This is a genomic window from Pseudomonas sp. KB_15 (assembly GCF_052114525.1).
Lineage (GTDB): Bacteria > Pseudomonadota > Gammaproteobacteria > Pseudomonadales > Pseudomonadaceae > Aquipseudomonas.
Genome location: NZ_JBFREX010000037.1, coordinates 1 through 44,990 on the forward strand (window position 1 = coordinate 1; position 44,990 = coordinate 44,990).

At 58.8% G+C, this 44,990-nt stretch carries 47 protein-coding genes and 1 pseudogene; 24 read left to right on the forward strand and 24 right to left on the reverse strand.

Translation table 11 applies throughout. The features are described from left to right. Positions 1–698 precede the first annotated feature (698 nt). Positions 699–1,673, forward strand: coding sequence for a L,D-transpeptidase family protein (locus tag AB4Z35_RS22755; RefSeq protein ID WP_442099553.1), 975 nt, complete (start codon positions 699–701; stop codon positions 1,671–1,673). Between the two features lie 123 nt (positions 1,674–1,796). On the opposite strand, the gene oprI is transcribed toward AB4Z35_RS22755, so the two are convergent. Further along, positions 1,797–2,048, reverse strand: coding sequence for an outer membrane lipoprotei OprI (oprI, locus tag AB4Z35_RS22760; protein ID WP_003199355.1), 252 nt, complete (start codon positions 2,046–2,048; stop codon positions 1,797–1,799). A 639-nt stretch (positions 2,049–2,687) separates the two neighbouring features. Between oprI and AB4Z35_RS22765 the strand changes: the two genes are divergently transcribed. Next, a complete protein-coding gene (locus AB4Z35_RS22765; RefSeq protein WP_007973562.1) occupies positions 2,688–2,975 on the forward strand; it encodes a GNAT family N-acetyltransferase in 288 nt (95 codons plus the stop codon). 71 nt (positions 2,976–3,046) lie between these two features. Here AB4Z35_RS22765 and AB4Z35_RS22770 read toward each other — a convergent pair whose 3' ends face one another. Together AB4Z35_RS22770 and AB4Z35_RS22775 are read right to left on the reverse strand one after the other, a co-directional pair. Further along, the gene (locus AB4Z35_RS22770) at positions 3,047–4,123 is read right to left on the reverse strand and encodes a 3-deoxy-7-phosphoheptulonate synthase (RefSeq protein ID WP_007983549.1); all 1,077 of its coding nucleotides are present in this window, start codon (positions 4,121–4,123) and stop codon (positions 3,047–3,049) included. Between the two features lie 187 nt (positions 4,124–4,310). Beyond that, positions 4,311–4,754, reverse strand: coding sequence for a PilZ domain-containing protein (locus AB4Z35_RS22775; RefSeq protein ID WP_442099554.1), 444 nt, complete (start codon positions 4,752–4,754; stop codon positions 4,311–4,313). Here AB4Z35_RS22775 and AB4Z35_RS22780 point away from each other — a divergent pair. The 5 genes from AB4Z35_RS22780 to cysB all read left to right on the forward strand — a co-directional run bounded on the left by AB4Z35_RS22780 (position 4,753) and on the right by cysB (position 8,710). Beyond that, positions 4,753–5,139, forward strand: coding sequence for a thioredoxin family protein (locus tag AB4Z35_RS22780; RefSeq protein WP_033052386.1), 387 nt, complete (start codon positions 4,753–4,755; stop codon positions 5,137–5,139). The genes AB4Z35_RS22775 and AB4Z35_RS22780 overlap by 2 nt on opposite strands. Further along, the gene (locus AB4Z35_RS22785) at positions 5,136–6,092 is read left to right on the forward strand and encodes a putative 2-dehydropantoate 2-reductase (RefSeq protein ID WP_442099555.1); all 957 of its coding nucleotides are present in this window, start codon (positions 5,136–5,138) and stop codon (positions 6,090–6,092) included. Before AB4Z35_RS22780 ends, AB4Z35_RS22785 begins: the two co-directional genes overlap by 4 nt. A gap of 25 nt (positions 6,093–6,117) precedes the next feature. Then, complete coding sequence (locus tag AB4Z35_RS22790; RefSeq protein WP_108229885.1) at positions 6,118–7,023, forward strand: 5'-nucleotidase; 906 nt, start codon at positions 6,118–6,120, stop codon at positions 7,021–7,023. Positions 7,024–7,118: 95 nt separating this feature from the next. Beyond that, a complete protein-coding gene (locus AB4Z35_RS22795; RefSeq protein ID WP_442099556.1) occupies positions 7,119–7,622 on the forward strand; it encodes a universal stress protein in 504 nt (167 codons plus the stop codon). Between the two features lie 113 nt (positions 7,623–7,735). Continuing rightward, the gene (cysB, locus tag AB4Z35_RS22800; RefSeq protein WP_442099557.1) at positions 7,736–8,710 is read left to right on the forward strand and encodes an HTH-type transcriptional regulator CysB; all 975 of its coding nucleotides are present in this window, start codon (positions 7,736–7,738) and stop codon (positions 8,708–8,710) included. 16 nt (positions 8,711–8,726) lie between these two features. Here cysB and AB4Z35_RS22805 read toward each other — a convergent pair whose 3' ends face one another. Both AB4Z35_RS22805 and AB4Z35_RS22810 read right to left on the reverse strand, forming a co-directional pair. Further along, entirely contained in the window at positions 8,727–9,209 is a 483-nt protein-coding gene (locus AB4Z35_RS22805) for a GreA/GreB family elongation factor (RefSeq protein WP_108229886.1), read from the reverse strand. Positions 9,210–9,211: 2 nt separating this feature from the next. Further along, complete coding sequence (locus AB4Z35_RS22810; RefSeq protein ID WP_442099558.1) at positions 9,212–9,622, reverse strand: hypothetical protein; 411 nt, start codon at positions 9,620–9,622, stop codon at positions 9,212–9,214. A 124-nt stretch (positions 9,623–9,746) separates the two neighbouring features. Between AB4Z35_RS22810 and earP the strand changes: the two genes are divergently transcribed. Further along, positions 9,747–10,889, forward strand: a complete 1,143-nt coding sequence (earP, locus tag AB4Z35_RS22815) for an elongation factor P maturation arginine rhamnosyltransferase EarP (protein WP_442099559.1) — start codon at positions 9,747–9,749, stop codon at positions 10,887–10,889. A 48-nt stretch (positions 10,890–10,937) separates the two neighbouring features. After that, the gene (locus AB4Z35_RS22820; RefSeq protein ID WP_007983530.1) at positions 10,938–11,507 is read left to right on the forward strand and encodes an elongation factor P; all 570 of its coding nucleotides are present in this window, start codon (positions 10,938–10,940) and stop codon (positions 11,505–11,507) included. 84 nt (positions 11,508–11,591) lie between these two features. Here AB4Z35_RS22820 and AB4Z35_RS22825 read toward each other — a convergent pair whose 3' ends face one another. From AB4Z35_RS22825 to AB4Z35_RS22840, 4 genes are all read right to left on the reverse strand, one after another. Then, positions 11,592–12,608, reverse strand: coding sequence for an alpha/beta hydrolase (locus AB4Z35_RS22825; protein WP_442099561.1), 1,017 nt, complete (start codon positions 12,606–12,608; stop codon positions 11,592–11,594). Between the two features lie 33 nt (positions 12,609–12,641). Then, complete coding sequence (locus tag AB4Z35_RS22830; protein ID WP_046031808.1) at positions 12,642–13,061, reverse strand: organic hydroperoxide resistance protein; 420 nt, start codon at positions 13,059–13,061, stop codon at positions 12,642–12,644. A 366-nt stretch (positions 13,062–13,427) separates the two neighbouring features. Continuing rightward, a complete protein-coding gene (locus AB4Z35_RS22835; protein WP_442099562.1) occupies positions 13,428–13,889 on the reverse strand; it encodes a MarR family winged helix-turn-helix transcriptional regulator in 462 nt (153 codons plus the stop codon). Between the two features lie 67 nt (positions 13,890–13,956). Then, the gene (locus tag AB4Z35_RS22840) at positions 13,957–14,913 is read right to left on the reverse strand and encodes a LysR family transcriptional regulator (protein ID WP_442099564.1); all 957 of its coding nucleotides are present in this window, start codon (positions 14,911–14,913) and stop codon (positions 13,957–13,959) included. 111 nt (positions 14,914–15,024) lie between these two features. Between AB4Z35_RS22840 and AB4Z35_RS22845 the strand changes: the two genes are divergently transcribed. Next, a complete protein-coding gene (locus AB4Z35_RS22845) occupies positions 15,025–15,774 on the forward strand; it encodes a sulfite exporter TauE/SafE family protein (protein ID WP_442099565.1) in 750 nt (249 codons plus the stop codon). On the opposite strand, the gene AB4Z35_RS22850 is transcribed toward AB4Z35_RS22845, so the two are convergent. Then, positions 15,764–16,618 (reverse strand): LysR substrate-binding domain-containing protein, encoded by an 855-nt coding sequence (locus tag AB4Z35_RS22850; RefSeq protein ID WP_008002682.1) that lies wholly within the window; start codon positions 16,616–16,618, stop codon positions 15,764–15,766. The two genes, AB4Z35_RS22845 and AB4Z35_RS22850, sit on opposite strands and share 11 nt — an antisense overlap. Before the next feature lie 95 nt (positions 16,619–16,713). Between AB4Z35_RS22850 and AB4Z35_RS22855 the strand changes: the two genes are divergently transcribed. Continuing rightward, positions 16,714–16,929, forward strand: a complete 216-nt coding sequence (locus AB4Z35_RS22855; RefSeq protein WP_007983517.1) for a DUF1127 domain-containing protein — start codon at positions 16,714–16,716, stop codon at positions 16,927–16,929. Between the two features lie 64 nt (positions 16,930–16,993). Next, entirely contained in the window at positions 16,994–18,223 is a 1,230-nt protein-coding gene (locus tag AB4Z35_RS22860; RefSeq protein ID WP_442099568.1) for a winged helix-turn-helix domain-containing protein, read from the forward strand. 108 nt (positions 18,224–18,331) lie between these two features. On the opposite strand, the gene AB4Z35_RS22865 is transcribed toward AB4Z35_RS22860, so the two are convergent. Next, positions 18,332–19,678 carry a class II 3-deoxy-7-phosphoheptulonate synthase gene (locus tag AB4Z35_RS22865; protein ID WP_007983513.1) on the reverse strand — a complete coding sequence of 449 codons (1,347 nt, stop codon included), beginning with the start codon at positions 19,676–19,678 and terminating at the stop codon, positions 18,332–18,334. 150 nt (positions 19,679–19,828) lie between these two features. On the opposite strand from AB4Z35_RS22865, the gene AB4Z35_RS22870 reads away from it, so the two are divergent. Then, positions 19,829–20,584 carry a spermidine synthase gene (locus tag AB4Z35_RS22870; protein ID WP_150726295.1) on the forward strand — a complete coding sequence of 252 codons (756 nt, stop codon included), beginning with the start codon at positions 19,829–19,831 and terminating at the stop codon, positions 20,582–20,584. 130 nt (positions 20,585–20,714) lie between these two features. Here AB4Z35_RS22870 and AB4Z35_RS22875 read toward each other — a convergent pair whose 3' ends face one another. Continuing rightward, positions 20,715–21,506 (reverse strand): crotonase/enoyl-CoA hydratase family protein, encoded by a 792-nt coding sequence (locus tag AB4Z35_RS22875; protein WP_442099570.1) that lies wholly within the window; start codon positions 21,504–21,506, stop codon positions 20,715–20,717. 424 nt (positions 21,507–21,930) lie between these two features. Between AB4Z35_RS22875 and AB4Z35_RS22880 the strand changes: the two genes are divergently transcribed. Beyond that, on the forward strand, positions 21,931–23,604 hold the full coding sequence (locus AB4Z35_RS22880; RefSeq protein ID WP_008002675.1) for a DEAD/DEAH box helicase: 1,674 nt from the start codon (positions 21,931–21,933) through the stop codon (positions 23,602–23,604). Between the two features lie 218 nt (positions 23,605–23,822). Here the strand turns inward: AB4Z35_RS22880 and AB4Z35_RS22885 are convergent, their stop codons facing one another. Then, the gene (locus AB4Z35_RS22885) at positions 23,823–24,590 is read right to left on the reverse strand and encodes a DODA-type extradiol aromatic ring-opening family dioxygenase (RefSeq protein WP_442099571.1); all 768 of its coding nucleotides are present in this window, start codon (positions 24,588–24,590) and stop codon (positions 23,823–23,825) included. Between the two features lie 102 nt (positions 24,591–24,692). On the opposite strand from AB4Z35_RS22885, the gene AB4Z35_RS22890 reads away from it, so the two are divergent. After that, positions 24,693–25,349 (forward strand): thiopurine S-methyltransferase, encoded by a 657-nt coding sequence (locus tag AB4Z35_RS22890; protein ID WP_442099573.1) that lies wholly within the window; start codon positions 24,693–24,695, stop codon positions 25,347–25,349. 181 nt (positions 25,350–25,530) lie between these two features. On the opposite strand, the gene htpX is transcribed toward AB4Z35_RS22890, so the two are convergent. Together htpX and AB4Z35_RS22900 are read right to left on the reverse strand one after the other, a co-directional pair. Beyond that, on the reverse strand, positions 25,531–26,421 hold the full coding sequence (gene htpX / locus AB4Z35_RS22895) for a protease HtpX (protein ID WP_007973520.1): 891 nt from the start codon (positions 26,419–26,421) through the stop codon (positions 25,531–25,533). Between the two features lie 317 nt (positions 26,422–26,738). Then, the gene (locus AB4Z35_RS22900) at positions 26,739–27,950 is read right to left on the reverse strand and encodes a pyridoxal phosphate-dependent aminotransferase (RefSeq protein ID WP_007973513.1); all 1,212 of its coding nucleotides are present in this window, start codon (positions 27,948–27,950) and stop codon (positions 26,739–26,741) included. Positions 27,951–28,176: 226 nt separating this feature from the next. Between AB4Z35_RS22900 and msrB the strand changes: the two genes are divergently transcribed. The 3 genes from msrB to AB4Z35_RS22915 all read left to right on the forward strand — a co-directional run bounded on the left by msrB (position 28,177) and on the right by AB4Z35_RS22915 (position 29,618). Beyond that, positions 28,177–28,572, forward strand: coding sequence for a peptide-methionine (R)-S-oxide reductase MsrB (msrB, locus tag AB4Z35_RS22905; protein ID WP_429491525.1), 396 nt, complete (start codon positions 28,177–28,179; stop codon positions 28,570–28,572). 102 nt (positions 28,573–28,674) lie between these two features. Further along, positions 28,675–29,160 carry a glutathione peroxidase gene (locus AB4Z35_RS22910; protein WP_442099575.1) on the forward strand — a complete coding sequence of 162 codons (486 nt, stop codon included), beginning with the start codon at positions 28,675–28,677 and terminating at the stop codon, positions 29,158–29,160. Next, positions 29,157–29,618, forward strand: coding sequence for a MarR family winged helix-turn-helix transcriptional regulator (locus AB4Z35_RS22915; RefSeq protein WP_442099576.1), 462 nt, complete (start codon positions 29,157–29,159; stop codon positions 29,616–29,618). Before AB4Z35_RS22910 ends, AB4Z35_RS22915 begins: the two co-directional genes overlap by 4 nt. Here AB4Z35_RS22915 and AB4Z35_RS22920 read toward each other — a convergent pair. After that, positions 29,602–31,965: a response regulator gene (locus AB4Z35_RS22920; RefSeq protein ID WP_442099577.1), complete on the reverse strand. Its 2,364-nt coding sequence runs from the start codon at positions 31,963–31,965 to the stop codon at positions 29,602–29,604. The two genes, AB4Z35_RS22915 and AB4Z35_RS22920, sit on opposite strands and share 17 nt — an antisense overlap. Before the next feature lie 123 nt (positions 31,966–32,088). Between AB4Z35_RS22920 and AB4Z35_RS22925 the strand changes: the two genes are divergently transcribed. Together AB4Z35_RS22925 and AB4Z35_RS22930 are read left to right on the forward strand one after the other, a co-directional pair. Next, a complete protein-coding gene (locus AB4Z35_RS22925) occupies positions 32,089–32,979 on the forward strand; it encodes an ATP-binding protein (protein ID WP_008002667.1) in 891 nt (296 codons plus the stop codon). Beyond that, complete coding sequence (locus AB4Z35_RS22930) at positions 32,976–33,458, forward strand: GAF domain-containing protein (protein WP_442099578.1); 483 nt, start codon at positions 32,976–32,978, stop codon at positions 33,456–33,458. The genes AB4Z35_RS22925 and AB4Z35_RS22930 overlap by 4 nt, the downstream gene beginning before the upstream one ends. Positions 33,459–33,479: 21 nt before the next feature. Here the strand turns inward: AB4Z35_RS22930 and AB4Z35_RS22935 are convergent. From AB4Z35_RS22935 to AB4Z35_RS22970, 8 genes and pseudogenes are all read right to left on the reverse strand, one after another. After that, a pseudogene (locus AB4Z35_RS22935) lies at positions 33,480–33,716 on the reverse strand (hypothetical protein); the annotation flags it as partial. A 49-nt stretch (positions 33,717–33,765) separates the two neighbouring features. Next, complete coding sequence (locus AB4Z35_RS22940; RefSeq protein WP_442099579.1) at positions 33,766–37,407, reverse strand: transporter substrate-binding domain-containing protein; 3,642 nt, start codon at positions 37,405–37,407, stop codon at positions 33,766–33,768. A gap of 8 nt (positions 37,408–37,415) precedes the next feature. Further along, positions 37,416–38,042, reverse strand: a complete 627-nt coding sequence (locus tag AB4Z35_RS22945) for a response regulator transcription factor (protein ID WP_008002663.1) — start codon at positions 38,040–38,042, stop codon at positions 37,416–37,418. Positions 38,043–38,289: 247 nt separating this feature from the next. After that, positions 38,290–38,682 (reverse strand): response regulator, encoded by a 393-nt coding sequence (locus AB4Z35_RS22950; RefSeq protein ID WP_442099581.1) that lies wholly within the window; start codon positions 38,680–38,682, stop codon positions 38,290–38,292. Between the two features lie 178 nt (positions 38,683–38,860). Continuing rightward, positions 38,861–40,189 carry a deoxyguanosinetriphosphate triphosphohydrolase gene (locus tag AB4Z35_RS22955; RefSeq protein WP_442099582.1) on the reverse strand — a complete coding sequence of 443 codons (1,329 nt, stop codon included), beginning with the start codon at positions 40,187–40,189 and terminating at the stop codon, positions 38,861–38,863. A 210-nt stretch (positions 40,190–40,399) separates the two neighbouring features. Then, entirely contained in the window at positions 40,400–40,744 is a 345-nt protein-coding gene (locus tag AB4Z35_RS22960; RefSeq protein ID WP_442099583.1) for a hypothetical protein, read from the reverse strand. Continuing rightward, complete coding sequence (locus AB4Z35_RS22965; RefSeq protein ID WP_442099584.1) at positions 40,741–41,130, reverse strand: phage holin family protein; 390 nt, start codon at positions 41,128–41,130, stop codon at positions 40,741–40,743. The genes AB4Z35_RS22960 and AB4Z35_RS22965 overlap by 4 nt, the downstream gene beginning before the upstream one ends. Before the next feature lies 1 nt (position 41,131). Further along, a complete protein-coding gene (locus AB4Z35_RS22970; RefSeq protein WP_046040614.1) occupies positions 41,132–41,446 on the reverse strand; it encodes a DUF883 family protein in 315 nt (104 codons plus the stop codon). 329 nt (positions 41,447–41,775) lie between these two features. Here AB4Z35_RS22970 and AB4Z35_RS22975 point away from each other — a divergent pair, with 329 nt between their 5' ends. The 4 genes from AB4Z35_RS22975 (at position 41,776) to AB4Z35_RS22990 (ending at position 44,827) form a co-directional block, all read left to right on the forward strand. Beyond that, positions 41,776–42,984 (forward strand): ammonium transporter, encoded by a 1,209-nt coding sequence (locus tag AB4Z35_RS22975; protein ID WP_442099585.1) that lies wholly within the window; start codon positions 41,776–41,778, stop codon positions 42,982–42,984. 104 nt (positions 42,985–43,088) lie between these two features. Beyond that, positions 43,089–43,325, forward strand: a complete 237-nt coding sequence (locus AB4Z35_RS22980) for a glutaredoxin family protein (protein WP_008003305.1) — start codon at positions 43,089–43,091, stop codon at positions 43,323–43,325. 171 nt (positions 43,326–43,496) lie between these two features. Then, positions 43,497–43,814, forward strand: coding sequence for a hypothetical protein (locus tag AB4Z35_RS22985; RefSeq protein WP_007983466.1), 318 nt, complete (start codon positions 43,497–43,499; stop codon positions 43,812–43,814). A gap of 122 nt (positions 43,815–43,936) precedes the next feature. Beyond that, complete coding sequence (locus AB4Z35_RS22990) at positions 43,937–44,827, forward strand: pseudouridine synthase (protein WP_008003308.1); 891 nt, start codon at positions 43,937–43,939, stop codon at positions 44,825–44,827. Positions 44,828–44,990: the final 163 nt, after the last annotated feature.

The following is a 44,990-nucleotide window of genomic DNA, read 5'->3' on the forward strand; positions in this document are numbered from 1 at the left end:
TCACTTTTTTTACAAGCGCCTAAAAAAAGTAAGCAAAAAAACGCTCGCCCCTGACGTACGGCCCCTCGCTTAGGCTCGGGGTTCCTTCGCTCCGGCATTCATCCGGGGGCATCGCCTCCGGTCGGCTTCGCTCGACCTCCTCTCGATGTATTCGGCTGCGCCGAACGGCGCTGCGCGCCTACCCCCCGGATGAACGCCTCCACTCAGCCTGCCGAGGGGGCGGGTGGATCAAGATCAAGAGCTGCAGGCGAGCTAACGCTCGGCCTGATGAGTGGTGAAGAGCGAAGGTGTACGCCGCTCTGCCTTTGCTCTTCTGTGGGAGCGAGCTTGCTCGCGATGGACGTCAACGATAACGCGTGCTGACTGATTGATCGCGTTGTTCAGACGTTTTTCGCGAGCAAGTCGGATCGCCGCACCGTCGCTCCTACAGGGAAACGAGCTCAATTGCGATCAGGCCGGCCGGTAGGCCGCCTCGCTTTGCTTTTGCGGTACACGCCCCCTCGTGAGGCCCACAAAGCAGGACCGGAGCGAGCAACTGTGTTTAGCGTCAAGCCGATTTCGGCTCAAACGGTTTCTGATCTCGGAGCATCGCAAAATAGCCTTACATTGCCTGCAATCGGGCCATCTCCCCGAAATAACGGACAGCGGTGTACAATCGCGTTCTTATATCTCAGTTGATCATGCGAAGGATTTTCCGGATGTTGCCGCGTTTTCCTGCCGTCACCCGCTGCCTGACTCTTGCCGCCCTTTTTGTGGCCGGTCCCGTTGCAGCATTGGAGTTTCCCCTGCCACCGCCCGGTGAGGACATCATCGGCCAGGTGCAGGTGATCAAGGCCAAGTACGAAGACACCTTCGCCGACCTTGGTACCACCTACGATCTGGGCTATACGGAAATGGTCGCGGCCAACCCGGGTGTCGATGCCTGGTTGCCGGGCGTCGGCACGGAAATCATTTTGCCGACCCGCTTCATCCTGCCACCAGGCCCGCGTGAAGGCATCGTGATCAACCTGGCCGAGTACCGCCTCTACTACTACCCGAAAGGCAAGAATGTGGTGTACACGTTCCCGCTGGGTATCGGTCGTGAAGGCTGGGGCTCGCCGATTGCCCACACCAGCATCACCGCCAAGACACCTAACCCGACCTGGACGCCTCCGGCTTCGATCAAGGCCGAACACGCAGCTGACGGTGATCCGCTGCCCAACGTGGTGCCGGCCGGCCCTGACAACCCGCTGGGGCCGTTCAAGTTCACCCTGGGTACACCGGGCTACCTGATCCACGGTTCGAACAAGAAGTTCGGTATCGGCATGCGTACCAGCCACGGCTGCTTCCGCATGTTCAACAACAACGTGCTGGAAATGGCGGGCATGGTGCCGGTCGGGACGTCGGTGCGGATCATCAACGACCCGTACAAGTTCGGCATGAGTGGCGGCAAGGTCTATCTGGAGGCGCATACGCCGCTGGACGACAAGGGCAACCCGTCGGTGGTCGACAAGCACACCGCGGTCATCAACGCGATGCTCAAGCGTGAAGACATCACCAACAACCTGCGCATGAACTGGGATGTGGTGCGTGATGTGGTCGCCGCTGAAGACGGCCTGCCGGTGGAGATCGCTGTGCCGGGCAACGGTGTCGTCCCGATGGTGTCGAGTACTCCGATCGACCTGATGCAGTAACGCTGGCAAAGAGCCCGTCGGCGCGGACTGCGTCGACGGGTTTTTTATTGCCTGGAGAAACGCCGGGCAATAAAAAAGCCGACCCAAAAAATGGGTCGGCTTGATAACAATCCCGAAGGATTATTACTTGCGGCTAGCTTTGTCCAGCATGCGCAGAGCACGCTCGTTAGCTTCGTCAGCAGTCTGTTGTGCTTTTTGAGCAGCAGCCAGAGCTTCATCAGCTTTACGGTAAGCTTCGTCTGCACGAGCCTGGGAGCGAGCAGCTGCGTCTTCAGTAGCGGTCAGACGTGCTTCGGTTTCTTTCGATGCGCTGCTGCAACCGGTAGCCAGAACTGCGGCCAGAGCCAGAGCAGAGAATTTCAGAACGTTGTTCATCGTGTTCCCCTTCAAGGACTTTCTATTAAGTAGCTATCTCCTCCGATTGAGGAAATAGCCGGCGTACATACTACCCATTACTTGTAGTAAGTAAAACTGACGTGACGCAAGAAGCAAAAAAAATTGTAGGCGTTGATTCTTTTTCGAGCAACTTTTAACTGAATTGTTTAAAAAATATCCAGCTGCAAGGCCCGTGGCTGAGCGAGCCAGCGAGAAAAAGTTCCTGTGGCACAGCGCTGTTTTTCAGTCTGGCTAAAGTCCGCCTACATGGATTCGTCTACACTTTTGTTCGGCTTTTGCGTAGCACCTCTCAATATCTTTCTCGATGTTCAGGTGACTTTAACAAAGGGCGCTCGTCTTAAGTCTCAACATCCGGCAATGTACAGGCTATCGACCCGGAGTGATCTTCGGTCGAGCGCAATCCTGCGTGATCCGGAGCAGCACCCGCCAACCCGCACGATGACGAGCGCACCTTGAGCATTTCTGCCAATGGTGCCTACTATTTGTACGTGCTCGGTAGCGCGAGATCGGTGCAGCTCTTCTCGGTGTCCATTCAGGCACGGGGTGGCGTAGATGTTCCTTCGCCGGAAAAACATCGGTAAGGTAGGGGTCGGAATTCCAGACCCGCGAGGAGTAGTGATGAGCGAGGCGTTGTCCATCCACCATGACCAGGCTGGTCATCAGTTCGAGACCAATGTGGACGGTCATCGTGCCTATCTGACCTATATGGATCTGGGGAAGCAGACCCTGGATATCTATCGTACCTTCGTGCCCAACGCACTGCGTGGTCGCGGTATTGCGGCAGCCTTGACCGAGAAGGCGCTGGAGTACGCTGACGAAATGGGCTACACAGTCATTCCATCGTGCTCCTACGTCGAGCGCTACATGGAGCGTCACCAGCGGCATGCTGCCAAGCTGAGTCAGTGACCTTCAATAAAACGAATGCATAAAAAAACGCCGGGTTTAGCCCGGCGTTTTTGTGTGAACTGCAAAAGCGATCAGCTGCGATCGCGTTTAGGCAGTACATCCTTGAGCTTGGCATGCATGCTGCGCAAGGTGTTTTCGGTCGCGGTCCAGTCGATGCAGGCGTCGGTGATCGACACGCCGTATTGCAGGTCGGCGAGGTCTTTCGGGATCGCCTGGCAGCCCCAGTTCAGGTGGCTTTCAACCATCAGGCCAATGATCGACTTGTTGCCTTCGAGGATCTGGTTGGCGACGTTTTCCATCACCAGCGGTTGCAGGGCCGGATCCTTGTTGGAGTTTGCGTGGCTGCAATCGACCATGATGTTGGGCTTGATCTTCGCCTTGTTCAGCGCCTGCTCGCAGAGTGCAACGCTGACCGAATCGTAGTTCGGCTTGCCGTTGCCGCCGCGCAGCACCACGTGACCGTAGGCATTGCCCTTGGTGGTCACGATCGACACGCCACCTTCCTGGTTGATGCCCAGGAAACGGTGCGGGCTGGAAACCGACTGCAGGGCGTTGATTGCCACGGTCAGGCCGCCATCGGTGCCGTTCTTGAAGCCGACGGCCGAGGACAGGCCGGACGCCATTTCACGGTGAGTCTGGGATTCGGTGGTGCGCGCGCCGATGGCCGACCAACTGATCAGGTCCTGCAAGTATTGCGGGGAGATCGGGTCGAGGGCTTCGGTGGCAGTCGGCAGGCCTTTTTCGGCCAGGTCCAGCAGCAACTGGCGACCAATGTGCAAGCCGTCCTGGATCTTGAACGAGTCGTCCAGGTACGGGTCGTTGATCAAGCCTTTCCAGCCCACGGTGGTACGTGGCTTCTCGAAATACACGCGCATGACCAGATATAGGGTATCGGACACTTCGGCAGCGAGAACCTTCAGGCGCTCGGCATATTCGTGGGCAGCCTTGATGTCGTGGATCGAGCAAGGCCCGATGACGACGAACAGGCGGTGGTCGGTGCCATCCAGGATGTTGCGAATGACTTCGCGGCCCTTGGTGACGGTGCGCAGTGCGGCGTCGCTCAGGGGAATATCGCGCTTGAGCTGATCGGGAGTGATCAGAGTCTCGTTGGAGGCGACGTTTAGGTCGTTGATCGGTAAATCAGCCATCGTTTACTCGTCAGGTCACGGGTGCCGGCCGCCAGCGAACCCGCGCGGCGGAGCACAGCAAATTAAGCGCGTCGGGGAGCCGAACCTTAGCGCGTTACACCGTGGCTCGACAATGGGCAGACAGCGGTTTAGGGGCCATTCACAGTGAGTTTCCCCAACGTGACGGGCAAACCCTTCGGCAATGCCCCTAATCCGGCACAGGCTCGGCAAAAGCCTTTTGCACCGAATCGTGAGAGAACTCGTCGGCATGCTCCTGAACCCATTCGAGGGCCAGGGCCTGGATATCCTGCAAATCGTCGTGGGTGTCATGCAGGCGGCAGTAGCGTTCGATCTGGCACACCTGCTCGCCCATCCGGGCGCTGAACAGCATTTGTTCGTCGACGAAGGCGATGCCCACCAGATAACCGCGTTTGCGCCGCAGGCACCACGCGACATAGCCCAGGTAGCGCATGTCCGGGTTCACGGTCGGCATGCGCACTTCCAGCGCCGTGCCGTGGCGCCACGCGCGGTGATAATTGCAAGCCATGCCCCCGAGACTGATAGTGTGCAGCTGTTGTCGCGAAATACACTCAGGATTCAGCAACGTTAATTCGACGGGCACATCGTCAGGGTGAGGAATAAATCGTCCCATGAACACAGACTCCATGTGTCGGCCATCTGACATTGTTCTACCTAGTATAGTGGTCGAATTGGAACTGACCGATTTTGACGCCGACCAACGGCTGCTGGCGATGAGCGGCGTATCGCTGGTTATTTTCACCAGTGTCGGCTGCGCCAGTTGCCGTTTTGCCCGCGAGCAATTGCCGACACTTGACCTGGCAGTCGATCGACTGTGCTGGATCGATGCCGGCAATAACGGAGGGGTGGTCGAGCGTTATCAGGTCTTTCACTTGCCGGCGCTGTTTGTCGTTCGCGACGGCGAATTCTTCGGAGCACTGAAATCCCGCCTGACCGACACCGAGCTCAATCGGGCCGTGCGGCAGGCGCTGAGTCGAACAGCAGAGGAGTTGCCATGATGGGGACAGTTGCCAGGCCGACGATCGGCATTATCGGGACCGGCGCAATCGGCGGTTTCTACGGGGTGATGCTGGCGCGTGCCGGTTTTGATGTGCATTTTTTGCTGCGCAGCGAATTCTCCGCGGTGGCCGAGCATGGATTGCGAGTCGATAGCGCGCCCCACGGTGCCCTGACGTTGAATCCGGTACAGGCCTATTCGAGCGCTGAAGACATGCCGCCCTGCGACTGGCTGCTGGTGGGCGCGAAAACCACCAGCAACGCAGGCCTGGCACCAGCCATCCTGCAGGCAGCGGCACCGAATGCCAAGGTACTGCTGTTGCAAAATGGCCTGGATGTCGAAGACAGCCTGCGCGAGTTGCTCCCCGACTCGCTGCACGTGCTCGGCGGGCTCTGCTATATCTGCGTCCATCGTGAGGCGCCGGGCGTCATCACCCATCAAGCGCTAGGCGCGGTGCACGTTGGCTATCACAGCGGTCCCGCTGTCGATGGGCCGACGCGCGCCGCCATTGTCGAGGAGGGTGTCGGCCTGTTTCGCAGCGCCGGCCTCGATTCCCAGGCCATGGCGAATTTGCACCAGGCACGCTGGCAAAAACTGGTCTGGAATATCCCCTACAACGGTCTCTCGGTTTTGCTGGGAGCGAGCACCACACCATTGATGGCCGATGCCGACAGTCGTGAGCTGATCAAGGCGCTGATGGCAGAAGTGGTGCAAGGCGCAATCGCCTGCGGGCACGACGTACCGGCGGGTTATGCCGAGCACTTGTTCATGGTGACCGAAAAAATGCCCGACTACTGGCCGAGCATGTACCACGATTTCCTGCACAAGCGACCGCTGGAACTGGCCGCGATCTACGCCCGGCCTTTGGCGGCGGCGAAGGCAGCCGGGTGTGAGATGCCGCGCATCGAGGCCTTGTATCGCAGTTTGAGTTTCATTGATCGACGCAACACCTGAGTCGATCGACCTGAGGGGGAAGGGCATGCCAAAGGCAATTGACGACAAGCTGGTGCTGGCGATCTCTTCGCGGGCGCTGTTCGATCTGAGCGAAAGCCACAAGGTCTACCTGTCGAGTGGCGTCGAAGCCTACCGGCAGTATCAGATCGAACACGAAGACGAAATCCTTGAGCCCGGCGATGCCTTTGCGTTGGTGCAGAAACTCCTGAACCTCAACAACAGCCTCGGCCGCGCCCGGGTCGAGGTGATTCTGGTGTCGCGCAACAGCGCCGACACCGGGCTGCGGGTGTTCAACTCGATTGACCACTACGGGCTGGCGATTTCCCGGGCGGCCTTTGTCGGCGGGCGCAGTCCGTATCCCTACCTCAAGGCCTTTGACTGCGACCTGTTTCTCTCCACCCATGCCGAAGACGTACGCAATGCGCTGGACGCCGGGTTCGCGGCAGCGACCATTCTGTCGGGCGGTGCCAGCCGTGCGGCCAGCGATGAATTGCGCATCGCCTTCGACGGAGACGCGGTGCTGTTTTCCGATGAGTCGGAGCGCATTTATCAGGCTGGTGGTCTGGAAGCGTTCCAGGCCAGCGAGCGTGAAGCCGCCCGCGAGCCCATGCGCGGAGGGCCGTTCAAGGGTTTTCTCGCGGCTCTCAATCTGTTGCAGCGTGAGTTCCCGGAGGACGCCTGTCCGATCCGTACCGCGCTGGTCACGGCGCGATCGGCACCGGCCCATGAGCGAGTGATTCGCACGTTGCGCGAATGGGACATCCGTCTCGACGAGTCGTTGTTTCTCGGCGGCCTGACCAAGTCAGCCTTTCTCGAAGCCTTCGCGGCCGACGTGTTTTTCGACGATCAGGCCGGCCACTGCGAGTTGGCCCGTGAAGTCGTCGCCACCGGTCACGTGCCCCATGGCATAAGCAACGAGCAAAAGGTTTAAGCCCGCCGTTCAATGCGTTGCGCCGGACGTCGTAGTCGCCAAGGCACTGCTAAGCTGAATCAAATCTCCGCCATGTTGGCAGTCGAGGAGGTCATATGATTCGTTCGATGCTGTATGCCACCGACCTCGGGCTGTATGCGCCCGTGGTGATGCAGCATGCACTGGAACTGGCCCGGACCTTCAATGCCAATTTGTATGTCGTGCATGCGGTTGAACCCATGGGGTTGTTTGCCGAATCGGTGCTGCAAAGCTATCTCGATGAACAGGCGCTGAACGAGTTTCACAGCCAGGGCCTGAATACAGTAATTGCCAGTATCGAGCAGCGGGTGCTCGACAGTTTTCGTGAAGAGTTGGGGGATGAAGGGGAGCACGATCTGGAGCGGATTCAGGCGGTGCGGGTGCTGCAGGGCGATCCGTCGCAGGTGATTCTGGACCAGGCGCAGAAACTCTCCGTGGATTTATTGATCGTAGGTAGTCACAGCCATGGTGTTGGTGCGGAAACGCCCCTGGGGCGAACCGCCACCCGTGTGTTGCAACTGTCCAAGGTGCCGGTCTATCTGGTGCCGCTGGTGCAACGTCGTCGACAAGGGGATCGCTAGAACACGAATAATGGCAATTTGATAAAAAAGTTCTAGATTTATTCTTCAAGCCATTAATATAGTTATATACCGTCGCTGATGCCCGTGGCGTCTACCTGCTTTGAGGGATTCATATGAAGCTTCAACAATTGCGCTACATCTGGGAAGTGGCGCACCACGACCTCAACGTTTCCGCTACAGCCCAAAGCCTTTACACCTCTCAACCGGGCATCAGCAAACAGATCCGCCTGCTGGAAGACGAACTGGGCGTCGAGGTTTTTGCCCGCAGCGGCAAGCACCTGACCCGCGTTACCCCGGCCGGCGAGCRCATCATCACCACCGCTGGCGAAATTCTCCGTAAGGTTGAAAGCATCAAGCAGATCGCCCAGGAATTCTCCAACGAGAAGAAAGGCACCCTGTCGATTGCCACCACTCACACTCAGGCGCGTTATGCGTTGCCGCCGGTGATCAGCAATTTCATCAAGCAATACCCGGACGTTGCCCTGCACATGCACCAGGGATCGCCGATGCAAATCGCCGAAATGGCCGCTGACGGCACCGTGGATTTCGCCATTGCCACCGAAGCGCTCGAACTGTTCGGTGATCTGGTGATGATGCCGTGCTACCGCTGGAACCGTTGCGTGGTCGTGCCTCAGGGTCACCCGCTGACCAAGCTGTCGAAACTGACCCTCGAAGCGCTGGCCGAATACCCGATCGTGACCTACGTGTTCGGTTTTACCGGCCGTTCGAAACTCGACGAAGCGTTCAGTCATCGCGGCCTGACGCCGAAAGTGGTGTTCACCGCTGCCGACGCCGACGTGATCAAAACCTATGTTCGCCTGGGTCTGGGGGTGGGCATCGTGGCGAAAATGGCTGTCGACAGCAAACTCGACAGCGACCTGGTGGTGCTCGATGCCAGTGAGTTGTTCGAGTCCAGCGTGACCAAGATCGGCTTCCGTCGTGGCACCTTCCTGCGGGGGTTCATGTGCGACTTCATCGAGAAGTTCGCGCCACACCTGACACGCGAAGTCATGGCCAAGGCCATTCAATGCCACAACAAGCAGGAACTGGAAGAGCTGTTCGACGGCGTCGAACTGCCCGTTCACTGATAGCGTTTCCTGCCGGTCAAACCACCTCGGTGACAGCGAACTGTTGCCGAGCGCCCGCCACCATAATCTCCACCTCATCGCCCTCGAACTTGCCCAGCAGGCTTTTGCCCAGCGGTGAGCGCGGGGTGATGACGGTAATCAGTTGCCCCACCAGATCGACTTTCAACCCGGCTGCATCAGGGGCGAGAAACAGCCATTGTTCGCGCCCCTTTTCGTCCTCGATCCCGAGCAACGCGCCCACTTCGATGCCCCGCTGATCGTCATACGGGCGCAGGGCCAGGTTCTGGCAAAGGGTCAGTGACTGGCGAATCTCCTCGACCCTTTTAGCTTGTCCGGCCGCGAGATAGGACGCCTCCAGCCCCAGGGTGTCGTACTTGTTCTCGGCGATGTTTTCTTCGTGGGTCGCCGTTTCATAAGCGGTTTGCGCGGCCCGTTCGGCGATGTCGAGATCGATCCGCAGCTTGTCGAGAATCAGTTGGTGGACGGTATGCTTATTCATGATCAATCGCAGAATTGCAGGACGTTGGCGCGGCTTTTTTCGCTCGGTATCGTCCGGTCCTGTTGCAACCAGAACTGACAGGTCGGATTGGACAGGTTGCGACTGCTGCTGCGAGCCTGATCGAGCCGTTGTGCCTGCTCGTTCTTGCGCAGGGTTTCTTCGTACTGCTCGAACAGTGGATTCTGCGGCGCAATGTCCGGTACCGGTTGCGCTGCCACGGACGGTTTGGCCAGTTGCTCCACGGCGGCTGCAACAGGTGCCAGTTGTTTGCTCAACAAAAAGTGGGAAGCGAGCCAGCAGGTCAGCACAATGGCAATGAATCCCAGCCACATGCCGAGGGCGATGCTGCCAGTCAGTTGCAGGGCATTGAGGCTAATGGGGAAGGATCGGCGCGGAGTGGGACGGTGGGGCATGGTTGCCTCCTGGCGAAAGGTCACTGGCGAGTGGCGATTGTCGCATGAAGAATAATCGCCGTCGGCTCTTCTGCGCGGGGTAATTTATGCGGACAATCGGCGCCTTTGCCAACGGGAACCTGGAATGCCTGAAATGAAAACCCGCTGGGATATTTTTTGCACCGTGGTCGACAACTTCGGCGACATCGGCGTGACCTGGCGACTGGCCCGGCAACTGGTGGCCGAACATGGACTGGCGGTGCGTCTATGGGTCGATGACCTGCGAGCGTTCGAGCGCCTGTGCCCGGAAGTCGACATCCACGCTCCTCAGCAGTGGCAGCAAGACGTCGAAGTGCGCCAATGGCCAGCCGAGTGGCAGCCGACCGAAGCCGCCGATGTGGTGATTGCTGCATTTGCCTGCCAATTGCCGAGCGCTTACATGGACGCCATGGTCGAGCGGGAAAAGACACCGCTGTGGATGAACCTCGACTACCTCAGTGCCGAAGCCTGGGTGATCGGTTGCCACGGCTTGCCCTCGGTGAAGTACAAAAGCGTACAGAAGTTCTTTTTCTTCCCTGGATTCCAGAAGGGCACGGGGGGGTTGTTACGTGAGCGAGGGTTGCTTGAGCGTCGTCGGCAATTTCAGCAAAACCCGGAGGCTCAAGAAGAATTCCTGCAAGGTTTGGGGATTGATCGTGCGCCCGGCGCACAGTTGATCTCATTGTTTGCCTACGAAAACACCGGTTTGGCCAGTTGGCTCGATGCAATGGCTGGCGATTCGACGGCCACTCATCTGCTGGTGCCGGAAGGGCGGATTCTCGGTGATGTTCAACGTTGGCTCGGTGTGGAAGATTTGGCAGCGGGTGCCGTGCATGTGTGTGACGCCTTGACCGTGCAAGTGCTGCCATTCGTCCGCCAGGACCAGTACGACGGCTTGCTGTGGTGCTGCGATTTCAATGCCGTGCGCGGCGAGGATTCCTTCGTGCGCGCTCAATGGGCTGGCCGGCCTTTTCTCTGGCACATCTACCAGCAGGAAGAGGACATCCACCTGGACAAGCTCGAAGCCTTCCTCGAACTCTATGTAAAGGGGCTTTCGGAACCTGCGCGGGAGGCGATCAGCGGTCTCTGGCGGGCGTGGAACGCCGGTGAAAAAATGGCCGACCACTGGCAATTCACCCGTAAACACTGGCCAGAGCTGGAAAAACACGCCGAGGCGTGGTGTCTGGAACAGGCCTTGCAGGCCGATCTTGCCACGGCGCTGGTACAGTTTTATGGAAATTGGATATGATACGCGGCCTAGATTTTTGTAAATCCCATCCAAATTCGGATATTCGCAATGAAAACTGGTAAAGAACTCAAACCCGGTACCGTGATCCGTATCGACAACGATCCTTGGCTGGTTCAGAAAGCTGAATTCACCAAGTCCGGTCGTAACAGCGCGATCATGAAGACCAAGCTGAAAAACCTGCTGACCGGCTACAAGACCGAAACCGTATACGGTGCGGACGACAAGCTGGACGACGTGATCCTCGACCGCAAGGAAGCGACCCTGTCCTTCATCAGCGGCGACTCCTACACGTTCATGGACACCACTGACTACACCATGTACGAGCTGAACGCCGAAGACATCGAAGCCGTTCTGCCGTTCGTTGAAGAAGGCATGACCGACGTTTGCGAAGCCGTGTTCTTCGAAGGCCGTCTGGTTTCCGTAGAACTGCCAACCACCATCGTGCGTCAGGTTGCCTACACCGAAGGTTCCGCTCGCGGCGACACTTCCGGCAAGGTGATGAAGCCTGCCAAACTGAAGAACGGTACCGAGCTGTCGGTTGCTGACTTCATCAATATCGACGATATGATCGAGATTGATACCCGCGAAGGCGGTTCCTACAAAGGCCGTGCCAAATAAGCACTGCTTGAGGAATGAAAAAAGCCCGACCATTGAGTCGGGCTTTTTTGTGCCTGCAATATTCCATCCTCTGTAGGAGCGGTGTTACTTCTTCAGGTGTTCCTTCAGCTCTTCAGACGCCTGCAGCATCGCCGAACGCACCGCTGGCACCTGGCTCACCACGTTGAGCAGACCGTAGTCGTGGATCAGGCCGTTGTAGCGAACCGAGGTCACCGGCACACCGGCTTCATCGAGTTTGCGGGCGTAGGCTTCACCTTCATCGCGCAGCACATCGGCACCGGCGGTCTGCACCAGCGCGGGAGGCAAACCTTTCAACTGGGCGGTGGTCGCACGCAGTGGTGAGGCGTAGATCTCGTTCCGCTGATTGGCGTCGGTGGTGTAGTTGTCCCAGAACCACTTCATCATGTTCCTGGTGAGGAAGTGCCCTTCGGCGAACTGGTTGTAGGATGCCGTCTCGAAGCTTGCATCGGTCACCGGCCACAGCAATACCTGGAACCTGATCGCCGGCGTGCCTTTGTCTTTGGCCATCAGTGCAACCACGGCTGCCATGTTGCCGCCGACACTGTTGCCGGCCACAGCCAGGCGTTTACCGTCGACGTTGATCTCCTTACCGTGTTCCGCCACCCATTGGGTCGCGGCGTACGCCTGGTTGATTGCCACCGGGTAATGCGCTTCCGGCGATGGCGTGTAGTTGACGAACACCGCCGCTGCACCCGAACCCACCACCAGGTCACGGACCAGTCGTTCGTGGGTCGGGAAATCTCCCAGCACCCAACCCCCACCGTGGAAGAACATGAACACGGGCAGCTCACCCTTGACCCCGGCCGGCCGGACGATGGTCAGGTTCAGCGGTTGGCCTTCAACCTGGATGGTCTTCTGGCTGACATCGGCTTTTGGCAGCGTCAGCTTCACCCCGGCCTGTGCACCGACCAGCACGGCGCGGGCATCGGCAGGTGTCATTTGCTCCATCGGTTTGCCRGTGCCGGCATTCAGCACATCGAGGAACGCCTGGGTGTTGTGTTCAACGCCATCACCTGCAAATGCGCCGTTGATCGACAGAGCGAGAAGGGTACCGGTCAAGACTTTGCTGAAAGTGTTCATGTTCGTTTCCTGTTCAGGCCTGGTAGTCAGCGGTTAGACAGTCACGTGCAGGCGCACATCGACGTTGCCACGGGTGGCGTTGGAGTACGGGCAGACCTGGTGGGCTGCGTCGACCAGTGCTTGTGCATCGGCTTGTTCAAGACCCGGCAGGCTGATGTGCAGATCGATGTCCAGACCGAAGCCGCCAGGGATCTGGCCGATGCCGACGTGGGCGGTGATCGAAGCGTCGTTGGGGATGCTGCGCTTGGTCTGGCTGGCCACGAATTTCAGGGCGCCGATGAAGCAGGCGGAATAACCGGCGGCAAACAGTTGCTCAGGGTTGGTGGCTGCGCCGCCAGCACCGCCGAGTTCTTTCGGCGTGGCGAGTTTGACGTCGAGGATGTTGTCGCTGGAAACCGCACGACCGTCACGGCCACCAGTGGAAGTTGCGATTGCGGTGTAGAGAGTTTGCATGGTGAAAGCCTCGTTCAGGGTTTGATTTTTTTGCGCTAAATGTTTGCGCGCTAAGTAAGTGCGAGATGAATGTATCGCGCTAATGTTTAGTGCGCAATATAAATTTTCAAAGAAATTTGAAAAATACCAAAGGGCAGCAGGGCGGTTTTGGTTGGATGCCTTGAGTTAGAGCTATCGATGGGGGATTTTTGCAGAGGGGATTTTTTTCAGGAGGAGGTGGCGCGCCCGGTTTTTTGGTACAGCGCAAAACAAATGTGGGAGCGAGCCTGCTCGCGATTGCGGTGTGTCAGTCAACGTAGAGGCTGAGTGTGACATTGCAATCGCGAGCAGGCTCGCTCCCACAGGGGGGCTGTGCTGGCCTTGAAGTTACAGGCTGTCTTGCAGGTGACGACGCAGTTCTTGCAGTTCCGCTTGCAGCTTTTGCAGGCGCTCAAGCGTCATCCCGCTGGCGCCGAGGATGCACTGGGGGATGTTGCGGGCCTTGTCGCGCAACGCCCGGCCCTGTTCGGTGAGTTCGACGATCACCACCCGCTCATCTTCGCGGCTGCGGGTGCGGCTGAGCACACCTTCGGCCTCCAGGCGCTTGAGCAGCGGGGTGAGCGAGCCAGGATCGGTCAGCAACCGCGTGCTGATTTCGCCTACGGTCAAACCGTCCCGTTCCCATAACACCATCATCGCCAGGTATTGCGGGTAGGTCAGCCCCAGCGCTTGCAGCAAGGGTTTGTAGACCTTGGTCATCATCAGCGAAGTGGAATGCAGGGCGAAGCAGGCCTGATTATCCAGCAGCAGGTTGTCGCAGTTGTCCGGGGTGTTGCGCTCGGTGGTCATGTCGAAGCCTTGATCTGTGATCTTAGGAATCTAGCGGGCGAATCTTTAATGCGCCAGATAATTTTGATCAGTGCCGTTGCAAATGGGTTTGCAGCAGCAGATCCCAGGGTGGAACCGGGCTGAAGCGGGTTTTCAGGTACTCCAGCAACAAGCGACTGCGGGAGTTGGGTTGTTGTTCCAGGCGCAAGGCATAGATACCGGCACTTTCCGGTTTCGGCAGGCCGCTGTCGCAGAACAGCGGCAGCAACTCACCGCGCAACAGGTACTCGCTGGCCAGCCAGGTCGGCAGGTGTGCGATACCCAGTCCGGCCAATGCGCCGCACACCAGTGCCTCGGCATTGTTGGCGCTCATGCGGATCCGTGCCGGCCGGTGCAACTGCATTTGCCCGTCCCGCTCGAAGCGCCAGGCGAAGAGCGGGGCCAGGCCATCCCAGTCGAGTCCATCGTGTTCACTCAGCTGCGACGGATCGGTCGGCACGCCGCGGCGCTGCAAATAATCAGGGCTGGCGCAGGCGATGCGCACCATGCTCGCCAGTGGCGTGGCCACCAGCCGGGTGTCGGCCAATTGTCCGGCACGCAGCACCAGATCGACCTTGCCAAGGTTTTGACCCTGCATGTCGACGAAGCTGTCGATCAAGTGCAGTTGCACGTCGAGTCCGGGGTAGAGCATCAGGAAATCGGCAATCACCGGTGCCAGATGCCGGCGACCAAAGGCTGCCGGCGCATCGATACGAATCAAGCCTTCCGGCGCGCTGCTCAGGGACACTGCCTCGGCCCGGGCCAGGCGCAACTCGGCGACGATCCGCCGTGCGCGCTCGGCGAAGGCCAATCCCGCCGGGGTGGCGCGTACCGCATGGGTGGTGCGGATGAACAGCTGGCTGCCGACCGCGCTTTCCAGGCTGTCGATCCGCCGTGCCACGGCCGAAGGGGTCAGCGGATGACGGCGCGAGGCGGCGGAAAAACTGCCGGTTTCCAGCACATCGAGGAACAAAGCCAGTTGGTCGGTTAGTTGATTAGGGTTCATGGCAGGTTTGTGCTTGTGCGAATTTGGCACAGCCATTGTGCGTCGCTGTGCGTTTCCGCGCCAGAAGCAACTGCGTAGGATCAAAGGCCTGACGGCAACGGGGAAAATGCTGTGATTGAGTTCTTGATGTATCTGGTGTTCGGCGCTGCGTTGGGCACGCTCGGCGGGTTGTTTGGTATCGGCGGCGGCCTGGTTGCCATTCCGCTGCTGGGCGTGCTGTTCGGGCTCGACCAGCAGATTGCCCAAGGCACGGCGCTGGTGATGGTGGTGCCGAACGTGATGCTGGCGCTGTGGCGCTATCATCAGCGCAACCGGATCGAGCTGCACCACGCGCTACCGCTGGCCATCATGGGGTTCTGCTTCGCCTGGCTCGGGTCGATCTGGGCGGTGGGCATTGATGCGCAAAGCATGCGCATAGGTTTTGTCGCGTTTCTAATCGCACTGTCGGCGTACAACTTGCTTCGCATGTTCGCCGCCAGCGCTCCGCCGGCTTCGCAGATGAACTACTCATGGCCCTGGCTGGGCCTGCTTGGCGCTGCATCTGGCACGATGGGCGGGTTGTTCGGCGTGGGTGGCGCGGTGGTGGCGACACCGGTGCTGACCAGTCTGTTCGGCACCAGTCAGGTGGTTGCGCAGGGATTGTCGTTGGCGCTGGCCTTGCCGAGTACGGGGGTGACGCTGGTGACTTACGCCGTGCACCACCAGGTCAGCTGGGTGATCGGCTTACCCTTGGCGGTCGGGGGGCTGATGAGCATCAGTTGGGGCGTGAAGGTTGCACACGCTTTGCCGGAGCGGCTGCTGCGCGGGCTGTTTTGCGGGTTCCTGGTGTTCTGTGCGGTGATGCTCGCCTTCAAAGTTTGAAGCCTTCGATGATGTGCTCGGCCAGGCACTCGGTGATCGGCGACGGATTATGCAGGTTGCGCACGAGCATGATGCTGGCCTCGGGCAGCAGCGGCAGATCCTCGGCTTCACCGAGGATGCGCATGTCCGCGGTGATCAGGCTTTCTAGCTGTGCCGTGACGGCCAGGCCGGCGCTGACCACGGCCATGATCGCCGACAGGCTGTCGCTGTTGTACGCCACCCGGTAATCGCGCCCCTGGGCATCAAGGGCGTTGCAGGCCCACTGGCGGCAGAAGCAGTCGCTGTTGAACATCGCCAGGGGCAGCGGCGTCTGCTCGTGGGCGCTGTAGCATTGCGCCTCGGCCCAGACGAAACGCTCCTTGCGCAACAACTGGCCGATTTCGCTGCCCGGTTCGCGGGTGACAATGGACAGGTCGAGGTCCTGGCGCGTCAGCAGTTGCTTTGATGATTCACAGTGCACTTCGATCTGAATCAGCGGATAGGACTGGGCAAACCGGCGTAAAATCCCCGGGAGAAATCGCATCACATAATCGTCCGGCGTACCGATGCGCACCGTGCCGACCATATCGGGTTCGCGCAAGGTATTGAACACTTCGCTGTGCAGCTTGAGGATCCGCCGCGCATAGCCGAGCAACACCTGGCCTTCGGCCGTCAGCCGCACCTGCCGTCCGTCGCGCTGGAACAACTGGCGCTGCAGCACATCTTCTTCCAGCCGTTTCATCTGCATGCTGACGGCTGACTGGGTGCGATTGACCATTTCACCGGCACGGGTAAAGCCGCCCTGGTCGGCGATGGCGACGAAGGTGCGCAAGACTTCGGTATCGATACTCGGGTAGGCCGACATCCATCAATCTCCGAGATATGTGACATCAGAAACATTCGTTGGATTGATCTTAGACCCGGCGCGAAACTGGAGCCATCCAAACGGAGGGCAACAAGATGAAAGGTCAACATGAGTTCCACGGTGCAGAAAAACACTCGATTCACGTGATATCCGATCTGCTGCACAAGGTCGGCCGCTGGTACGAACTGCATCGCGAGCGCGAATTGCTGGCGAGCTTGAGCGACGAAGCACTCAAGGACATCGGCATGAGCCGTGCGGATGTGGAGAACGAGTCGATCAAACCGTTCTGGAATGACCCGATGCATAAATGATGAATGCCACGCTACACAAACCCCTTACCGGTGAGGTAGGTTGCGAGCAGACAAGGAGGCATTCATGCCCGCAACATTGTCCTTTACCCTCAAACAGGCTCGGCGTCTGGCGCTGGCCGCCCAAGGGTTCAACGGGCGGTCGCCGCCAGCGGCGATCAAGGCTGTTGCGCTCAATCGCCTGATCGAGCGGCTGGGCATTTTGCAGATCGATTCGGTCAATGCATTGGTGCGTTCGCACTACCTTCCGCTGTTTTCCCGCCTCGGCAATTACTCCTCCGATTTGCTCGACCAGGCTGCCTGGAGCCAGGGTCGGCGCCGTACGTTGTTCGAGTATTGGGGCCATGAAGCCTCGTTATTGCCACTTTCCATGTACCCATTGATACGTTGGCGCATGCAGCGAGCGAGCCGTGGCGAAGACATTTATCAGCAATTGGCGCGCTTTGGGCGGGAACAACAGGACACCATTCGCCGGGTGCTGGCTTCGGTTGAGGAGCAGGGCGCGCTGGGCGCCGGGAGCCTGTCGACTCGTCAGGAACGGGCCGGTCCCTGGTGGGACTGGAGCGCGGAAAAGCATGCGCTGGAATGGTTGTTCGCCGCCGGTGAAGTGACAGTGGCCGGCCGGCGGGGATTCGAACGGCTCTATGACCTGCCCGAGCGGGTGATCCCTGCTGCGATTCTGCAACAACCCCTGCTCAGTGAGGCCGAGGCCCAGCGCGGCCTGCTGCTGCATGCCGCGACAGCCTTGGGCGTGGGCACGGAGAAAGACTTGCGGGACTATTTTCGCCTGAACCCGGCGGACAGTCGTTTGCGATTGGCGGAGTTGCTCGAGGCAGGTGAATTGAGTGCCTGTGAAGTACAGGGTTGGCGACAGCCGGCTTACTGCCTGCCAGAGCCCAAGGTGCCGCGCAAAGTTGTATCCAGTGCATTGCTCTCACCGTTCGATTCGCTGATCTGGGAGCGCAGCCGTACCGAGCGCCTGTTCGACTTTCGCTACCGCCTGGAGATCTACACGCCGCAGGACAAGCGGGTCTACGGCTATTACGTCCTGCCGTTTTTGCACAACGAACGGATTGCCGCGCGGGTCGACCTGCGCGCCGAACGGGCGACGGGGCGACTGGCGGTGCATGCAGTGCATGAGGAAGAGCCGGGGCTGGATGACGAGGGAATGCTGGCGTTGGCCGTCAATCTGCGACAGATGGCGGCTTGGCTGGGGTTGGCGCAGGTTCAGTTGAATTGCCCACGGGTGAGTGCGGCGCGGTTGCGGGTGGCATTGGCACAGATTGATGGTGACTGAGCTGGCCTCATCGCGAGCAGGCTCGCTCCCACATTGGTTCTGTGTCGTTCACAAATCAAGTGTGGGAGCGAGCTTGCTCGCGATGGCGGTCTATCAGACAAGCAAAATCTAGCGCCGAACCTGCTTCAGTGTTTCCGCAATCAAGAACGCCAGTTCCAGCGACTGATCGGCATTCATCCGCGGATCGCAATGGGTGTGGTAGCGATCCGACAAGCCGTCCTCGGTAATCGGCCGCGCACCACCAATGCACTCGGTAACGTTCTGCCCGGTCATTTCGATGTGAATGCCACCGGCATAACTGCCTTCGGCCTGGTGCACCTGGAAGAACTGCTTCACCTCGCCAAGGATTTGCGCAAAGTCGCGGGTCTTGTAGCCGCTGCTGGCCTTGATGGTGTTGCCGTGCATCGGGTCGGAACTCCACAGCACTTGCTTGCCTTCACGCTGGACGGCGCGGATCAGCTGCGGCAAGTGATCGCCGACCTTGTTCGCGCCCATCCGCGCGATCAGGTTCAGGCGGCCCGGGTCGTTGTCCGGGTTTAGCACGTCGATCAAGCGAATCAGGTCGTCGGGGTTCATACTCGGGCCGACCTTGACCCCGATCGGGTTGTTCACCCCGCGCAGGAATTCGACGTGGGCGCCGTCAAGTTGGCGGGTGCGGTCGCCGATCCACAGCATGTGCGCCGAGCAATCGTAGTAATCGTTGGTCAGGCTGTCGCGACGCACGAAGGCTTCTTCGTAGTTCAGCAGCAGGGCTTCGTGGGCGGTGAAGAAACTGGTTTCGCGCAGTTGCGGCGAACTGTCCATGCCGCAGGCGCGCATGAACGCCAGGGTTTCATCGATGCGATCGGCCAGGTGGCTGTATTTTTCTGCCAGTGCCGAGTTGGCGATGAAATCCAGGTTCCACTTGTGCACCTGATGCAGATCGGCAAAACCGCCTTGGGCGAACGCGCGCAACAGGTTCAGGGTGGCGGTGGACTGGTGATAGGACTGCAGCAGGCGTTCCGGGTCTGGCACGCGGCTTTTTTCGTCGAAGCCGATGCCGTTGACGATGTCGCCACGGTAGGCGGGCAGGGTCACGCCATCGATGGTTTCGTCGTTGGCCGAGCGGGGCTTGGCGAACTGCCCGGCCATGCGCCCGACCTTGACCACCGGGCAGCCGGCGGCAAAAGTCATCACGATCGCCATCTGCAACAACACTTTGAAGGTGTCGCGGATTTTCGCCGCGGAGAACTCGGCGAAGCTTTCGGCGCAGTCGCCACCCTGCAGCAGAAACGCGCGGCCCTGTGTCACCTCGGCAAACTGACGGCGCAACTCGCGGGCTTCACCGGCAAACACCAGAGGCGGATAGCTGGCCAGGGTCTGCTCGACCTGCTGCAAATGTGCGGCGTCGGGGTATTGGGGTTGTTGCTGGATCGGCAGGGCGCGCCAGCTGTCAGGGCTCCAGGGTTGGCTCATCACGGTCTCTAGTGTTTTCGCTCGGACGTCCATGTTATCAGCAAATTAGTGCGTGACCTGTTCCCGTCGCTTCGCCGACAATCTCGCCTTTGCCGCTCTCTACACGCGGTGTTATTACGTTGCCGGCCCCGGTGACGATCAGGAGATGAAATGACTGAGGAGCGCGTCGAGCATCTGCTCGCCGAGGTACAGGACGAGTTCGGCGTGATTCGTGTGCTGGAAGTGGCCGATTACCGTTTTCTCGAGTTCGGTGATGCCATCGAGCAAAGCTGCGTGTTCACGGCCGATCCGAGCTGGCTCGAGTACGACTACACCCGGGCGATGCTGATCGGTGCGTTGTGCCACGAGCAACCGGAAAGTGCGCTGTTTCTCGGCCTCGGCGCCGGTACGCTGACCCAGGCTTGCCTCAAGTTCCTGCCGCTGGAAGATGTCGAAGCTATCGAACTACGCCCGGATGTACCGCGCCTGGCCATTGAATATCTGGGGCTGGATGACGACCCGCGCCTGTACATCCGCGTTGGCGATGCGCTGGAGTTGCTCGACACCGCTGAATCGGCCGATCTGATTTTCGTCGATCTTTATACCGATGTCGGTCCAGGTGTCGGGCATCTGGCCTGGAGCTTTCTGGAAAACTGCCAGAAGCGATTGAATCCGGGTGGCTGGCTGGTCATCAACCAATGGGCTACCGACGACGGCAAACCCTTGGGCGCCGCCTTGTTGCGCGGTTTGTATCACCGACATTACTGGGAGCTGCCGGTGAAGGAGGGCAACGTGATTCTGATCGTGCCGTCGGAGCTGGATCAGGAACTGGACATGGATGGCTTGATCGCCCGCGCCGAAGCGCTGGCGCCGCGATTGGGGTATTCGTTGCAGTCGTTGATCAAGTGCATTCGTCCGGCCACCTGATTGATTGATTGTCTGGACGGGCCCCTTCGCGGGCAAGTCGGATCGCCGCACCGCCGCTCCCACAGGTTTTGCGCAAATCCCTGTGGGAGCGGGCTTGCCCGCGAAGGGGCCTTCAAAACCACTGCAAAAGCTAAAGCCCTTTGAAGACTCCAGGCCGCCGCTCAACCATCGATCGCACGCCTTCCTTGACGTCCTCGCTAGCCATCAATTTCTTGACCAGCAGCGGCAACGCCTGTGCCGCTGCGGTTTCCCCTTCATACCGGGCCTGTCGCGCAGACATCAGCGTCGCCTGGACCCCGAGCGGAGCCTGGCGGGCGATCCGTTCTGCCAGCTCGATCGCCCGGGGCAGCAAATCCTCGCTGGCCATGACTTCCTGCACCAGTCCCAGGTGCAAGGCGTCATGGGCGTCGAATTCATCACCGGTCAGCAACCAGCGCATGGCGTTACCCCAACCTGAGACTTGATGCAGACGCAGGGTGGCACCGCCGAACGGGAAGAGCCCGCGTTGCACTTCCATCTGCGCGAACCGGGTGTTGCTGGCACACAGGTTGATGTCGGCGGCCAGCATCAGTTCGATGCCGATGGTCAGGCAATAGCCTTKGGCGGCGACGATCACCGGTTTGCTGACCCGGGGACCTGCGAACACTCCCCACGGATCACAGCCGCCGGGCGGAACCTGCCAGCCATCTGCCAGTGCGACGCTGGCATTGACCAGATCGAGCCCGGAGGTAAAGTGCTCGCCATGAGCGAACACTACAGCCACCCGCGCCTCGCTGTCGGCTTCGAATTCGCCATAGGCCAGACTCAACGCGTTGAGCAGGTCGAGATCGAAGGCGTTGCGCTTGGCCACCCGATCCAGACCGATCAGGAACACATGACCATGCCGTTCGCGGCTGACTCGACTGGAGCAGGGCTGATTCATGGAGCGATCCTCGGGGGGTAGGAAAGGCGTGCCAGACAGGCCGTCTGCACGGCAAAGGGTGAACCGTTTTAGCGCCGTCACCCGCAAGGCCGGGCCTTTGAAAAATAGACGGCTGATCGATTATTCGCAAAGCCTGTGACACAACGGCGTATCCAGTGGATTTTCGATAAAAAAAACTCCCTTTTTGGGCGAATTCCGGTATAGTGCGCGCCGGCCTTTAACCGGGCCGCGTTTAGGTAGCGCAATTCCCCGAAGCCAGCTTCGGCTGCACGTCCGCCCAGCGGACTCTTCCTTGACGATTCTTTTCATTCATTCGTTTTCGCAAATCCCCGCCGACAAAGCTGCCAGGGCGACTCTTGAGTCTCAACACGGCATGTGCAGCTTTGGAGCATGGGTCTTTGCGGATGCACTTAGAGGCAGACCCATGACCCAGGAAATCGGCGGCTTCGCCGCTCTTGAACTTCATCCAAATATTGTCGCTGCAGTAGTCGCTACCGGCTATGAAGAGCCTTCGGCCATTCAGCAGCAGTCGATCCCGATCATTCTCGCCGGTCACGATATGATTGGTCAGGCGCAAACCGGTACCGGTAAAACCGCTGCCTTTGCTCTGCCAATTCTGCACCGCATTGATCCGTCCAAGCGCGAGCCGCAAGCTCTGATCCTGGCCCCAACTCGTGAGTTGGCGCTACAAGTTGCAACCGCTTTCGAAACCTACGCCAAGCAAATGCCGGGTGTAACTGTTGTGGCTGTCTACGGCGGCGCGCCGATGGGCCCACAACTGAAAGCAATCCGTAATGGCGCACAAATCGTTGTCGCCACTCCGGGCCGTCTGTGCGACCACCTGCGTCGCGACGAAAAAGTACTGGCGACCGTGAACCACCTGGTTCTCGACGAAGCCGACGAAATGCTCAAGCTGGGCTTCATGGACGACCTGGAAGTCATCTTCAAGGCCATGCCGGAAACCCGTCAGACCGTATTGTTCTCGGCTACTTTGCCTCAATCGATCCGTGCCATCGCCGAACGCCACCTGCGCGATCCGAAGCATGTGAAGATTCAGAGCAAGACCCAGACCGTTACCGCGATCGAGCAGGCTCACCTGCTGGTTCACGCTGACCAGAAGACTTCGGCCGTTCTCAGCTTGCTGGAAGTGGAAGATTTCGACGCCCTGATCATGTTCGTGCGCACCAAGCAAGCGACCCTGGATCTGGCCAGTGCCCTGGAAGCCAAAGGCTACAAAGCCGCTGCGCTGAACGGTGACATCGCCCAGAACCAGCGTGAACGCGTGATCGACTCCCTCAAGGATGGCCGTCTGGACATCGTTGTGGCGACCGACGTTGCTGCTCGTGGCCTGGACGTTCCGCGCATCACTCACGTGTTCAACGTTGACATGCCGTACGATCCAGAGTCCTACGTTCACCGTATCGGCCGTACCGGCCGTGCCGGTCGCGAAGGTCGTGCACTGCTGCTGGTGACTCCGCGCGAGCGCCGCATGCTGCAAGTGATCGAGCGTGTAACCGGTCAAAAGGTTGCTGAAGTTCGCCTGCCAGACGCTCAAGCTGTTCTGGATGCGCGCATCAAGAAACTGACCAACAGCCTGTCGCCACTGGTGGCCGATGCTGAATCGACCCACGGTGATCTGCTGGATCGACTGACTGCCGACATCGGTTGCAGCCCGCGTGCCCTGGCCGCAGCCCTGCTGCGCAAGGCAACCAACGGTCAAGCACTGAACCTGGCCGCTATCGAGAAAGAGCGTCCACTGGTGCCGAACAATGCACCACGTGGCGATCGTCCAGAGCGTTCCGGTGATCGTCCTGAGCGTGGTGACCGTGAGCGTCGTGCTCCGATGCCACTGGCCGAAGGTCGTGCCCGTTGCCGTACCGCGCTGGGCGCGCGTGACGGTATCGCCGCCAAGAACCTGCTGGGCGCCATCCTCAACGAAGGTGGTCTGGCGCGTGAAGCCATCGGTCGCATCCAGGTGCGTGACAGCTTCAGCCTCGTCGAGCTGCCGGAAGATGGTCTTGAGAAGTTGCTGACCAAGCTGAAGGACACTCGCGTTGCCGGTAAGCAGTTGAAGCTGCGTCGCTACCGCGAAGATTGATCCGCTCTCGGGCTGATTGATCGAACATGAAAAATCCCCGACTGGTTCGGGGATTTTTTTTGCCTGCTGTTTTAAGTTCGACGTTTGAGTTGTGTCGCCGACAATCGCGAGCAGGTCGGATCGTCGCACCGTTGCTCCCACATTGGAATGCGTTCTCCTGTGGGAGCGACGGTGCGACGATTCGACCTGCTCGCGATGGGGACGACTCGGTCCATGGGTTACCCGAAGCGATAGATATCCATCCCCAACGCACCCATGGTGAACCCCTGGTGGGCAATGCTGAACTGCCCCCCGGCAGCGCGGGCAAAGTACAACGGCAACAAGTGCTCATCACTCGGATGATTGCGTACAGCGTTTGGTGCCTGTGAGCGATAGTCGTGCAGCGCGGCTTCGTCGTTCGCTGCGAGTTTCCCGATCATCCAGTCGCGAAACGCCAGAGCCCAGGGCTCAACGCTTTCGGGGCCGGCATGCCAGTCCAGTTCCCGCAGGTTGTGAGTGATGCTGCCGGAGCCGATCAGCAGTATGCCTTGCTCACGCAGGCTGGCCAGCGCGCGGCCAACGCGGGTCTGCAGAGCGGGGCCGCCACGGGTGGGCAGCGAAACCTGGACAATCGGGATGTCTGCTTGCGGGTACATCAACGATAAAGGCACCCAGACGCCATGGTCGAAAGGCCGATTGCCGTCGATACGTGCAGGAAAGCCAGCGGTTTTCAGTAACCCGGCAACCTCTGCGGCGAGTCGTGGATTGCCGGGAGCCGGGTACTGCACTTCGAACAGGGCTTTGGGGAAGCCGCCGAAGTCATGCCAGGTTTCCGGTTGTGGACTGCCGCTGACCAGCAGCTCATTGCTTTCCCAGTGCGCAGAAACAATCACGATGGCTTTGGGCCTGGGTATCTCGGCGGCCAGGCGAGCGAGCGCCGGCCCGCTGGCGCCGGGTTCCAGAGCGAGCATCGGGGAGCCGTGGGATATGTACAGGCTGGGGAACATGAATGAGCTCCTGAGAGTTAAGATGCTACATCTTCAGCCAGATCATTGATCTAAATCTAATATAAGTTWTAGGGTGTTTTGATCGAATTTTCGGGGTTAATTATGCAGCCTGAGTTTTGGCACAAGAAATGGGCGGCGAATCAGATCGGCTTTCACCTGCCGCAGGTGAACCCTTATCTGAAGCGGTTCTGGCCAGCGTTAAGCCTTGAAGAAGGGGCGCGCGTGTTGGTGCCGTTATGTGGAAAAAGCCTGGATTTGCTTTGGCTCGCCCATCAAGGCCATGAGGTCTTGGGAATCGAGCTGTCGGAAAAAGCCGTCGAGGAGTTTTTCAGCGAACATGGCTTTGATCCGGCCGTCAGCGAGCAGGGGCCGTTCAAGGTTTATCGGGCCGGTTCCATTGAGCTGTGGTGCGGCGATTTCTTTGAGCTGACGGCCGGTGACACGGCTGATTGCTCTGCGCTCTATGATCGCGCCGCGCTGATTGCTTTGCCGCCGAAGATGCGTGAGCAATATGCCGCGCACCTGAATCGCATATTGCCGAAAGAGTGTCGCGGATTATTGATCACGCTGGACTATGACCAGGCACAGATGGACGGACCGCCATTTGCCGTACTCGACGATGAGGTGCAGCGTTTGTTGGGTGGGTCGTGGGCGTTGAAGGTTCTGGAAGATCAGGATGTATTGAGCGAGAGCGGGAAGTTTCTGGAGGCGGGTGTCACGCGGCTGGAGGAGCGGGTATATCGGGTTTCCAGTCGGTAATAGTGGCGGCTTTACTGGCCTAATCGCGAGCAAGCTCGCTCCCACAAGGGTTCTGCGTTGTTCACGGAACCCCTGTGGGAGCGAGCTTGCTCGCGATGAGGTCCTCAAGACACCCCAATAATCAAGCAGACAAAAAAAGGCCCGCATCGCTGCGGGCCTTTTTGCTTTGCTGTGGAGTGTATTAGCCCCGGCGACGAGCCAGAGCGTCGATACGCTCTTCCAGCGGTGGGTGGCTCATGAACATGCGGGCAAACCCTTGCTTGATGCCACCGTTGATGCCGAAGGCGTTCAGGGTGTCGGGCATATGCACCGGCAGCCCCTGTTCCGCACGCAGGCGTTGCAGGGCGCCAATCATCGCGGCGGTGCCGGCCAGGTTTGCACCTGCTTCATCGGCGCGGAATTCCCGCTTGCGCGAGAACCACATGACGATGGCGCTGGCCAGGATGCCCAGAACCAGTTCGGCGAAGATGGTCGCCACGTAGTAGGCAATGCCCTGGCCTTCTTCGTTCTTGAAGATCACTTTGTCGACGAAATTGCCGATGATCCGTGCGAAGAACATCACGAAGGTGTTCACCACGCCCTGGATCAATGCCAGGGTAACCATGTCGCCGTTGGCTACGTGGCCGATTTCGTGGGCCAGGACGGCTTTCACTTCATCCGGCGAGAAGCGCTCGAGCAACCCCTGGCTGACCGCGACCAATGCGTCGTTCTTGTTCCAGCCAGTGGCGAAGGCGTTCGCCTCGTAGGCCGGGAAGATACCGACCTCGGGCATCTTGATCCCGGCTTCGCGGGACAGTTGCTCGACGGTTTGCAGCAGCCATTGCTCGTGACGGGTGCGTGGCTGGGTGATGATCTGGGTGCTGGTGCTCATCTTCGCCATCCACTTGGAGATGAACAGCGAGAACAGCGAACCGGCGAAACCAAAGACCGCACAGAAAATCAGCAGCTGATTGAGGTTGAGATCAACCCCGTTGGCCGCCATGAACCCGTTGAAGCCGAAAAGGCTCAGGGTGATGCTGGCAATCAGCACGACCGCCAGGTTAGTGGCCAAGAACAGCAGGATGCGCATCATGGTTGTAGAAATCTCCTCATGCTAAAGATGTAGCGTACTGCGGGGTATATAAGGTGCTGCACCGGGGTATTCAACCGGGTGACTATTTCAAACTGTGTCCTACGGCAACAGTCTAGCTGCTTGCAGGGCATTTCCGACAAGTATGCGGGAAGTGTTTGTCAGTCAATTCATGTCAAAGGCCCCCGCCTTTGTTAGGCGCGAGCAGGCAAGGCATGATCCGGCAACGGGCAAAGCGACAGCCAGTGGCGCAATGCAAACAAATGTTGCCGGATGAATCACCGTACGACGTTCGGGGACGTCGCACGGTGACAGATCGCTTACTGGCGGTAGGACTTGAGGAAGCCGCCGATGCGTCCGATGGCCATCTCCAGGTCATCGACACGGGGCAGGGTCACGACGCGGAAGTGGTCTGGCCATGGCCAGTTGAAAGCGGTGCCTTGAACCACCAGCAGTTTCTCGGAGAGCAGCAGATCGAGGACGAATTTTTCGTCGTTATGGATCGGGCAGACCTTGGGGTCGATTCGCGGGAATGCATACAGCGCGCCCATCGGCTTGACGCAGCTCACGCCTGGAATGTCGTTGAGCAACTCCCAGGTGCGATTGCGTTGCTCCAGCAGGCGGCCCTGCGGCAGTACCAGATCATTGATGCTCTGATAGCCACCCAGGGCGGTCTGGATCGCGTGCTGGCTCGGCACATTGGCGCACAGGCGCATGTTCGCCAGCATGTCGATGCCTTCGATGTAGCTCTGGGCGTGGTGTTTCGGGCCGGAAATGGCGATCCACCCGGAGCGGAAGCCCGCTACGCGATAGGACTTGGACAGACCGTTGAAGGTCAGGCACAGCAGGTCCGGCGCCAGGGAGGCGGTGCAGATGTGCACGGCATCGTCGTAGAGGATCTTGTCGTAGATCTCGTCGGAGAACACCACCAGATTGTGCTGGCGGGCCAGTTCCAGCATGCCCAGCAGCACTTCCTTCGAATACACCGCGCCGGTCGGGTTGTTCGGGTTGATGATCACCAGGGCCTTGGTGTTCGGGGTGATCTTGGCCTTGATGTCGGCCAGGTCTGGCCACCAGTTGGCTTGCTCGTCGCACAGGTAATGCACCGGGTTGCCGCCGGACAGGCTCACGGCTGCGGTCCACAACGGATAGTCAGGCGCAGGCACCAGTACTTCGTCGCCATTGTTGAGCAGGGCCTGCATCGACATCACGATCAGTTCGGAAACGCCGTTGCCCAGGTAGATGTCTTCAATGCCGACGCCTTCTACCTGCTTTTGCTGGTAATACTGCATCACGGCCTTGCGCGCACTGAACAGCCCCTTGGAGTCGCTGTAGCCCTGGGCTGTCGGCAGGTTGCGGATCACGTCCTGGAGGATTTCATCCGGCGCTTCGAAACCAAAGGGCGCCGGATTGCCGATGTTCAGCTTGAGGATGCGATGGCCTTCCTCTTCCAGGCGCTTGGCGTGCTTGAGCACCGGGCCGCGAATGTCGTAGCAGACGTTGGCGAGCTTGTTCGATTTGCTGACCTGCATGGCGATGTGTTCCCGAAAATGAACGATCCAGACGGCGTTTGGGCAGCCGTGCTGGGAATCCTGCGTATTCACACAGGCCTGACGCCTTGAGATGCAGCACCCATATTTCCGTTTGAATGCGCGTGGTCTGGCTGCCAGACTGGCGTTTGACGAGGCGCAATCATACGTGCCGCCCGATCCGTGGAAAAGGTACAGATCGGGCTTTTTCAGCCGCTGAKGTGTGATGATGGAAAAGTTGGAAAAAACCCTGGAAGAATGGAAGGCGATGCTCGATCCAGAGCAGTACAACGTGTGCCGCCTCAAAGGCACCGAACGACCGTTTTCCGGTAAATACAACGCCACCAAAACCGACGGTGTCTACCACTGCATCTGCTGTAACGAACCGCTGTTCGACTCCACGACCAAATTCGATTCCGGCTGCGGCTGGCCGAGTTTCTACGCGCCGATCGGCGACAGCGCCATGACCGAAATCCGTGATGTCAGCCACGGCATGATCCGCACCGAAGTGGTCTGCGCCAAATGCGACGCGCACCTTGGCCACGTGTTCCCGGATGGCCCACCGCCGACCGGTCTGCGTTATTGCATCAATTCGGTGTGCCTGGACCTGGTGCCCCGCGAATAAGTCCCCGAAGCGATCCGATGATCGCTTTCCGGATATTTAAATTGCACGCAATTCAATTGCCCGCTACTTTGTTGTCTCTTCCATTCACTCGGAACCTCAAACATGAGCGACAACCTGCTGAGTATCCCTTGCACCACGATCAAGGGTGAGCAAAAGACCCTGGCGGATTTCGCCGGCAAAGCCGTGCTGGTGGTCAACACGGCCAGTAAATGCGGTTTCACTCCGCAGTACAAAGGTCTGGAAGAGCTGTGGCAGACCTACAAGGAGCAGGGGCTGGTGGTTCTCGGTTTTCCCTGCAACCAGTTCGGCAAGCAAGAGCCGGGCAACGAAGGGGCGATCTCTGAATTCTGTGAGCTGAACTTTGGTGTCAGCTTCCCGCTGTTCAAAAAGATCGAAGTCAATGGTGCTGGCGCCCATCCCCTGTTCGTGCAGTTGAAAAAGCGCGCACCGGGTGTGCTGGGCTCCCAGGGCATCAAGTGGAACTTCACCAAGTTCCTGATCGGCAAGGACGGGCAACTGGTCAAGCGCTTCGCCCCGGCGACCAAGCCGCAAGACCTGACCCGCGAGATCGAAGCCCTGCTCAAATGAACAGCTTGTCAGTCGATTCCCTGAAGCTCGACAGCCAGCTGTGCTTCAAGCTGTACGCGGCTTCCCGGGCGGTGATTCGCGGCTACAAGCCAATGCTCGATCAGTTGGGCCTGACTTACCCTCAGTACCTGGCGATGCTGGTGCTGTGGGAGTGGCAGGAAGCGGCCCCGGAGCAACCGACCGTCAAGGCATTGGGCGAGCGCCTGGCCCTGGATTCCGGCACGCTGACACCGTTGCTCAAGCGCCTCGAGCAACTACAACTGGTGCAGCGTCAGCGTTCGGCGCGCGATGAGCGTGAAGTGCATCTGAGCCTGTCGCCAGCCGGCATGGCCTTGCGCGATCAGGTCGGGCCACTCAAGGCGCGTCTGTTGTGCGATAGCGGGGTCGACCTGAATCGTCTCAATGACTTGCGCGATGGTCTCGATCACCTGTTGAGACAGATCAAGGCACTGTCGTAACGGGGATCCACAAGTCCAGCAGGGTGGCCAGTTCTTCGCGCCGGAAGGGTTTGGCCAGGTAGTCGCTCATGCCCGCGGCACGACAGCGTTCGCGCTCCTCCGACATGGCGTTGGCCGTCAGGGCGACGATGGGCAGTTGCGGCCAGCGTCCGCTGCGGCGGATTTGCCGGCTGGCTTCATAGCCGTCCATCACCGGCATGTTGCAGTCCATCAGCACCAGGTCGAATTCCCGTTGCTCGAGTTGATCCAGGGCCTCGGCACCATGAGCCGCGGTGGTGACCTCGCAGCCGAGTTTGCCGAGCATGCCCTTGGCCACCAACTGGTTGACCGGATTATCTTCCACCAACAGCACGCGCCCGCGGCGTTGCGGGCATTGCATGTCGAGTCGGGCTTCGTTGATCGGGTGGGTCTGCGGTTGCAGGATCCGCCGTAACGTCTGAAGCAGCGTATTGCGGGCCAGGGGGCGGGCCTGTTGTTGCAAGGGTGCAAGGGCGTTGGCCTCTTCGCTGGGCATGAAATTGCCATAAGCGGTAATCAGCAGGATCGGCGCGCTGAGGGTGGGGCGCAAATTGAACAGGCATTCGGGGCAATCGGTGATGAGTACGTCGGCTGCCAGGCCAAGCAGTGGGTCATCCATGGAACGCCGTTCATAGTCCAGCCCCCAGCCAGGCAACAGACTGTTGAGCAGTTCGCCCAGCCCGCTGCTGGCGGCAGTGATGGCGATGACTTTACCCTTGAGCGAAACAGCAGGCACTGCACGGGTATGGCTGGGCAATGGCAAATCCGCGCAGAACTGGCTGCCAAACCCCGGCTCGGAGCTGATTGTCAGGCGCCCTTGCATGGCCTCGCAAAGGTTGTAGGTCAGGGCCAGGCCCAGCCCGGTCCCACCAAACTGGCGGGTAATACCGACGCCGGCCTGGGTGAAAGGCTGGAGGATTTTGACCTGGGCATCCTGAGGGATGCCGATGCCGGTGTCGCAGACTTCGATTCTGACGCCGTCCCCGAACGTCGACAGGCGCACGTCGACACGCCCGAAACGGGTGAACTTGAGGGCGTTGGACAGCAGATTGCTGACAATCTGCCGCACCCGGGTCGGATCGCCGAGCACCAGTGCCGGGAAGTGCGGATCGATCAGGCAGGTCAGTTCGACGCTGGGGGCGGCGTTCTGCGACAACAGGTTGGCGGTGTCCTCGATGAGCGAGCCAAGGTCGAAGGGAATGTGCTCGAGCTCGAGCTGACCGGCATCGAACTTCGACAAGTCGAGAATATCGTTGAGCAGTTCCACCAGCACTTTGCCCGAGTCATGGGCGATCGACAGTTGTTGCTGTTGTTCGGCATTCAGCGGCCCGTCGAGGGACAACGCGATCATCCCGAGCAAGCCATTGAGGGGCGTGCGGATTTCATGGCTCATGTTGGCCAGGAACACCGAGCGGGCTTCGGCCATGTCCAGTGCTGTGCTGCGAGCGGCATCCAGCTCCTCGTTGGATTGGCTCAGCCGGGAATTGATCGCCTTGAGTTCGGCGGTGCGGGCCGAGACGATATTTTCCAGTTGGCCGAGGTATTCGGTCAGGCGGTTTTCCGCGTTGCGCCGCTGCTGGATTTCGGTGGCAATGTTCTTGAATTGCTGGTTGGCAACCTTGACCAGCACGCCAATCTCATCGTTGGCGTGCCCGGCGGGACATTCCAGTGAAGTCGGCTCGGTACTGCTCGGGTCGCGACCGCTGAGTTCACGGATGACCCGCACCAGGGGTTTGGTCAGCATCACATAGAACAGTGCCAGCAGGATGCCGGACAGCAGCAGGCTGCGGGCGAAACCATTGAGCAGGGTCACTTCGGCCCGGCGCAGGAACCGGTTGCCGAAGGCGTAAGTGTCGACGTTCAGCCGCAGCGTACCCAGGGATTCGTTGGGTAAATGATCGAGGTAAAGTCGGTCTTCGAACTGTCGATTGGCGCCGAACAGGAAGTCACTGAGCATACGGTAATCGTTTTCCACACCGGGTCGCTTGACGTTGGCCAGCACAATGCCGTTGTTGTCGATCAGTTTCGCGCTAATGATCGCTGGCGAGCGCAGCAGGCCCAGGGTCAGTTCCTTGGCGAGTTCGGCGTCGATGTTGTAGGCGATTCGCGAGGCCGGGTTGTGGCTGATTTCCAGTAATGAAAGGATTTCACGATTGATGGAGGCGTCTTCACTGGCATAATCGATGCCTATTTGCAGCAGGCTGAGCAGCGTGCCCAGAATGAAACCGACCAGCACGGTAAGCCGGGCTTGCTTGAATGACAGCCGGTTGGTGAATTTGATGTCCATGGGGGGGTGAACCACTTCCGTTTCCTTTCGCTGCTCAAGCATAGTTGATCATGCCTGCCTGTTGATGTTCTCGCGAGGCCTGTACTGCGGGGGCGGCCACTTGTCTGACGCTGTGTTTCGTCGCTGTATCACCATCATTACTGTGAACGTGCCCGAGGAGAAGTCGTGGATTCCCGATTGAATGCTTTTCTTGAACGCGCCGATGCCGTTCTGGCCCGTATCGAGCCGTTGCTGCCGGCACCGCGGCCAGCCATCGACTGGACGCAATGCCTGGCCGCGCGCTGGCAGCGTGAGTCGCGCGGCGGTTATCTGATGCCGCTGGAGGTCAGCCTCGACATGCGTTTGTCGGACCTGATCGGCGTCGACCGGCAAGTCGAGCAGCTTGGGCGCAATACCCGGCAATTCCTCGACGGCATGCCGGCCAACCACGCCTTGCTCTGGGGCTCACGGGGCACCGGTAAGTCGTCGCTGGTGCGCGCCTTGTTGGCCGAACACGCTCAAGCCGGTTTGCGCCTGATCGAGATTGAACGTGATCACCTGGCAGACCTGCCGCGAGTGGTCGAACAGATCGGCAAACTGCCCCAGCGTTTCGTGCTGTTTTGCGATGACCTCTCGTTCGAGTCGGGCGAGGGCGATTACCGAGTGCTCAAAAGCGTCCTTGATGGCTCGCTGGAACAGGCGCCAGACAACGTTTTGCTGTACGCCACTTCCAACCGTCGCCACCTGGTGCCGGAAAAGGAAAGTGACAACGAAAACTGGAAGCGGGTCGACGGTGAATTGCATCCCAGCGAGGCGGTGGAAGACAAGATCGCGCTGTCGGACCGCTTCGGCCTGTGGCTATCGTTCTATCCGTTTACCCAGGAACACTTCCTCAACGTCGTCGAGCACTGGATCGGCCAGTTGGCCGGCAAGGCCGGACTGGCATGGCAGCGCAGCGAAGAGCTGGACATCCTGGCGGTACGCTGGGCCACAGGCAGAGGCAATCGCAATGGACGTTGCGCTTATCAATTTGCCCGTTATTGGGTCGGGCTGAAACTGTTGGAGCACAAGGCATGATCGATTTACAAAAGAGCGGCCAGGGCCTCGAAGGTTACGGCATGCTGCACGCGCAGCTTGAGTCCTTGCTGGCGGACGAACGGGATTTCATCGCCAATGCCGCGCAGTTCTCGGCGTTTCTGTTCAATCAGCTCGATGACTTGAACTGGGCCGGTTTCTACCTCAACCGCAATGAAGAACTGGTGCTGGGCCCGTTTCAGGGGCAGATCGCTTGCGTGCGGATTCCGTTCGGTCGCGGCGTATGCGGGACAGCGGCAGCCACCTTGCAGACTCAACTAGTCGAAGATGTGCACGCGTTCCCCGGTCACATTGCCTGCGACAGCGCCTCGAACAGCGAATTGGTCGTACCCTTGGTCAAGGGCGGCCGATTGATCGGCGTGCTCGATCTCGACAGTCCGAAGCTCGCGCGTTTCACCGCTCAGGACCAGGCCGGAATCGAACAACTGGCAGCGATTTTCCTGCGTCTGACCGACTGCTGATCAAGACGCCAGGCCGGCCTTGGCCAGCAGGCTCAACAGATGACGAATGGGTTCATAGGTGGCGTGCAGGTCCAGGCGGACATCCTGCTCAATGCGGTTGAAGAGCTTTTCACTGCTGGACAGTATGATCTGTGTGGTTTGCCGGTAGTTGAACAGACCCGGCACCACCCCGGTCAGCAACAATAAAAAGGTGAACATCACGCTGATATGGACATGCAGTGGAAACCGGCGTGGATCCGTGGGCAGTGGGTCAGGCATTGCGGGTTTCTCCTTGAGGGTCAACACACTGCTGAGGGTCCAGGCATAGTTAAGGCTCTGTCACTTTGCCTTCGTCGTAATGCTCGATCTGACGTAGTAGCGCGTCCTCCAGCTCAAGCATGGTGCACTCCATGGATTTGCAGCATCCTGTCACTTTTTCGCGATCGAAATCCTCATGGCAGGCTGCTTCGAGTGCCTCGCAGCGGTCGATCAAGCGGGAGGCTTGCACTATCCGGGCAGCGCCTTTGATTTTGTGGGCAATGTCCTGCAGCGCGTGCGTATCCCCGGAGCTGGATAGCGACAACAGCGTTTGCAGATCCTGACGGTTACTGCTCACCAACTCGTTGAGCAATCGTCGGTTCAACATCGGGTTGCCCCCGGTCATCAGTTTCAACCCGTGGAGGCTGAACGCCGGGGTTGCATGGGTGGGTTCAATGCCTTCCACCCATTGACTCAAGGCACCGAGGCTGAGGGGTTTGAACAGGCAGTCGTCCATTCCGGCCTGTTTGCAGCGTTGTACTTCTTCCGGTTGGGCGTTGGCAGTAAAGCCGAGAACGGTGCAGGGAGGGCGATGGTTTTGTCGTTCATGCTGGCGAATGGCACGGGCCAGCTCGTAACCGTTCATGACCGGCATATTGCAATCGGCGATCACCAGATCAAAAGGCTGGTCTTTCCATGCCTCCAGTCCCTCCTGGCCATCGGCCGCGACGGTAAATCGATGTCCAAGAAACTCCAGCTGCTGGCAGGTGAGCAAGCGATTGGCCGAGTGATCGTCGACTACCAGCACACTCAATGGGGTTGTGGCGACGATGATTTGCGTTTCGGCCACCCGGGCTGACTGTTGCAGCGGCAACGTTTCCAGCTGCAGCAACACCTCCACTTGAGTGCCGACGCCCGGCTCACTGCGCAATTGCAGACTGCCGCCCATCATCTCGCAGAGGTTGCGGCTGATCACCAGCCCCAGCCCTGCGCCTCCCCTGGCCGATTGCATGACGTTATCGGCCTGAGCGAAGGGTTCGAACAGGCGCTGTTGATCCTGTTCGCTGATTCCGATACCACTGTCGTGAACCTGCACCCGCATCTGCACGTGCTCAGGTTGCGTTGCCGGGTGCAGGTCGACGATGACCCGGACCCGGCCTTGTTCCGTAAACTTGATGGCATTGCTGATCAGATTGGACAGCACTTGCTTGAAGCGCAAAGGGTCCAGCAACACATCGAAGGTCGGGTTGGCCGATGAAAACTCCAGCACCAACTCGAGCTCTTTCTGTCGGGCCAGGCCATCGAAAATCCGCACGACCGAGGCCACGAGTTCACCCGGACTAACGCGCTCCGGGCTCAGGCTCAAGCGTCCTGATTCGATTCTGGCAATGTCGAGAATGTCGCCAATCAGCTCCAGCAACCCTTTCGCCGAGTTGTACGCGACATCGATGGCTGGACGCTCCGGGTGCTGATGATCAAGACGCTTGAGTGTCAGTTCAAGCATGCCAATGATTGCATTCATCGGCGTGCGGATCTCATGACTCATCGTGGCCAGAAACGTGCTTTTGGCCCGGTTGGCGTTATCGGCATGTTCTTTCGCGCAACGCAGATCATCGAGCAGTTGCCGCCGGTCGCTGATGTCGATCCAGCCACCGATGATGCCTTGCACTTTTGCGCTTGAATCCCGATAGGGAAGAATCCAGTGATAGATCGTCAGGCGCTGGCCACCGATGTGCAGTTCGCGATCGACGATCAGCGGTCTGCCCTCGGCCACCACGCGTTGGTAGTCAGCCTGGTACTCCCGGGCTTCGAACACATTGCTCATCGATCCCTGCATGACGCTTTTGCCGATGACATCTTCACGCCTGGCGCAGAACGCTTGCAGGTAACTGTCGTTGCAACTTTGCAGCAGCCCCTGGCGATCACGTACGTAGATCGGATGGGGCGTGCCATTGACCAGCGATCGCATGAACTCGAACTGATCGTTCAACGCACGCTCGGCGGCTTTGCGCTGCTTGATCTGGCGGCGCATGTAGTCGTTCCACGCAATGGAAATCAGCAACAGCACGCCTGCACCGATGACGATCTGGTAAAACAGCCTTTGATAGTTGCGCCAGGTGCTTTGCGAGGACGCCGAATAGCCACGCCAGCGACTGTTGATGATGCCCAGCTCTTCCGGCGAGATGCTCAGTAACGCCTTGTTGAGGATGGCGTTCAACTCTTTGGCGCCCCGAGCGGTGGCAAGGGAAAACGCCGCCTGCTCGGTGCCGATGGTGGTGCTGATTTGCAATGTGTGCTCGAACAGCCGCGAGGAAATGAAGTAATTGGCAATGACCAGTGAGTTCACCGCGCCCTCGGCCTGCCCTTCGGCGAGTGACTCTACCGCGCTGAATGTGTCCGGGGTTTCGATCAAGTTGATCCGGGGAAACTCTTTGCGCAGGTAATCCATGAGTGGATTGCCGCGGGCAATGGCCAGACGCTTGTCCTGTAACTGCGCGAGGTTGGTCGGGCTGTCAGCGGCTTTGCGGGTGAGCAGGACGTAGGAATTTTCCAGAAAGGGGCGGGTAAAGTTCAGCTGGGTTTGACGTTGGGCGCTGGGAAGCAACGCGGCGATCACATCGGCCTTGTTGTCCTTGATCTGTTTGATCATCTCGTCATCGCTGCGACTGCGCCGGATGTCAAAGCGCAAGCCGGTGCGCAGTCTGATCAGTTCAAGCAAATCCGCGGTGACCCCGCGAAAGTTGCCATTGCTATCGAAAAACGTCAGTGGCGCAAAGGCTTCGTTGACGACGACGCGCACTATCGGGTGCTGTGCCAGCCAGCGTTCTTCCCGGTCAGTGAGTTGCAGCTTTTGATCGGTCAGCAGAATGTCGCTACCGGCGCTCCAGCGTTTGGCGATGTTTTCCCGTTCACTGGAGGGGGTGGCCGTGATCATCGCATTGATGATGCCGAGCAGCTCGGGGTTGTTCCTGTTGACGGCGAAGCTGAAACCCCAGGCTTCATGTTTGCCGAAGTTGGCCATGCGGATGTTGTTCAGGTACCCCTTGTTGATCATGTAGTGAGTTGAAATGGTGTCACCGAGAAACACGTCCGCCTGATCGAAAGCAACGGCATTGATCGCATTCTGGTAGGACGGATAGGACGTGATGATCGCCTTCGGGTACAACGCCCTGACTTCTGCCAGCGGCAAGTAGTGATACACCATGCTCAGGCGCAATCCGGCCAGGCCATCGGTGAGGGATCGGGTTTCCCCTTCGCGGGTCACCAATACGGGTTGATCGACGGCATAGGGTATGGACAGTGCAATGTTGGCATTGCCCGCTTCGAATCCATTGGCGGTGCCAAGCAGATCGACTTCGCCGTTCTCCAGCGCAGCGATCGCGGCTCCTCGGGAATCGAAACGCCGAACCTTGATGGGCAAGCCGGTCGTTTTTCCCAGAAGACCCGCGTAATCGGCGGTAAACCCTTCATAGTCCTGACCACTGGTGGTCAGGTCGAAAGGGGGATAGTCCGGGGCCGACGTACCGAGCGTCAGTTGATTTTTGTGTTGTATCCATTGTCGCTGGGATTCATCCAGTCGAACCTCCAGCGCCCCGGCCTTCGAGCGGCTGAGCAGCGTGTATTGTTCATTGCCCGGTGCCCCGAACAACGAGGTGCACACGCATAGACCTGCGGTCACTTGAATCAGATAGACCTTCAAACGGCTGGGCATTCAGGTTCTCACACGAGTGCGTTACGTTTTGCCATCTCGATCAGTTCAACCAGGGATTTGGCTTTGAGTTTCTGCATGAGGCGCTTTTTGTAGGTGCTCACGGTCTTGTTGCTCAGAAACATGCCCTTGGCGATTTCCTTGTTTGTGCGGCCTTGGGCAAAAAGTTGCAAGACCATCAGTTCCCGGTCGTTTACGGATTTGAACAACTCCAGTTCAATACAGCGTGTTTCATCTCCGCGGACGGGGTTCAAGGCCTCGCTCGGAAAATAGTTGTAACCTGCAAACACCGCTTTTATCGCGCTGACCAGTTCACTGATGTCCTCTTGTTTGCAGACATAGCCCGATGCACCGGATTGCATGCAACGAATGCCGAAAAGTGTCGGGCATTGTGCTGTCAGCACCAGTGTTTTAAGAGGGGTACTCATTGCGTTGAATCTGGATAGCACTTCCAGGCCATCCAGTTTTGGAATGCTGATGTCGAGTATGACCAGGTCTGGCATGCATTCGCGAACCATCTGCATGGCGTCAACCCCATTGTCAGTTTCGCCGACGACTTTGTAACCTTCATGTTCCAGTAACATTCGAACGGCAAGGCGGATAACCGGGTGATCGTCGACAATAAAAACGGAGTTCATAATCAAGTCCCATGCGAGCTCAAATAAAGCGCGCACCTTAGCTCAGATACTTCAAGGGACGCATGAACTGACCGGGCTGTAGCAGCGATATAGGAGAAATCCTACAGAATAAAAAGAATCGGACTACGCATTAACTAGGTTTCTTATTAGGAAGGCCAAGAAGTTCCAATGCTCTGGTGCACTTCGGGAGGAAGTTGTTTGTAAGTTTTACGCTGTGTGTTTGTCGGCTTTTATATGTGTCTTTTTTCTACGTTGGTACCGAGGTCAACAGGTCTCTAAATTCAGATTGTTTCAATGGTTTTATCAAGTAACCCAATAATGGCAGCCCGTGTTCAGTGGCCGTTTTTTCAAGTTCATCCAGTTCAGACGTCGTCAGGCTACTCAGAATGATCGCCTGCCTGATCAGCCCTCGCTGGCTGGCGAACCGGACCAGATCGAGTCCTGTCAGGTCGGGCAGGCATTGATCACATAAAAGAATGTCGAACGGTTGGTCGGCCCCGAGCATTTGCTGCATGGCGCCTTGGGCGCTATCGGTGGTAGTCAGTCGGGTGAAGCCATAACTTTCCAGCAGGTATTGAGTGGCTATTAGTTGGAAGGGATGGTCTTCCACCAAGAGGATGCGTAGATCGTCTTCGGCCATGGGGTGCACTTCATCTGTCGAACAGAAGGGAGGGCGATTGTTTCGCGAGAGTGCCGGGCAAGCGATCAGTTTGCTCGCCATGTGCTGTAGGGCGATTCGACGAAACTTGAGTGCTGTTGGAGTTTGAAGGGGGGATCAGCCATAACGAATGCCGTAATGGCTGATCAATCGATACGCCTCAGTGCCTGGCGCGTCCGGTCATTTCCAGGGCCATGTCACTGGCATAGCTGTCGGTCATGCCGGCGATGAAATCAATCATGCGCAAAAACGAAGTGTGCAATGGGCCGTGAGGATCGGGTGCATTGTTGCCCAGCAGGTCAAGGATGCGCCGGCTTTTGAACGATGGCGTACGTCCGTTGTGCTGCTCCAGCGCTGCACCACAAAAGGCGTTGAGCAGGATTTCCAGCGTGGTGTAGGCGCCGATCTCGTGCAGAGTCTTGCGCTTGTCCTGGAAGATTTTCTTGCGGGCCATGTCCTTGGCGTTCAGCACACAACGCTTGGCGGGCCCGTGCATGTGTTCTACCAGATCGCCGGGCAATGTACCGGCCAATAGCGCGTCCTGTTGCTCGACGAAGGCGCGGGCCGCGGCATTGGTCAGGTGCTCGATGGCTTTGCCGCGCAGGATCGCCAGTTTGCGTCGGCGCGAATCGCCGGGGCCAAGCTGGCGGTAGGTTTCCGGCAAATCATCGCCCACCAGGCCCAGCAGCAGGGACTCGACTTCGGCGTATTCCAGCAACTCCATTTCCAGGCCGTCTTCCAGGTCGATCAGCGCATAACAGATGTCGTCGGCGGCTTCCATCAGGTACACCAGCGGATGCCGTGCCCAGCGTTGCTCCTCCAGTTGCGGCAGGCCGAGTTTATGGGCGATCTGCTCCAACAGTGGCAACTCGCTCTGATAACAGCCGAACTTGTGTTTCTTGTAGCCCAGCGAGTCGGCGTGCCTGGCCGTCCATGGATACTTCAGGTACGTGCCCAGCATTGCATAGGTCAGTCGGGTGCCGCCGTCGAACTGGTGATACTCCAGTTGAGTGAGTACCCGAAAGCCCTGGGCATTGCCTTCGAAGTTCAGGAAGTCATTGCGCTCGGCTTCACTCATTGCATCCAGCCAGCCACGGCCGGCGGCTTGCTGGAACCAGTGACGGATCGCATCTTCACCGGAGTGGCCGAAAGGCGGGTTACCGATGTCGTGTGCCAGGCAAGCCGATTGCACCACCATCCCCAGATCGCTGGGTTCGCACCAGTCGGGAAGGGTGTTGCGGATGGTTTCGCCGACCCGCATGCCCAGTGAGCGACCCACGCAACTGACTTCCAGTGAGTGGGTCAGACGCGTATGAATGTGATCATTGCTGGACACCGGATGGACCTGGGTCTTGCGCCCGAGGCGACGAAAAGCCCCCGAGAAAATGATGCGGTCGTGGTCTTTGTGAAAAGGGCTGCGGCCGAGTTCTTCAGGGCTGTGCAGCGGTTTTCCGAGGCGTTCGCGGGTAAGCAGGGTGTGCCAATCCAAGGCGGGGTCTCTCCGTCAGGTGACTGATGGCCTAGCTTCCCGTTTCGCGCCATGACCTGCAAGCGGAACTACAACCCGTCGGCGTCGACTCCTTGGCAAGGTGTCGTTTCTGGAGGGTGTCTGTTGACCGGGCAGGTGCACAGGATGGCACCCCTCGATAGAGGGGCACATCCCGTTGACGTCGCAAGAATGCAGCCAGAAAGAAACCGGTCAGTCTTTGCGCGAAGAGCCCTGCATGAACAGTTTGATCAGCGGCCCCAGTGTGGTGCCGAGCCGGACCAGACGGGTCAGGCTGCTGAGGCCATCACCGTTTTTTGCACCCTTGCCGGTCAGAAAACCCAGCAAGGTGACCGCGGCCAGGCCCCAGAGTGGAGCGTGTTTGATGCCGAAGCCGTCCTGCAGGTTTTGCGTCATCCCGCGTACGCGTTGCAAGGGTTGCAGCAGTTGCGCGGATTCGTGGCGGATTTCCTGACGATGCATTTCCATGCGCAGGCGGATCAGGGCCTTGCGCATTTCCGTGCGCGAGCTGTTGTGTGGCAGTTCAGGCAGGCTCATGGCAGCAGGCGCTCCCGATCGTTGGCCAGCTCTTGCAGCGTGCCATTGAAGGGCGAGGACTCATCGAAAATCGCTGCTCTCAAGCGCATTCCACAGAATAGGGCGGCGAGGGTGTAGAACACACAGAGCCCGATGATGGCGGTCAGGCGATACGTGTCCCAAAACACGATAAGCACCAGCGTCGACAATCCCACCAACAGCAATAACGCGAACACCAGGGCCAGGCCGGCAAACAGCAACAGGCTGACGGTGCGGGCTTTCTGTTCCTGCAATTCGATGCCGAACAGTTCGACATGGCTGTGCAGCAACCCAAGGAAGGCGGCGCCCAGGCGCCGCGAAGAGGAGCTTGTTCCCGTTACAGACGGGCCGGATTCACCGATCGACATATCAGCGCCGGCTAGCCAGCAGGCCGATCAGAAAGCCCACGCCAGCCGCGATCCCGACGGATTGCCAAGGATTGGCCTGGACATAGTCTTCAGTGGCGGTAACAGCAGCCTTGCCGTGTTCGCGCAGGGAGTCTTCGGTGAGTTTCAGGGTTTCACGAGCACGCAACAGACTGTCGTGAATCTGCTCGCGCAGCTCGTCAGCCTGATCACCGGCCAGGGTCGCGGTGTGCTCCAGCAACCGCTCGGTGTCACTGACCAGTGTCTGAAAGTCGTTCATCAGGATTTCTTGAGCAGTCTTTGCCTGGGTGCGGGCCATGGGGGGATCTCCATAAGTGGCTTTCTGATGTGTTCGAGTATGAGCCTTCGGCGAAGGTTCAGTACAAATGACTGGTACAACTTTTGCTGTGTGGTGGTGCGCCGGTCCGCACCATTGCGCTATAGCCGGGCATGATTTCAGTAAAACCGTAGGACCAACAATCAAAAACTCGCGTAAACCTCCGGGGCCTGTTTCGCCTGGACGCAATCCGTGCGCCAAAGCGGTTCAACAAGATCAGTCAGCTGATGCTTCGAAGCTGCAACTTGGTGCATGGACAGTCTTCGCGAACTGCTTTGGTGCTTTTTTCTGCCATAAGGTCTGCCCATCCCATGGAAAACCTGCAAAGCGCTGTGGACACCCTGGTCCATAGCTCCAACACGCTGTTCATTCTGATCGGTGCGGTCATGGTTCTGGCCATGCACGCCGGTTTTGCCTTTCTTGAAGTCGGAACCGTGCGACAGAAAAACCAGGTCAATGCGTTGTCGAAAATCCTCAGCGACTTCGCCGTTTCGACATTGGCCTACTTCTTTATAGGCTATTGGATTTCCTATGGCGTGACGTTCATGCAGCCAGCGGCCGTGCTCAATGCCGACCATGGCTATGGACTGGTGAAGTTTTTCTTCCTGCTGACCTTTGCCGCGGCGATCCCGGCGATCATTTCCGGAGGGATCGCCGAGCGCGCCAGGTTTGTTCCGCAACTGTGTGCGACAGCGTTGATTGTTGCGTTTATCTATCCGTTCTTCGAAGGCATTGTCTGGAACGGCAATCTGGGTTTGCAGGTCTGGTTGCAGCAGCACTTCGGCGCCGGTTTCCATGATTTTGCCGGCTCGGTGGTGGTGCATGCCATGGGCGGTTGGCTGGCGCTGGCGGCGGTGTTGTTGCTCGGGCCGCGTAACGGCCGTTATCGCGACGGACGCCTGGTCGCGTTCGCGCCATCGAGTATCCCGTTTCTGGCATTGGGCTCGTGGATTCTGATCGTCGGCTGGTTCGGCTTCAACGTCATGAGCGCGCAAACCCTGCAAGGTGTCAGCGGACTGGTGGCGGTGAACTCGCTGATGGCCATGGTTGGCGGTACGGTGGCCGCGCTGATTGTCGGGCGCAACGACCCCGGCTTTCTGCACAACGGCCCGTTGGCGGGGCTCGTGGCAATCTGTGCCGGTTCCGACCTGATGCATCCTGTGGGGGCGCTGGTCACCGGTGCCGTCGCGGGGGCGCTGTTTGTCTGGTGCTTTACCGCAGCCCAAGGCAAATGGCGTATCGACGATGTGTTGGGTGTGTGGCCGTTGCATGGCTTGTGCGGCGTGTGGGGCGGTATTGCCTGCGGCATTTTCGGCCAGACCGTTTTGGGGGGGCTGGGTGGGGTCAGTCTGATCAGCCAGTTGATCGGCACTGTACTGGGCGTCACTGTGGCGCTGGCCGGCGGGTTTGCGGTGTATGGCGTGATCAAGGCGTTGCATGGATTGCGCCTGAGTCAGGAAGAGGAGTATTACGGGGCGGACCTGTCGATCCACAAGATCGGCGCTGTGAGCCAGGACTGACTCAGGTCTCTTCATCGCTGGTGGCATCGGGGCAGGGGCTCAATGGCTCGACGGTTTTTCGGGGCAGGCCTAGAATGATCACTTCAATTTTTGGTTGAGCGCTCATGTTTCCCGAATGTCAGCTGTTCGGCACCCTTGGATGCCATCTCTGTGAAGTAGCCGAAGCCATGTTAATGGAGTTCGTCGAGCGTGGTCTGCTGGTGGAACTGGTGGATATCACCAACGATGAAACGTGGTTCGCCGCTTACAGCCTGCGCATTCCAGTGCTGCGGCGAGTCGATACCGGCGCTGAACTGGGCTGGCCATTCGGTGCCGAGGAAGTGGTGGCATTCCTGCGTTAAGCGGTTTTTGCGCTGGCGGTATCTCCCGCCTGTCGAACTTTGCGATTGATCCCCTTGGCTTATACGGTGTTGATCGGATACTGTATGCGCATACAGCTATTCGCGGTGCCTGCCTGCCGCTGCCGATTTTCGGGAACGAGCAGGCAAGCCCGGGCGTGAGAGGGATGAATCGTGGTCAATGTCGAACAATTGAAGAGCAGCGTGAACCGGATGTCCGCAGACGTCGTGCACGAGGCCGTCCGTGAGTTGCGTCTGGATGGTCTGGTGACCGAGGGAAAAACGCCCTTCAACAAAACGCATTTCAATACCTGTTTCGCTGAAATCGAAGCCTTGTTTCAACGCGCGGGTTATCACCGGCAACTCGATGTCGTGGGTTATCAGGGGTTGTTGTACGCCCTGTATGACCCCGCTCGCTGGGAGGCGGTCGATGTGTTGCGCTGGCTCAAGGAGTACACCGAGGCGGCGGCACGTACKCAGATCCCGGCTTGAGGAATCTTGGGGGGCGTTCTCAATTGGTTTTCACGCCGGGAAAACTAATTGAGAACGCCCCCTAGGTTCATTCCCCCTGCTGTTGGATAATGCCGCTCTGCACTGAGGGTTAGAGCTTTCGTATGTCCACTTCTTCTTTTTCCGCGGCACACAGTCAGGCCAGTACGCTCTACTTGCCACCTGGCCCGTGGCAGACCGTTGTCGATTGCCTGTGTGAGCATTTCAGCGCCATCGGTCGTGAACAATGGCTGGACAGAATCGCCCGTGGCCGGGTCCTCGATGGGCAGGGCATGCCGATCGCCCTCGATCTGGTCTACAAGGAAGGATTGCGGATTCATTATTTTCGCGAAGTGCCGGATGAAAAGCCGATCCCGGTGATCGAGTCGATCCTGTACGCGGACGAGCACCTGGTGGTGGCCGACAAACCGCATTTCCTGCCCGTGACGCCGGCTGGCGAATACGTCGAGCAGACGCTGCTGAGGCGCTTGATCCGGCGCCTGGATAATCCGCATCTGGTGCCATTGCATCGCATTGACCGGCATACCGCGGGGCTGGTGCTGTTTTCCGCCAATCCGCAAAGTCGTTCTGCTTATCAGTCCTTGTTCCCAACCCGGCAGATCGAAAAACGCTACGAGGCCATCGCCGCGCCGTTACCTGACCTTGCTTTCCCGCTGGTTCATAAAAGCCGACTGGTCGATGGCGAACCGTTCTTCCGCATGCAGGAGGGGCCAGGAGCCAGCAACACCGAGACTGCGGTTGAAGTCAGGGAGAAACAGGGGGATCTCTGGCGTTATGGTCTTTACCCGGTGACGGGCAAGAAACACCAGCTGCGGGTGCATATGGCAGCGTTGGGAGCCGCTATCTGCAACGACCCGTTTTACCCCGAGGTGCTCAAGGACGCGCAGGATGACTATGCCAATCCTTTGAAACTGCTGGCTCAGGGGCTGAAATTTATCGATCCGGTCACTGGCCGGGAGCGAGAGTTCGAGAGTGAAATCACCCTGCAATGGTGATCAAGAAACGACCCTGAAGCGCTAATGCCAGTCAGTTAAGCGGTAATGCGATCTGTAGCAGCTGCCGAGCCCGCGAGGCTGCGTTCGGCTGCGAAGCAGTCGTAAAATCAGTCATTGCGGTACGTCAGGCAGACCGCGTCAGCTGGACTCACGACTGCTATGC

What these genes read in the sequence shown, in the direction of transcription:
- AB4Z35_RS22790 (WP_108229885.1), top strand. Translation starts at nt 6,118, where the DNA reads ATGCCAAAGGCAATTGACGACAAGCTGGTGCTGGCGATCTCTTCGCGG.
- AB4Z35_RS22765 (WP_007973562.1), top strand. Translation starts at nt 2,688, where the DNA reads ATGAGCGAGGCGTTGTCCATCCACCATGACCAGGCTGGTCATCAGTTC.
- AB4Z35_RS22835 (WP_442099562.1), bottom strand. Translation starts at nt 13,889, where the DNA reads ATGACCACCGAGCGCAACACCCCGGACAACTGCGACAACCTGCTGCTG.
- AB4Z35_RS22830 (WP_046031808.1), bottom strand. Translation starts at nt 13,061, where the DNA reads ATGCAAACTCTCTACACCGCAATCGCAACTTCCACTGGTGGCCGTGAC.
- AB4Z35_RS22970 (WP_046040614.1), bottom strand. Translation starts at nt 41,446, where the DNA reads ATGGCCCGCACCCAGGCAAAGACTGCTCAAGAAATCCTGATGAACGAC.
- AB4Z35_RS22980 (WP_008003305.1), top strand. Translation starts at nt 43,089, where the DNA reads ATGTTTCCCGAATGTCAGCTGTTCGGCACCCTTGGATGCCATCTCTGT.
- AB4Z35_RS22965 (WP_442099584.1), bottom strand. Translation starts at nt 41,130, where the DNA reads ATGTCGATCGGTGAATCCGGCCCGTCTGTAACGGGAACAAGCTCCTCT.
- AB4Z35_RS22990 (WP_008003308.1), top strand. Translation starts at nt 43,937, where the DNA reads ATGTCCACTTCTTCTTTTTCCGCGGCACACAGTCAGGCCAGTACGCTC.
- msrB (WP_429491525.1), top strand. Translation starts at nt 28,177, where the DNA reads ATGGAAAAGTTGGAAAAAACCCTGGAAGAATGGAAGGCGATGCTCGAT.
- AB4Z35_RS22920 (WP_442099577.1), bottom strand. Translation starts at nt 31,965, where the DNA reads ATGCTTGAGCAGCGAAAGGAAACGGAAGTGGTTCACCCCCCCATGGAC.
- AB4Z35_RS22850 (WP_008002682.1), bottom strand. Translation starts at nt 16,618, where the DNA reads ATGTCGGCCTACCCGAGTATCGATACCGAAGTCTTGCGCACCTTCGTC.
- AB4Z35_RS22950 (WP_442099581.1), bottom strand. Translation starts at nt 38,682, where the DNA reads ATGGCCGAAGACGATCTACGCATCCTCTTGGTGGAAGACCATCCCTTC.
- AB4Z35_RS22785 (WP_442099555.1), top strand. Translation starts at nt 5,136, where the DNA reads ATGATGGGGACAGTTGCCAGGCCGACGATCGGCATTATCGGGACCGGC.
- AB4Z35_RS22890 (WP_442099573.1), top strand. Translation starts at nt 24,693, where the DNA reads ATGCAGCCTGAGTTTTGGCACAAGAAATGGGCGGCGAATCAGATCGGC.
- AB4Z35_RS22840 (WP_442099564.1), bottom strand. Translation starts at nt 14,913, where the DNA reads ATGAACCCTAATCAACTAACCGACCAACTGGCTTTGTTCCTCGATGTG.
- htpX (WP_007973520.1), bottom strand. Translation starts at nt 26,421, where the DNA reads ATGATGCGCATCCTGCTGTTCTTGGCCACTAACCTGGCGGTCGTGCTG.
- AB4Z35_RS22755 (WP_442099553.1), top strand. Translation starts at nt 699, where the DNA reads ATGTTGCCGCGTTTTCCTGCCGTCACCCGCTGCCTGACTCTTGCCGCC.
- AB4Z35_RS22780 (WP_033052386.1), top strand. Translation starts at nt 4,753, where the DNA reads ATGAACACAGACTCCATGTGTCGGCCATCTGACATTGTTCTACCTAGT.
- AB4Z35_RS22870 (WP_150726295.1), top strand. Translation starts at nt 19,829, where the DNA reads ATGACTGAGGAGCGCGTCGAGCATCTGCTCGCCGAGGTACAGGACGAG.
- AB4Z35_RS22945 (WP_008002663.1), bottom strand. Translation starts at nt 38,042, where the DNA reads ATGAACTCCGTTTTTATTGTCGACGATCACCCGGTTATCCGCCTTGCC.
- AB4Z35_RS22885 (WP_442099571.1), bottom strand. Translation starts at nt 24,590, where the DNA reads ATGTTCCCCAGCCTGTACATATCCCACGGCTCCCCGATGCTCGCTCTG.
- earP (WP_442099559.1), top strand. Translation starts at nt 9,747, where the DNA reads ATGCCTGAAATGAAAACCCGCTGGGATATTTTTTGCACCGTGGTCGAC.
- AB4Z35_RS22820 (WP_007983530.1), top strand. Translation starts at nt 10,938, where the DNA reads ATGAAAACTGGTAAAGAACTCAAACCCGGTACCGTGATCCGTATCGAC.
- AB4Z35_RS22975 (WP_442099585.1), top strand. Translation starts at nt 41,776, where the DNA reads ATGGAAAACCTGCAAAGCGCTGTGGACACCCTGGTCCATAGCTCCAAC.
- AB4Z35_RS22900 (WP_007973513.1), bottom strand. Translation starts at nt 27,950, where the DNA reads ATGCAGGTCAGCAAATCGAACAAGCTCGCCAACGTCTGCTACGACATT.
- AB4Z35_RS22770 (WP_007983549.1), bottom strand. Translation starts at nt 4,123, where the DNA reads ATGGCTGATTTACCGATCAACGACCTAAACGTCGCCTCCAACGAGACT.
- AB4Z35_RS22860 (WP_442099568.1), top strand. Translation starts at nt 16,994, where the DNA reads ATGCCCGCAACATTGTCCTTTACCCTCAAACAGGCTCGGCGTCTGGCG.
- AB4Z35_RS22775 (WP_442099554.1), bottom strand. Translation starts at nt 4,754, where the DNA reads ATGGGACGATTTATTCCTCACCCTGACGATGTGCCCGTCGAATTAACG.
- AB4Z35_RS22915 (WP_442099576.1), top strand. Translation starts at nt 29,157, where the DNA reads ATGAACAGCTTGTCAGTCGATTCCCTGAAGCTCGACAGCCAGCTGTGC.
- AB4Z35_RS22960 (WP_442099583.1), bottom strand. Translation starts at nt 40,744, where the DNA reads ATGAGCCTGCCTGAACTGCCACACAACAGCTCGCGCACGGAAATGCGC.
- AB4Z35_RS22805 (WP_108229886.1), bottom strand. Translation starts at nt 9,209, where the DNA reads ATGAATAAGCATACCGTCCACCAACTGATTCTCGACAAGCTGCGGATC.
- AB4Z35_RS22940 (WP_442099579.1), bottom strand. Translation starts at nt 37,407, where the DNA reads ATGCCCAGCCGTTTGAAGGTCTATCTGATTCAAGTGACCGCAGGTCTA.
- AB4Z35_RS22810 (WP_442099558.1), bottom strand. Translation starts at nt 9,622, where the DNA reads ATGCCCCACCGTCCCACTCCGCGCCGATCCTTCCCCATTAGCCTCAAT.
- AB4Z35_RS22930 (WP_442099578.1), top strand. Translation starts at nt 32,976, where the DNA reads ATGATCGATTTACAAAAGAGCGGCCAGGGCCTCGAAGGTTACGGCATG.
- AB4Z35_RS22855 (WP_007983517.1), top strand. Translation starts at nt 16,714, where the DNA reads ATGAAAGGTCAACATGAGTTCCACGGTGCAGAAAAACACTCGATTCAC.
- AB4Z35_RS22880 (WP_008002675.1), top strand. Translation starts at nt 21,931, where the DNA reads ATGACCCAGGAAATCGGCGGCTTCGCCGCTCTTGAACTTCATCCAAAT.
- AB4Z35_RS22795 (WP_442099556.1), top strand. Translation starts at nt 7,119, where the DNA reads ATGATTCGTTCGATGCTGTATGCCACCGACCTCGGGCTGTATGCGCCC.
- oprI (WP_003199355.1), bottom strand. Translation starts at nt 2,048, where the DNA reads ATGAACAACGTTCTGAAATTCTCTGCTCTGGCTCTGGCCGCAGTTCTG.
- AB4Z35_RS22865 (WP_007983513.1), bottom strand. Translation starts at nt 19,678, where the DNA reads ATGAGCCAACCCTGGAGCCCTGACAGCTGGCGCGCCCTGCCGATCCAG.
- AB4Z35_RS22910 (WP_442099575.1), top strand. Translation starts at nt 28,675, where the DNA reads ATGAGCGACAACCTGCTGAGTATCCCTTGCACCACGATCAAGGGTGAG.